50 protein-coding genes (2 of these 50 cut by a window edge) are annotated in these 57,671 nt (G+C 58.2%); 14 read left to right on the forward strand and 36 right to left on the reverse strand.

Annotation, left to right across the window (positions count from 1 at the left end; translation table 11 throughout):
- From KI792_10350 to KI792_10375, 6 genes are all read right to left on the reverse strand, one after another.
- On the reverse strand, window positions 1-973 hold the 5' portion of the coding sequence (locus tag KI792_10350) for a phosphoserine transaminase (protein ID MBV6633414.1). The gene continues 200 nt to the left of window position 1, outside the view; 973 of the gene's 1,173 nt are visible here — the first part of the coding sequence; it begins with the start codon at window positions 971-973; its stop codon lies beyond the left edge, outside the window.
- Between the two features lie 170 nt (window positions 974-1,143).
- Window positions 1,144-2,904, reverse strand: a complete 1,761-nt coding sequence (locus KI792_10355; GenBank protein ID MBV6633415.1) for a hypothetical protein — start codon at window positions 2,902-2,904, stop codon at window positions 1,144-1,146.
- 161 nt (window positions 2,905-3,065) lie between these two features.
- The gene (locus tag KI792_10360) at window positions 3,066-3,530 is read right to left on the reverse strand and encodes a MaoC family dehydratase (protein ID MBV6633416.1); all 465 of its coding nucleotides are present in this window, start codon (window positions 3,528-3,530) and stop codon (window positions 3,066-3,068) included.
- Between the two features lie 51 nt (window positions 3,531-3,581).
- The gene (locus KI792_10365) at window positions 3,582-4,958 is read right to left on the reverse strand and encodes a phosphoglucosamine mutase (GenBank protein MBV6633417.1); all 1,377 of its coding nucleotides are present in this window, start codon (window positions 4,956-4,958) and stop codon (window positions 3,582-3,584) included.
- 88 nt (window positions 4,959-5,046) lie between these two features.
- Window positions 5,047-5,928: a dihydropteroate synthase gene (folP, locus tag KI792_10370; protein MBV6633418.1), complete on the reverse strand. Its 882-nt coding sequence runs from the start codon at window positions 5,926-5,928 to the stop codon at window positions 5,047-5,049.
- A gap of 4 nt (window positions 5,929-5,932) precedes the next feature.
- Window positions 5,933-6,457, reverse strand: coding sequence for a TetR/AcrR family transcriptional regulator (locus KI792_10375; protein MBV6633419.1), 525 nt, complete (start codon window positions 6,455-6,457; stop codon window positions 5,933-5,935).
- Window positions 6,458-6,569: 112 nt separating this feature from the next.
- On the opposite strand from KI792_10375, the gene KI792_10380 reads away from it, so the two are divergent.
- Window positions 6,570-7,340, forward strand: coding sequence for an SDR family oxidoreductase (locus tag KI792_10380; protein MBV6633420.1), 771 nt, complete (start codon window positions 6,570-6,572; stop codon window positions 7,338-7,340).
- Between the two features lie 73 nt (window positions 7,341-7,413).
- On the opposite strand, the gene ftsH is transcribed toward KI792_10380, so the two are convergent.
- From ftsH to KI792_10440, 12 genes are all read right to left on the reverse strand, one after another.
- On the reverse strand, window positions 7,414-9,342 hold the full coding sequence (ftsH, locus tag KI792_10385) for an ATP-dependent zinc metalloprotease FtsH (GenBank protein ID MBV6633421.1): 1,929 nt from the start codon (window positions 9,340-9,342) through the stop codon (window positions 7,414-7,416).
- Between the two features lie 146 nt (window positions 9,343-9,488).
- A complete protein-coding gene (gene tilS, locus KI792_10390; protein ID MBV6633422.1) occupies window positions 9,489-10,838 on the reverse strand; it encodes a tRNA lysidine(34) synthetase TilS in 1,350 nt (449 codons plus the stop codon).
- The gene (gene ybgF, locus KI792_10395) at window positions 10,831-11,958 is read right to left on the reverse strand and encodes a tol-pal system protein YbgF (protein MBV6633423.1); all 1,128 of its coding nucleotides are present in this window, start codon (window positions 11,956-11,958) and stop codon (window positions 10,831-10,833) included. Before ybgF ends, tilS begins: the two co-directional genes overlap by 8 nt.
- A gap of 190 nt (window positions 11,959-12,148) precedes the next feature.
- Complete coding sequence (pal, locus tag KI792_10400; protein MBV6633424.1) at window positions 12,149-12,640, reverse strand: peptidoglycan-associated lipoprotein Pal; 492 nt, start codon at window positions 12,638-12,640, stop codon at window positions 12,149-12,151.
- 209 nt (window positions 12,641-12,849) lie between these two features.
- Window positions 12,850-14,181 carry a Tol-Pal system protein TolB gene (gene tolB / locus KI792_10405; GenBank protein ID MBV6633425.1) on the reverse strand — a complete coding sequence of 444 codons (1,332 nt, stop codon included), beginning with the start codon at window positions 14,179-14,181 and terminating at the stop codon, window positions 12,850-12,852.
- A gap of 1,053 nt (window positions 14,182-15,234) precedes the next feature.
- Complete coding sequence (gene tolR / locus KI792_10410; protein ID MBV6633426.1) at window positions 15,235-15,672, reverse strand: protein TolR; 438 nt, start codon at window positions 15,670-15,672, stop codon at window positions 15,235-15,237.
- A 7-nt stretch (window positions 15,673-15,679) separates the two neighbouring features.
- Entirely contained in the window at window positions 15,680-16,414 is a 735-nt protein-coding gene (gene tolQ / locus KI792_10415) for a protein TolQ (GenBank protein MBV6633427.1), read from the reverse strand.
- Between the two features lie 31 nt (window positions 16,415-16,445).
- Window positions 16,446-16,964 (reverse strand): tol-pal system-associated acyl-CoA thioesterase, encoded by a 519-nt coding sequence (locus tag KI792_10420; protein ID MBV6633428.1) that lies wholly within the window; start codon window positions 16,962-16,964, stop codon window positions 16,446-16,448.
- 5 nt (window positions 16,965-16,969) lie between these two features.
- Window positions 16,970-18,046 carry a Holliday junction branch migration DNA helicase RuvB gene (gene ruvB, locus KI792_10425; protein ID MBV6633429.1) on the reverse strand — a complete coding sequence of 359 codons (1,077 nt, stop codon included), beginning with the start codon at window positions 18,044-18,046 and terminating at the stop codon, window positions 16,970-16,972.
- Window positions 18,047-18,056: 10 nt separating this feature from the next.
- Window positions 18,057-18,707 carry a Holliday junction branch migration protein RuvA gene (ruvA, locus tag KI792_10430; GenBank protein ID MBV6633430.1) on the reverse strand — a complete coding sequence of 217 codons (651 nt, stop codon included), beginning with the start codon at window positions 18,705-18,707 and terminating at the stop codon, window positions 18,057-18,059.
- A gap of 3 nt (window positions 18,708-18,710) precedes the next feature.
- A complete protein-coding gene (ruvC, locus tag KI792_10435) occupies window positions 18,711-19,265 on the reverse strand; it encodes a crossover junction endodeoxyribonuclease RuvC (GenBank protein ID MBV6633431.1) in 555 nt (184 codons plus the stop codon).
- Window positions 19,262-20,011 carry a YebC/PmpR family DNA-binding transcriptional regulator gene (locus KI792_10440; GenBank protein ID MBV6633432.1) on the reverse strand — a complete coding sequence of 250 codons (750 nt, stop codon included), beginning with the start codon at window positions 20,009-20,011 and terminating at the stop codon, window positions 19,262-19,264. The genes ruvC and KI792_10440 overlap by 4 nt, the downstream gene beginning before the upstream one ends.
- A 146-nt stretch (window positions 20,012-20,157) precedes the next feature.
- Here KI792_10440 and KI792_10445 point away from each other — a divergent pair, with 146 nt between their 5' ends.
- Window positions 20,158-20,646 (forward strand): response regulator, encoded by a 489-nt coding sequence (locus KI792_10445; protein MBV6633433.1) that lies wholly within the window; start codon window positions 20,158-20,160, stop codon window positions 20,644-20,646.
- Here KI792_10445 and KI792_10450 read toward each other — a convergent pair.
- The 4 genes from KI792_10450 to KI792_10465 all read right to left on the reverse strand — a co-directional run bounded on the left by KI792_10450 (window position 20,643) and on the right by KI792_10465 (window position 22,851).
- A complete protein-coding gene (locus KI792_10450) occupies window positions 20,643-21,488 on the reverse strand; it encodes a TIGR00282 family metallophosphoesterase (GenBank protein ID MBV6633434.1) in 846 nt (281 codons plus the stop codon). The genes KI792_10445 and KI792_10450 overlap by 4 nt on opposite strands.
- Before the next feature lie 12 nt (window positions 21,489-21,500).
- On the reverse strand, window positions 21,501-22,025 hold the full coding sequence (locus KI792_10455) for a 5-formyltetrahydrofolate cyclo-ligase (GenBank protein ID MBV6633435.1): 525 nt from the start codon (window positions 22,023-22,025) through the stop codon (window positions 21,501-21,503).
- A 285-nt stretch (window positions 22,026-22,310) separates the two neighbouring features.
- Window positions 22,311-22,643, reverse strand: a complete 333-nt coding sequence (locus KI792_10460) for a cell division protein ZapA (protein MBV6633436.1) — start codon at window positions 22,641-22,643, stop codon at window positions 22,311-22,313.
- Window positions 22,636-22,851 carry a hypothetical protein gene (locus tag KI792_10465; GenBank protein ID MBV6633437.1) on the reverse strand — a complete coding sequence of 72 codons (216 nt, stop codon included), beginning with the start codon at window positions 22,849-22,851 and terminating at the stop codon, window positions 22,636-22,638. Before KI792_10465 ends, KI792_10460 begins: the two co-directional genes overlap by 8 nt.
- Window positions 22,852-23,163: 312 nt before the next feature.
- Here KI792_10465 and tkt point away from each other — a divergent pair, with 312 nt between their 5' ends.
- Both tkt and gap read left to right on the forward strand, forming a co-directional pair.
- Window positions 23,164-25,182, forward strand: coding sequence for a transketolase (tkt, locus tag KI792_10470; protein MBV6633438.1), 2,019 nt, complete (start codon window positions 23,164-23,166; stop codon window positions 25,180-25,182).
- Between the two features lie 53 nt (window positions 25,183-25,235).
- The gene (gap, locus tag KI792_10475) at window positions 25,236-26,240 is read left to right on the forward strand and encodes a type I glyceraldehyde-3-phosphate dehydrogenase (protein MBV6633439.1); all 1,005 of its coding nucleotides are present in this window, start codon (window positions 25,236-25,238) and stop codon (window positions 26,238-26,240) included.
- A gap of 7 nt (window positions 26,241-26,247) precedes the next feature.
- Here gap and KI792_10480 read toward each other — a convergent pair whose 3' ends face one another.
- The 6 genes from KI792_10480 to KI792_10505 all read right to left on the reverse strand — a co-directional run bounded on the left by KI792_10480 (window position 26,248) and on the right by KI792_10505 (window position 32,843).
- On the reverse strand, window positions 26,248-26,901 hold the full coding sequence (locus KI792_10480) for a DotI/IcmL family type IV secretion protein (protein MBV6633440.1): 654 nt from the start codon (window positions 26,899-26,901) through the stop codon (window positions 26,248-26,250).
- 47 nt (window positions 26,902-26,948) lie between these two features.
- Window positions 26,949-27,500 (reverse strand): DotI/IcmL/TraM family protein, encoded by a 552-nt coding sequence (locus KI792_10485; protein MBV6633441.1) that lies wholly within the window; start codon window positions 27,498-27,500, stop codon window positions 26,949-26,951.
- 169 nt (window positions 27,501-27,669) lie between these two features.
- Window positions 27,670-29,334, reverse strand: a complete 1,665-nt coding sequence (locus tag KI792_10490; protein MBV6633442.1) for an AMP-binding protein — start codon at window positions 29,332-29,334, stop codon at window positions 27,670-27,672.
- A 256-nt stretch (window positions 29,335-29,590) separates the two neighbouring features.
- Entirely contained in the window at window positions 29,591-31,312 is a 1,722-nt protein-coding gene (locus KI792_10495) for a thiamine pyrophosphate-binding protein (protein MBV6633443.1), read from the reverse strand.
- A 14-nt stretch (window positions 31,313-31,326) separates the two neighbouring features.
- Entirely contained in the window at window positions 31,327-31,758 is a 432-nt protein-coding gene (locus KI792_10500) for a hypothetical protein (protein ID MBV6633444.1), read from the reverse strand.
- Window positions 31,755-32,843, reverse strand: a complete 1,089-nt coding sequence (locus KI792_10505) for a phosphotransferase family protein (GenBank protein ID MBV6633445.1) — start codon at window positions 32,841-32,843, stop codon at window positions 31,755-31,757. The genes KI792_10500 and KI792_10505 overlap by 4 nt, the downstream gene beginning before the upstream one ends.
- A 243-nt stretch (window positions 32,844-33,086) precedes the next feature.
- Here KI792_10505 and KI792_10510 point away from each other — a divergent pair, with 243 nt between their 5' ends.
- The 10 genes from KI792_10510 (at window position 33,087) to KI792_10555 (ending at window position 47,307) form a co-directional block, all read left to right on the forward strand.
- On the forward strand, window positions 33,087-33,575 hold the full coding sequence (locus KI792_10510; protein ID MBV6633446.1) for a peptidylprolyl isomerase: 489 nt from the start codon (window positions 33,087-33,089) through the stop codon (window positions 33,573-33,575).
- A 414-nt stretch (window positions 33,576-33,989) separates the two neighbouring features.
- Entirely contained in the window at window positions 33,990-35,876 is a 1,887-nt protein-coding gene (locus KI792_10515) for a DUF1302 domain-containing protein (protein ID MBV6633447.1), read from the forward strand.
- A 145-nt stretch (window positions 35,877-36,021) separates the two neighbouring features.
- Window positions 36,022-37,389 (forward strand): DUF1329 domain-containing protein, encoded by a 1,368-nt coding sequence (locus KI792_10520; GenBank protein ID MBV6633448.1) that lies wholly within the window; start codon window positions 36,022-36,024, stop codon window positions 37,387-37,389.
- 22 nt (window positions 37,390-37,411) lie between these two features.
- On the forward strand, window positions 37,412-38,476 hold the full coding sequence (locus KI792_10525; GenBank protein ID MBV6633449.1) for a hypothetical protein: 1,065 nt from the start codon (window positions 37,412-37,414) through the stop codon (window positions 38,474-38,476).
- A gap of 10 nt (window positions 38,477-38,486) precedes the next feature.
- Window positions 38,487-40,841, forward strand: coding sequence for an RND family transporter (locus KI792_10530; protein MBV6633450.1), 2,355 nt, complete (start codon window positions 38,487-38,489; stop codon window positions 40,839-40,841).
- A 1-nt stretch (window position 40,842) separates the two neighbouring features.
- The gene (locus KI792_10535; GenBank protein ID MBV6633451.1) at window positions 40,843-41,688 is read left to right on the forward strand and encodes a class I SAM-dependent methyltransferase; all 846 of its coding nucleotides are present in this window, start codon (window positions 40,843-40,845) and stop codon (window positions 41,686-41,688) included.
- Between the two features lie 116 nt (window positions 41,689-41,804).
- Window positions 41,805-42,404 carry a TetR/AcrR family transcriptional regulator gene (locus tag KI792_10540; GenBank protein ID MBV6633452.1) on the forward strand — a complete coding sequence of 200 codons (600 nt, stop codon included), beginning with the start codon at window positions 41,805-41,807 and terminating at the stop codon, window positions 42,402-42,404.
- A gap of 11 nt (window positions 42,405-42,415) precedes the next feature.
- Window positions 42,416-45,928, forward strand: coding sequence for an acyl-[ACP]--phospholipid O-acyltransferase (locus KI792_10545; protein ID MBV6633453.1), 3,513 nt, complete (start codon window positions 42,416-42,418; stop codon window positions 45,926-45,928).
- A gap of 72 nt (window positions 45,929-46,000) precedes the next feature.
- A complete protein-coding gene (locus tag KI792_10550) occupies window positions 46,001-46,285 on the forward strand; it encodes a hypothetical protein (protein MBV6633454.1) in 285 nt (94 codons plus the stop codon).
- A 206-nt stretch (window positions 46,286-46,491) separates the two neighbouring features.
- Window positions 46,492-47,307, forward strand: coding sequence for a hypothetical protein (locus KI792_10555; protein ID MBV6633455.1), 816 nt, complete (start codon window positions 46,492-46,494; stop codon window positions 47,305-47,307).
- A 64-nt stretch (window positions 47,308-47,371) separates the two neighbouring features.
- Here the strand turns inward: KI792_10555 and KI792_10560 are convergent, their stop codons facing one another.
- The 8 genes from KI792_10560 to KI792_10595 all read right to left on the reverse strand — a co-directional run.
- Window positions 47,372-48,454: an ABC transporter permease gene (locus tag KI792_10560; GenBank protein ID MBV6633456.1), complete on the reverse strand. Its 1,083-nt coding sequence runs from the start codon at window positions 48,452-48,454 to the stop codon at window positions 47,372-47,374.
- Between the two features lie 101 nt (window positions 48,455-48,555).
- Entirely contained in the window at window positions 48,556-49,554 is a 999-nt protein-coding gene (locus KI792_10565; GenBank protein MBV6633457.1) for an ABC transporter permease, read from the reverse strand.
- Between the two features lie 122 nt (window positions 49,555-49,676).
- Window positions 49,677-51,653, reverse strand: a complete 1,977-nt coding sequence (locus tag KI792_10570) for an ABC transporter substrate-binding protein (protein ID MBV6633458.1) — start codon at window positions 51,651-51,653, stop codon at window positions 49,677-49,679.
- A gap of 47 nt (window positions 51,654-51,700) precedes the next feature.
- Complete coding sequence (locus KI792_10575) at window positions 51,701-53,578, reverse strand: ABC transporter ATP-binding protein (protein ID MBV6633459.1); 1,878 nt, start codon at window positions 53,576-53,578, stop codon at window positions 51,701-51,703.
- A 10-nt stretch (window positions 53,579-53,588) separates the two neighbouring features.
- Window positions 53,589-54,359, reverse strand: a complete 771-nt coding sequence (locus KI792_10580; GenBank protein ID MBV6633460.1) for a polysaccharide deacetylase family protein — start codon at window positions 54,357-54,359, stop codon at window positions 53,589-53,591.
- Window positions 54,360-54,363: 4 nt separating this feature from the next.
- The gene (locus tag KI792_10585; protein ID MBV6633461.1) at window positions 54,364-55,533 is read right to left on the reverse strand and encodes a glycosyl transferase; all 1,170 of its coding nucleotides are present in this window, start codon (window positions 55,531-55,533) and stop codon (window positions 54,364-54,366) included.
- A 35-nt stretch (window positions 55,534-55,568) separates the two neighbouring features.
- Window positions 55,569-56,744, reverse strand: a complete 1,176-nt coding sequence (locus tag KI792_10590; GenBank protein MBV6633462.1) for a glycosyltransferase family 4 protein — start codon at window positions 56,742-56,744, stop codon at window positions 55,569-55,571.
- Window positions 56,741-57,671, reverse strand: the 3' portion of a protein-coding gene (locus KI792_10595; protein ID MBV6633463.1) for a glycosyltransferase family 4 protein. The gene runs 380 nt beyond the window's last position; the window shows 931 of its 1,311 coding nt (coding positions 381-1,311); its start codon lies beyond the right edge, outside the window — the gene reads right to left on this strand; the stop codon is at window positions 56,741-56,743. Before KI792_10595 ends, KI792_10590 begins: the two co-directional genes overlap by 4 nt.

Genomic DNA, 57,671 nt, shown 5'->3' on the forward strand with positions numbered 1-57,671 from the left:
CATCCTCAGACAGCGAGGTGAACCAAGCATCCGTAATCTTCAGGCAGATTGACGTGCACGACCGCGTCGCAGGATCAGCGGCGAGGAAATCAAAGCTATCGGATGCTTCAACCCACTCGGTCACAGCCTTCAAGCTGCTCTCAGCGCGCTCAATCAGGGCTGATAGGCCACCGATTGATTTCGCCCAAGTTAGGGCGTCGATTTGATCTTCCACCGCCAGCATTGATGGGGTGTTGATCGTCTCGCCTTTGAAGATGCCTTCATTGATCTTACCGGCTTTGGTCATCCGGAAGATTTTCGGCATTGGCCATGGCGGGGTATAGGTCTCGAGCCGTTCAACAGCGCGCGGGCTTAACACCAGCATGCCATGCTGGGCCTCACCGCCCATCACCTTCTGCCAAGAGTAGGTGGTGACGTCGAGCTTGTCCCAGGACAGGTCCATCGCAAACGCCGCTGAAGTAGCATCACAGATGGTCAGGCCTTCGCGGTCATCGGCAATCCAATCGGCATTTGGCACGCGAACGCCAGAGGTGGTGCCATTCCAGACAAAGACACAGTCGTTTTTAGGATCAACCTGGGACAGGTCGGGTAAGTCGCCGTAATCGGCCTGAATGGTCCGGCAATTCTCCAGTTTCAGCTGTTTCACCACATCGGTGATCCAGTCATTGGAGAAGCTTTCCCAACCGAGCATATCGACACCACGGGCACCGAGCATGGACCACATGGCCATCTCGACAGCGCCGGTATCAGAGGCCGGCACGATGCCGATCCGATAGTCGTCAGGCACGCCAAGGATCTCGCGGGTCATGTCGATGACCTGCTTCAATTTTGCTTTGCCTGGTTTTGAACGGTGGGAGCGGGCGAGGCACGCGTCTTTCAAGACGTCAGTCGACCAACCTGGTCGCTTCGCACATGGACCCGAAGAAAAGAATGGAACGGCGGGTTTTACCGCCGGCGGGGTAGCCTGCTGCATTATGGCTATTCCTTCCAGAATAGTTGCATCCCGTTGGGGGGATGTGACCCGCCGCAAACGCTATTGATGCCGCAATGCAGCGTCAAGGCTTAATGCCAAGCGGCACCGCCCAGCAGCCGTGCGGGTTTTGCATCGCAAGTTCGGAGATAGGAAGACAGAGCGGGTTAGAGCTATTCGGCCCTAGCGGTCTGCCACTCCGTTTTAAGCTGGTAATCGGCCAGAAGACGCTCAAGCGCGTGGCTCGCCTGCTCACGCACCCGCTCACTTTTAAAGCTCGCCCAGAAGCTATTGAAGAATTCTGGGTTCTGGATCGCCTCGGCAAGTTGCGCGCGCACCAACTCTTGTGCGCCACCGGCGCTGATTGGTGCTGGCAACCAAAGCTTCAACAGCTCAATCAACGGTCGATGGTCGTCCGGCTCTCGTTGCTTGTCCATCTGACGCTCAACGATTTCAGAGATGACCTCATCAATCCCGCCAAGGATCGCATCTTTAGATTCAGCGGCGAACTGGTAGCCACGCAGCCGCTGATGGAACTTAAGCAATGGCGGAACGGGCGCCATGAAGCGCTCTGGATCGGTGGTAAGCTCACGGGATATGTCGCGCATCGATACCAGCTGCGCCAGAATGCGGCCCAGTTGATCCCTATTCTCCAAGCTCCGCATCATCGGGAACAGTGAGCTGATTAAGCTCAAGCGTTCCGTCGGTTGGCGGTAACGGACCAGGACCCGCTGCATGTTCTCTGAGGTTAGAACGCGGCCAATGCGCTCCTGCCAAACGGCGGCGAGCTCGGTATCACCGATCAGCGATGGCGCGATCTGTTCGATCTGCGCACCAATGCGGTCAATCTCACTCAACTCGCTGATTAGGTCACCGCTGGTCGCGGAACCGCCATCGGCCTTTGCCTCTGCCACAATCCGGCGGCGGATCGCGGCCCGGCTACGCGGTAGATAGCCCGCATTCATCAACTCATTGATCGGGTCGAAATTGACGCCAATGCCCTTACCGCCATCGAACACGCCAACCATCATATTGGCGAGCAGCATCAGCTTCTGCACACCGGTACGACCGGCAGCCAGATCATTCAGCATGCCGCGCACCTGGATCATGCTGGCAAACATCCGGTCGAGCGGTGCTGCCTGATCACGGGTAACCACGGCATTACAGAGGCCAGATAAGCGGCGCAACTTAACGGTGAAATTCGGGCCATCAGCCAGATGGGCGGCAATCGCGCGGCCGATTTCAAATGGGAAGCGCGCACCGGTTGTGCGCTGTAGCTGGGCAAAAACCTCGACATAGTTGTCGGAAGTCAGCTCAACCGGCGGCTCGGCCTTATCCCGGAGCGCCATGTCATCGAAGAGCTTTTGCATCAGCTCTGTCATCTCACGCACCCGGTCGGGGCCCGCGAGGTCCATCACCTGCGCCTGTTGCAAGGCAATTGGCTGTAAGCCTGCCTGCATAATCTGCCAGGACTGGGCCAACGCCGCTCCCGCCCGGGGATGATGCAGCATCTCTTCAACGCAGAGCGACTTGCTGGTTAGGAACGAGGCGAAGCCCTTGTTCAGCTGATAGGATGCCAGCTCGGTATACATGTCATCGGCGTCATGCCAGAGAATGTCGGCGGGCTTGGCAACCGCCGGCATGGTTAGATCCATCGCCTCTGGTTGGTCTGACCAATAATGGACCACCACACCGTCGTGGAACTGGCTGCGGCCATCGACGGTGACACGAACGACCCTTAGGCACTCGCCATCATCATCGCCCTCAGCATTAAGTGGGGCGCCGTCGATCTGATCACCTTGACCATCGAGAACGTGGCCCAATTGGCGGCGGTCGAGACGCGCCTCCTCAATCAGCCAGATATCATTAATCAGCCGATGGGTTTGGTAATACACCTCATCAGACGGGCTAATGTGAGCAGCCGGACTTAACATGTTCGGTCCTAATCTTGTCCCATGCGCAAGGCAGCCGGATGACACCATTCACTGGCATTTTCCTTCGGCCCTTCTCGCCTCACACACTTAGCCAATGATACCACGCGTCGGTTTATGGTTCGACAGTTGGATACAGTAGATTTTCCAAAGCGAAAAAACGCTTAAACGACCAGGGTTTCCGGGGCTCTTCGCTTAATCAGATGATTGAAACCAACCGTCATGACCTCAATCCCCGTCTGGTTATGGGTCGAATAATTGAGCACCACGGTACCGCGTTCAGAGGATGATTTTGACGCCCGGACGGCAGCAACCTCTAGGATGACATGCAGCGTATCGCCTGGGCGAACTGGGTGCAGCCAACGCACCCCTTCCCCGCCGCCACTGCCAAGGCCCGTCCCCCGAAACAAGCCGGTGTCCCAGACCAAGCGAAATGAAAGTGATAGTGTCTGAAAGCCGCTGGCAATCAGCCCGCCAAACGGGGTTTCTTTGGCGGCTTCAACATCAATGTGGAATGGCTGCGGATCGTATTGCTGGGCGAAGTCGAGGATCATGCTCTCGGTCAGCGTCGCACCCGCTGTTTTAAACCGCTGTCCGGGTTTGAACTCTTCAAAATAGCGGCCAGTGATGCCGGGGCCGGACAGATCGGTGATCGGGGTCTCGGCCATGGTGCCCTCTGGTTACTCTGCTGCCTGGGTGCTGCCGCCGGTAGCTTTCGCCGCCTCGATCGCATCCAAGATTCCGTCGACAGCTTGGTTCACCTGGTCGCTGTGATCACCTTCAGCCATTACGCGGATTTTTGGTTCTGTGCCCGACTTACGGACCAGCACGCGACCGCTATCGCCCAGCTGTGCTTCTGCGGCCCGGATGCTGTCCTGAACCTCAGCAGTTTCAAGCGGGTTGGCGCCCTCAAACCGGGTGTTCTTCAGCACCTGGGGCACAGGCTCAAACACCTCAAGCAAAGTGGCGGCATCCTGATCCTTACCAACCATGAGGTCGAGCACTTGAAGGGCTGCCAACAGACCGTCACCGGTGGTGCTGTAGTCACTCATCACCAAATGGCCCGACTGTTCACCGCCGAGATTGAAGCCCTGGGCCCGCATCATTTCAACGACGTAGCGGTCGCCGACCTGGCTGCGCGCCAGCGTTAAGCCAGCCGCCGCAAGACGACGCTCAAGGCCAAGATTGGACATCACCGTCGCAACCAGCCCGCCGCCCTTTAATCGATCCTGGGTAGCCCATTCGAGCGCCAGCAGGCCCATGACCTGATCGCCATCAATCACGCGGCCATGTTGATCAACCAGGATAATGCGGTCGGCATCGCCATCGAGGGCAATCCCAATATCCGCCCCCTCTTCAACCACCCGTTTTGATAGGGCATCAGGGGCCGTGGCACCCACATCTAGATTAATGTTGAAGCCGTCAGGCTCGGTGCCCAACTCAATCACCTCAGCGCCCAATTCCCACAGGATCTTAGGGGCCACGCGGTAGGCCGCACCGTTGGCACAATCTAAAACAACCTTCAGCCCATCCAGGCGGCGGCCATCGCTTAGGGTCTGTTTGACGTATTCCACATAACGACCCGCAGCATCTTCCAACCGGCTAGCCTTACCGAGGCTTGAGGCATCAGCGCGGTCATTGTCGAACCCCTCAGACAGCTTCCGCTCAATCTCCAACTCAACAGCGTCGGACAGCTTGTACCCATCGGCCCCAAACAGCTTAATCCCATTATCTTGGTAGGGGTTGTGGCTGGCAGAGATAACCACGCCCAGATCAGCGCGGAGCGAGCGGGTCAGCATGGCAACCGCCGGGGTAGGCATCGGCCCCACAAGGATGACATCCAAACCCATCGCGATGAACCCAGCGGTAAGGGCCGGTTCAATCAGATAACCAGAGAGCCGAGTATCCTTGCCAATAACCGCCCGGTGCCGGTGCTCACCGCGGTTGAGGACAGCCCCGGTCGCCATGGCGACGCGCAGGGTGGTCTCGGGCGTCATGGGCTCGAGATTGGCAGTGCCGCGAATACCGTCGGTGCCGAAATACTGGCGGGTGGTCATGGGGTTGGTCGCTTACTCTTCGAATGCTCTTCAAGGGATCACGTTTTAGATTAGTGATCCGGCAACTTCATGGCACGGTTTAGGCAGATCAAGCCACCGCTTCTTTATCGGCCGTCGGATCATCCGCCGCCTCAATCGCTTGCCAGATCGTAACCGCTTGACGGGTCACCGCCACATCATGGACCCGCAGGATATCCGCACCAGCTTGCACCCCAGCAAGTGCAGCCGCGATTGAGCCGCCTAGACGGTTATCGGCTGGGACATCATGATCCAGCTTGGCAATAAAACTCTTCCGTGAGACGCCCAACAGAATTGGCACATCAAGCCCGCGAAACCGGGCCAAATGCTTCAGCAATGAGAGGTTGTGTTCCAGGGTTTTGCCAAAGCCGATACCGGGGTCGACCACAATATGATCACGGCCAATACCAGCATCGAGGCAAGCCTGAATGCGTGCCGCCAGGTAATCGTAAACCTCGGATACAACGTCGGTATAGCTGGGGTTGTGCTGCATGCTTTGCGGCTCACCCTGCATATGCATCAGCATAACGGGGCGATTGAGACTAGCAGCGGTCGTTAGGCTGGCTGGGTCACCGGTCAAGGCTGTGACGTCATTGATGATATCCGCGCCGGCCTCAACCGCTGCCGCCATGGTGGCAGGGTGGCGCGTATCGATCGAGATTAGCGCGCCTGCCTCATCGGCAAATGGCTTAAGCCCCTCAATGACCGGGACGACTCTCGCCTGCTCGTTATCCGGCGCAACAGGGGCCGCACCGGGCCGGGTAGATTCCCCACCAATGTCCAAAATATGCGCACCCTGAGCCAACAACTCACAGCCATGGTCAACTGCCTGTTGTGGGTCGAGGAACTGCCCACCATCGGAGAAACTGTCCGGGGTCACATTAACCACCCCCATGATCCGGGGACGCGCCTGTCCTGTTTCAGAAACCATAAGCCCTGCTCGCCCTGCCATCTGGCTAAGCTGCGATATCGGCTAAAGACTCCGTCGTCCGGTCGAACAGGTCAACATCATTGAGGGAAACCGCCAGTAACATGGCGCCCTCTAGTAGCGCAAAAGCACGTGCAGCGTTTGTGGCGGCCGTTGCATCACCCCCCAAGTCAGCGCTCAAGCTCTCAATACCGGATGAAAAGAACTTCTGCGCCTGCTGGCCAACCCCTTGCGGCAGGCTTGCAAGTTCAAACCCCAACACCGCGCAAAGGCACATACCATCGCCAGAAGCCAGGGCATCGCGGAAGGCTTTACGCCAAGCGTCTAGGGGTGAGAGGCCATCGCTCTTACTCACAGACACCGCAGCACTGAAACGTTCCAGATAACGGCCGGCCACGGCCTCACCCAACGCTGCTTTGGTCGGGAAGTGGTAGTGCACGCTCGCGCTCTTAATACCAACATCTTCGGCCAATTCTCGGAAGCTGAAGCCGTTATAGCCAGCCAAGCGGATCCGCTTCTCAGCGGCATCAAGGATATCGTCGACGCGGTTCATCACCTGCTCTCCAATCTCGAAACCTATCAATTGATAGATAGGGGTTGAACAATTCACATTCCACCCCACATGCCTACCTATCGATAGATAGACAACCATTGGAGTTACTAAAATGCGTTTCGAGAGCAAAGTGGCCGCCATCACTGGGGGCAGTTCAGGCATCGGCCTTCAAGTGGCAAAAAGCCTAGTAGCTGAGGGCGCCAAGGTGGTGATCGGCGGGCGCGATCCAGACAAGCTTGCCGCCTCTGCCAGCGCCATTGACCCAACCGGAAAAGCGGTAGCAATCAGCGTTGGTGACATTGCAACCCCACAAACAGGCCAAGCACTGGTTAATACAGCGGTTGAGCAATTCGGCGGGCTCGACATTCTGATCAACAATGCCGGGGTCTTTAAACCAAAGCCGTTCCTTGAACTGACCGAGGGCGACTATGACTGGTTCCTCGACACCATACTGAAGGGCAAGTTCTTCACCGCTCAGGCTGCGGCCAAAGCGATGCAAGAGCGTGGTGGCGGCACCATTGTCCAAACAGGTTCGCTTTGGGCACTACAAGCGATTGGCGCGACGCCATCAGCCGCCTATTCAGCAGCCAATGCTGGTGTCCACGCCATGGTGCGAAACCTGGCCCTAGAACTGGCGCCATCCAATATCCGGATCAACGCGGTGGCACCGGCCGTGGTCGAAACGCCTGTCTACGGGACCTTCATGACCCCAGATCAGGTGAAAGAGACCCTGCCGACCTTCAATGACTTTCACCCCTTAGGTCGCAACGGCCAGCCGAAGGACATCAGCGAGGCAATGCTGTTCCTGGCCTCCGATGCAGCGAGCTGGATTACCGGCACCGTACTGCCCGTGGATGGCGGCGTCACCGCCGGCCGCAATTGATGATTACCGCAATGAAAAAGCCGGCTCGCAAGATCACGAGCCGGCTTTCTAACTTAGTTTCCCTGGCTTCAGGCTACGTGCCCTGTGGCTCAGGTTCTGGGCCTACGCCTGGCGGCTCACGGCGTGGGCGGCTGGTTGGTACTGAAGCGGCGCGCCGGCGTTCAGCATCCGCATCATCATCCGTTTCATCACGGTTCAGCTCTTCACCGTTCAGCAGTTTGGTGATGTCCTCACCGCTTAGGGTTTCGAACTCAAGCAGCGCCTCGGAAACCTTGACCAGATCATCCATCTTATCGGTCAGGATCTGCTTCGCCCGGTCATAGGCATCATCGACGATCATGCGGATTTCGCTATCGACGAGTTGGGCCGTGGCATCGGACATATTCTTCTGCTGGGCCACCGAATGGCCGAGGAAGACCTCCTGCTGATCCTCTGAGTATTTCAGCGGGCCGAGCTTATCCGACAGGCCCCATTCCGTAACCATCCGGCGAGCCATCGACGTGGCCATCTGGATGTCGGAGGAGGCACCGGTGGTAACCTTCTCATGACCGAAGATTAGCTCTTCTGCCACCCGGCCACCCATGGCAACGGTGAGGTCAGCCTCCAGCTTCTCGCGAGATAGCGAGATGCGGTCACCTTCCGGAAGACGCATCACCATACCTAGCGCCCGACCACGCGGAATAATGGTGGCCTTATGCACTGGATCAGACGCGGGGCAGTTGATCGCCGCAATAGCGTGCCCACCCTCGTGATAAGCGGTCAGCTTCTTCTCATCATCGGTCATCACCATGGATTTCCGTTCGGAACCCATCATGACCTTGTCCTTGGCATCCTCAAACTCAGACATGCCAACGACACGCTTGGTGCGGCGGGCAGCCAGCAAGGCAGCCTCATTCACCAGATTGGCGAGATCAGCACCGGAGAAGCCGGGCGTACCGCGTGCAATCGTTCGGGGCACCACATCGGCGGCCAATGGCACCTTACGCATATGGACCTTTAGGATCTTCTCACGACCCGCCACATCTGGGTTTGGCACAACAACCTGACGGTCGAAACGGCCAGGGCGCAGCAATGCGGGGTCAAGTACGTCCGGGCGGTTAGTGGCGGCGATCAGGATCACGCCCTCATTCGCCTCAAAACCGTCCATCTCAACCAGCAACTGGTTTAGGGTCTGCTCACGCTCATCATTACCCCCGCCGAGGCCAGCGCCACGGTGACGACCGACAGCGTCGATCTCGTCGATGAAGATGATGCAAGGCGCGTTCTTTTTGCCCTGCTCAAACATGTCACGGACACGGCTCGCACCGACACCCACAAACATCTCAACGAAGTCAGAACCAGAGATGGTGAAGAACGGGACATTCGCCTCACCCGCCACCGCACGCGCGGTCAGGGTTTTACCGGTTCCCGGCGGGCCGACCAGCAGAACACCCTTCGGAATTTTGCCGCCTAGGCGTTGGAACTTTTGCGGGTCCTTCAAGAACTCAACAATCTCTTGCAGTTCCTGCTTGGCCTCATCAATGCCAGCGACATCTTCAAAGGTAACCCGGCCATGCTTCTCGGTCAGCATCTTGGCCTTGGACTTACCGAAGCCCATGGCCTTACCCCCACCGCCCTGCATCTGGCGCATGACAAACAGCCAAACACCGATCAACAGCAGCATCGGGAACCAAGAGATCAGGATTGAGAGCAGCGACGGCACTTCACTCTCTAGCGGCTCTGCGACAACCTTCACACCGCTGGCGGTCAGCTGCTCAACAGGGTTTGCCTGGGGTGGCATGAACACGCTGTAGATTTCGCCGTTATTGGCAACAACCCGAAGGTTTTGGCCGCGCATCTGAACTTCGCGGACCTGGCCCGCATTCACGTCAGCGATGAAATCGGAATNGGCCACCGTATTCATCTGTTCCCGGTTGCCACCGGCTTGGAACAGATTGAACAGCATGATCAACAACACGCCGATGACCACCCAAAGCGCGATGTTTTTGCCGAAATTATTCACGTCGATCTAACCTTATTGAAATGGCCTGCCACCGGGTAAATCCGAACCAGACCGTCCAGCTGGCAACCCTATAGTGCTTTGACCTATGGGATAAGAGATAATCGCCCAGGCGCGCTAAACAACCGCGCCAACCTACATCAAAGAAATTAAGGCAATGCTCGCTGGGGTGCGAACCGCATCTCCCAGCCATGGAGCGGTGGTTGTGCCGCCATCTTGCTGGGCGCCAAAACGGCCAAGACCCCATCATTGGTCAGCAACGCAGGGAGCGACCAGCGTAACCGTGCAGGATAATCCGCAAACAGGGCGTAAAGCTCTGGTTTATCGGCCTTAATTTGCTGCCAGAGATCAGCACTGGCGGGTACAATCGACAGCGCTTCTTGATCAGTTGGCGCAGAAATCACGAAACGACGGTCCCAAACCAGCTTAGGCAGTACCTTGATTGGCTGCGGGTCAATTGCTGCGGCCTCGCGCAAGAATAGAAACCCATCAACACCTTCCCTGGTCTGCGGCCGGATAAGACAGCCGCCAAGCGTCTCGCCCTCGCTGCCTTTAGTGGCCAGTTGATCGCTCAGACGCTGAGCGGCATCGCGTGGCAAAGGATGCTGCCGGCCGCCGACGGCCCCGATAATCCTGGCGAGCAACTCGCGCTGAACGAAGCCATTCTCGAGCCCAAGCCAAGCATCCATACTCAGCCAGGCAGCCCCATCCGGCTCAACGGTTAGGGATTCCCGAGCCACCGATGAGATAACGCCATGGACCAACTCTGCGACTTCTCTCTGTTTAGCGGCGGCCTTGCCGATCGCATCAGGTGTTAAGCCCAGCCCAGCCAATAATGCCGCTGCTTCCCGCAAACCGGTGCGTTGGAAACGTGGATCCGAATTAGCGGGATCCTCGACAACTGGAACCGCCAATTCGTTACAAAGCGCCGTGAGTTGGGCCCTAAGCGTAGTCAGGAGCGGTCGAATGATTGTGAGACCATCATGACGGGATTGGCGTGGTGCCATACCGGCAAGCCCAGCCGCCCCGCTACCCTTAGCGAGGCGCATCAGGACGGTTTCGGCCTGATCCTCAGCATGGTGGGCGAGTGCCAGATGGTCGACATCATGGGCATGACACCATTCGGTCAGCAGTGACCAACGGATGTTTCTGGCAAACTCTTCAATCCCCGCATCGGGGATCAGCTGATCATGGGTCAGCACCTCAACTGCAAGGCCCCGGCCTTGCCAGAACTCGCCCGTTGCCTTGGCTTCCCGGTCACTACCCGGGCGCAACTTATGATCGACAATAAGGGCGGTTAGTTCAGCCCTATGCCGGTCGGCCCAAACTTGCAGGAGGGCCGCCAAGGCACTGCTATCCCCACCGCCAGACAGGGCAATGGCCAGATGCAGCCCCTCGGGAAAAGGGCCACAATCGGACATTAGGGCATCGAACTCAGCGGCGCTTAAAGGTGCCGCTAAGCCAGTAATGTTGTCATTGGCGAGGGATTGCTTAGCCACTGCCGCATTCAAGATCGCGGCGCTCAGCGGCGGCTTGCTGCTTTACCGACCCGGGCGCCTGCGGGTACTCCGCAGTCAGGCGATCAAGGGTCAAACATGCTTGCTCAGCCTGGCCCAGACGGCCAAGTGACATGCCCAGCTTCAATAGGTTTTCAGCCGCCTTGCTTGCCTCGGGGAAGTTTTCGTAGCCGGTGGCGAAGGCAACGACCGCCTCCCGGTAGTCACCATTCACAAAATGGGTTTCGCCAAGCCAGAACTGTGCATTGGCGGCCAGTGGGTCATCCGGATGGGCCGTCAGGAATTGGGTCAGGGCATCGGCAGCTGCATCAAACTGATACCGCTTCAACAGACCAAAAGCGTAGTCATACTGCGCCTGGGCGTCGCCTTCTGGCAGGGTCACCGAGACCGGCTCAGAGGAGGCCGGGGCAACCGCCGCAACTTGGCCGCCGGTCGTTGCTGTCGACGCGGCTTCCAGTGGCTGGCTTGCATTACCGCCCGGTTGAACGCCCGTTGGTGCCGCCCCTGCTGGTAGGGCACCTTCCGCCGTTCCATCGGCATTCAGAACCCCAAGCGTACGGACTGTGGTGCCAGCTGTAACCCTGGTGGCCGCGGCGGTAGCAGGCGCATTGTTGTTGTTCACGTTATCGATGGCATTTGGCCGAACAATGCGGGTGGTACTGGGTGCCGTGCCCGTAACCACCGGTTCGTCACCCGCCAGCGTTGGGGGTTGGCTCCCCATCGACTCAAGGCGGAATTCGATGTCGGCCAGAGACCGATCCAACCGGCCCGTCAATTGGTTCAAGTCAAAGCGAAGCCGCTCCACATTCCCGGTTAGTTGGCGCAGGCTGCTTTCCAGCGCCTGCAAGCGAACCTCTTGCTGACCTGACCAGTTCTCCGGTGCCGCGGCGGGCGCTTGGGCACTGCCAGTCGCCGGTACCTGGCCGCGATAGACCTGACGGTTCAAGGTCTGCAACTCACGCTCCAAACGCTCAAGGCGCGCGGCCATTGCATCTGGGGAATTGCCGAACTGTTGTGCCACGGCGGGCGCTGGAATCGCGGTACCGAGGGACATAACGGTAAGGCCTAAAGCCAGGGTCAGGCTGGATAAGATACGGGTCATCGCTCTTAATCGGTTGTCGGTCAGTGCCAAGTGGCCAGGTGGGCCAAAACGATGGCCTTTCGATAGCATGTTATCGCTGAATTACGACCGGAATTTAGCGGTCTTGACTGCAATTGCCCTTTGATTTGGGCAGCAAAAAGGCCGCCAGCAACACTGACGGCCCTTTTATCTGATTAATCGCGGTTAGCGATTAGCGCAGCACGGTGACGCCGCGACGATTTTGAGCCCAAGCAGATGGGTTGGAACCAACAACTTCTGGACGCTCTTTACCGAAGGAAACGGTTTGGATCCGGTTGGCTTCAACACCTTGGGCAATCAGGTAGTTGCGCACGGAGTTGGCGCGACGCTCACCAAGGGCGAGGTTGTATTCGCGGGTACCGCGCTCATCAGCGTGACCTTCAACCAGAACGGTGAAGCTGCCGTACTCGTTCAGCCAACGGGCTTGACCGTTCAGGGTCGAACGAGCTTCGGCGGTCAGGGTGCTTTGATCGGTTTCGAAGAAGATGCGATCACCAACGGTGACGACGAACTGCTCTTCAGAACCTGGGGCAGGTGCATTAGCCGCACCAGCAGCACCGGCATTGGACGCGCCATCGCCGCTATCCGCGGTATTGATTTCAGGGTCGGTCGCGCAAGCAGCGACGAGAAGAAGGGCAGCGAAAAGGCTCAGAAGGCGGGTCATCGGCTCGGTATCCTCAAACTTGGTTTTGATGGCACCAACCGGACAGGTCCTGTGTGGCTACCATTCGTAATAGGCTAGCAGGTTGAATTCGTTATCGTTCTACGCCCAACACACGGACTTAGACGATGTCGGCGGCGGTTTTAACGGAAATTCCCCGAAAGGTGAAGGGTTTGTCGTATCTGGACAGCTGATCCCAGCAAAGAACAGGGCTACGGGATAAGCGCTGACCAGGCCGGATCAGAGCCATCCACGGGGGTGCGCACCGGACGTTCGTTCTGACCGGTGAGGTCGATGGTGAAAAGCTGGGCCCGGCGCTGGCCGCTAACGGTCCGCTCTTTGAAGTACATCAGAACCCGACCATTCGGTGCCCAGGTTGGTCCCTCAACATGGAAAGCCTCAGTCAACAGGCGCTCACCGCTGCCGTCTGGGCGCATGACCCCAATAAAGAAACGGCCCCGGTGGATCTTCGTGAAGGCGATCAGGTCACCACGGGGCGACCAAACCGGGCTTGCATAGCGACCCTCGCCAAAACTGATCCGCTGCGCACCGCCACCATCAGCGTTCATGACATAGAGTTGCTGGGCACCGCCGCGATCACTCTCGAAAACCAATTGGCGGCCATCGGGCGAGTATGAGGGCGCGGTATCAATTGCCGGGCTTTCGGTTAACCGGGCCACCTGCCGCGTCCGCAAGTCCATCGTGTAGATATCGGTGTTGCCAGCCAAGGCCTGGCTCATCACCACCCGATTACCATCTGGGGAGAAACGCGGGGCGAAGGTCATGCCCGGGAATGAGCCCAGCACCTCAATCCGCCCGGTATCGATATTCAGCAAATAGACCCGGGGCTGGTTGTTCACATAGGCGAGATATGTGATTTCCTGCGCCGTCGGTGAGAAGCGCGGGGTCAGGACAAGCGTGTTTCGATCGGTCAGATAACGGTGGTTGAAGCCATCTTGATCCATGATGGCCAGGCGCTTGACCCGGCGGGTCGCCTCACCTTCCTCAGAGATGTAAACGATACGGGTATCGAAGTACCCCTCCTCACCCGTGATCCGCTTATAGATGGCGTCTGAAATGATATGGGCCACGCGGCGCCAATTACCCGGCGTTGTGGTGTAGGCAAGGCCTGCAATCTCGGTTTCACCGAACACATCCCATAGGCGGAACTCAACGCGCAGGCGGCCATCGGATTGGGTCTCGATTGAGCCACCAACCAGAGCTTGGGAATCAATAATCCGCCAATCAGAGAAGCGTGGGCCTACCTGCAAGCTTTCCGCTGTCTGGATATAAGCGTCACGATTGATCGGGCGGAACAGGCCTGAACGCTCAAGGTTACCTGAGATCACATCGGCAATCTCACGACCGACACGCTGATCATTCGGGCTGGAGCCAAAGAACTCAGTAATCGCCATGGGCAGCGGTTCAACCACGCCCTGGGTGATATCAATCTGCAGCTGCGCAACGGCGGGACGCGGGGCAAGCCCCAGGATCAGCATGGCCGTCAGCCCTGCCGCTAGCAGGGAAAGAGCGCGTGACATCATTGGAACATATCCCTTGGACTAAAGGTGATCGTCGTGACCTGCCAGGTTTGAAAACCCTCTAACGGCAGCGGCGTCAAGGGGCTGGCCTGCTGCACTGCACGTAATGCGCGTTCAGCAAAGGAGCGGTAGAACCCGTCACTACGGAACCTACCCACATCCTCAACCAACCGTACCTCGACCACCTCACGTTGGGCATTCAAGGTTATTTGAACAACCGCGACCATCTCAGAAATACCGCGGGCGCCAGCATCGATATTCCAAAACTGGCCAATATGGCGGCGCAAAGCATCAGCCTGGCTCGCGGTCAGCCGGTCTGCGGTACCGCGTGTAACGACGGAGATCGAGGAGGCGGTGGCCTCCGCCCGGTTGCGCTGAAGCTGATCGGCAATCGCCTCATCGCTGCGCGGTGCGGGCTCGGTGTCATCTAGATTGCGCAGCACGGATTGTAGGAACGCCTGTCGACTGTCCTCTTGGGTCGGCTGTTCTTGTGCTTGCTGCTGCGGTTCTGGGCGCGGCGGTGGTGGTGTGGGCTTCGCCACTGGAACCGGTGCAGGCGGTTGCACGGCGGTCTGCTCAACCGGCTCTGGCACGGGTTCAGCTGGGGCTGGCTCCGGTGTTGGTTCGGGCGCTGGTTCCGCAATAGGCGGCGGTGGCGGTGGCTCTGCAACTGGTTCAACGACAGCTGCAGGTGGCGGGGGTGCCGGGGTTGGTGCCGGCGCTGGCGGTGCTTCTTCAACCGGTGCTGGCGGCTCCGGTTCTGGGTCAGGCTCTACGACGGCAAGCTGGGGTTCGTCCGCCACCTCTTCCGTCGGGTCATTATTGGCTAGCTGGGTGAAGGTATCGAAATCGATCACCTCAATCGGCACCGGTGGTGCCACCGGCCCAAGCTCTCGACCAAGCTGTGGTGGCCCTAAGATGACCAACGCCAGCACACCAGCATGCAGCAGGAAGGATAGGCTGAGGCCNCGACTGTCCACCTCACCGCCTGAAATCAGGACGGTGCGTGTTGTGGAGAAATCGGAGCCGCGGCGAACCATATGGAGGAATCCAGCCCTATTGCGGTGTCTCGGTGACCAGGGCAACCCGNCGGAACCCGGCGGTATTGATCACCCCCATCACCGCCATGACCGACCCATAATCAAGGGTTCGGTCACCCCGCACAAAGATGCGGATGTCTGGATTATTCTCACTAACCGCGACCAGCAATGGCGCCACCCGCTCAAGTTCCACCACGGTTTCCTGAACATAGATATCGCCAGCCGCATCAACGGTTACGACGATCGGTTCTTCAGGATCAGATAGGGTGTTGGCCTGGCTTTGCGGCAACTCTACCGGCACGCCCACGGTCAGGAGGGGGGCCGACACCATAAAGACGATCAGCAGCACCAACATGACATCGACAAACGGTGTCACATTAATCTCTGACATCGCCGTGTAGCCGCGCCGCTTGCCGCGCCCACCTCTGGATGGTTGGTTCAACGAAGCACCCATCGGAGGTTCAGAGCTCCTCTTCCAGGGTTCGTGACAGGATCGCGCTAAACTCCGCCGAGAAGGCATCGAGGCGATCGGCATAACGCCCCAGATCACCGGCCAGCTTGTTAAACGCGATCACGGCCGGGATCGCGGCCAGCAGACCAAGCGCGGTCGCAAACAGCGCCTCGGCAATACCAGGGGCCACAACCGCGAGATTGGTGCTCTGCTCATTTGCGATAGCGGTAAAGGAATTCATAATCCCCCAGACAGTCCCAAACAGGCCGATAAAGGGGGCGGTAGAGCCGACACTGGCCAGGACCTGAAGCCCCTTCTCAACCCGTTCCATCTCACGCCCGATGGTTACCGCCATCACGCGTTCAATGCGTTGCTGGACACTGGCAGCCAAGTGTCCACCCTTCTTGCCCTCAGGTGGTGGGGCATTTCGCCATTCGCGCATAGCGGCGGCGAATACCGCACTCATCGGTTCACGAGGCTTATCACCGATCCGCTCAAACAACCCATCGATGGAACTGCCGGACCAAAAATCCCGCTCAAACTTTGCAGCCTCTTGATGCAGCTTCCGCAGCTTCATGGCCTTGGTGAAGATGATGCCCCAGCACCAAATTGATGCCAGCACCAGAAGCAGCATCACCGACTTCACGACGATATCGGCGCGCCAGAACAAACCCATCATGGTGAGCTCTCCGCCATGGGCCATGGCAGCGGCGCTTTGGGCAACGGTAACGACCTCGTTTTCCATCTCTGTTCCGTAAGTTGGGGGCTAATCAGGGTTAGTGGGACGAACTAGTTTGGGCAAAACAAGCGGCAAAGGGGTCACGGATATCCGGCGGCAATCGAACGGGCCGACCAGCCGCGCCAACGCAGGCCAGTGTCACTGTCAGGCTCGCCAAATCCTCGCCATCCTTCTGGGCCGCTTTTATGGCATCGCCATGGCTGGAAGACGGCAGTTCCGGTGCATTGCTCGGAATTCGGACAATCTGTTGCCGCAGGGTCAACTTGGCCCCGCTTAGGCTTTCGACGGAGGTCTCCACCAGCAGGCAGTCATCCATCTCGGCGCTTTTCAGGAAATCAATCGCCAGATGCCGGGCGGCAAACACCACGCCGGTATCAGCTTTGAGCTGGGTCTGGTCGATCCCCAAACAACGCAGAAACTCTGTACGCGCCCGCTCGGCAAATTTCAGGAAATTGGCATGGTAGACGATGCCGCCAAAATCCGTGTCCTCGTAGTACACGCGGAGCGGGAGGTAGTGGCAGCCATCGATAACGGCGCCGGTTGTCGGCAACAGCATGACGGTCACGGGGTCTTCTCATCCCCGTTGGTAAACAAATCCGCCGATGCCCGGCTCTCGATATCCGCCGGGGCCGGCAGACCCAGATAGCGGTAGCCGCTGGCACTTAAGCAGCGACCACGTGGCGTCCGCTGAATCAGCCCCTGCTGCAGCAGGTAGGGCTCAATCACCTCTTCAATAACATCGCGCTGATCGGCAAGCGCGGCGGCCAAGGTTTCGGCGCCAACTGGCCCACCGCCATATTTCTCGGCAAGGCAACTTAGGTAACGGCGGTCCATCGCGTCGAGGCCCTGGGCATCAACCTCAAGGCGTTGCAGGGCACGGTCTGCGGCGGCACGATCCACCACCTCAACACCATCCATGACGGCAAAGTCCCGAACGCGTTTCAGTAGGCGACCGGCAATACGCGGCGTGCCACGGGCTCGCTTCGCAACCTCCAACGCGCCCGCATCATCCATAGCGATCCCAAGCTTGGTGGCGTTGCGAGAGACAATGGTGGCCAACTCTTCATCGGCATAAAATTCAAGGCGCAGCAGGATGCCAAATCGGTCCCGCAGCGGGTTGGTCAACAACCCAGCACGCGTCGTTGCACCAACCAGGGTAAAGGGCGGCAGATCAATGCGAACGGATCTCGCGGCTGGTCCCTCACCGATGATCAAATCCAGCTGGAAATCCTCCATCGCTGGATAAAGCACCTCCTCAACCGCTGGGTTCAGTCGGTGGATCTCATCAATAAAGAGAACATCCCGCGCCTCAAGATTGGTGAGAATGGCGGCAAGGTCACCGGCTTTTGAGAGCATGGGGCCAGAGGTCGCCCGGAAACCAACACCAAGCTCCCGGGACACGATCTGCGCCAGGGTGGTTTTGCCGAGACCAGGCGGCCCATGGAACAGCGCATGGTCCAACGCCTCTCCCCGTTGAGCGGCAGCACCAACAAAGACGGACAGGTTCTCACGCAGCTTTGCCTGGCCAACGAAATCGGTCAGGCGCTCAGGGCGTAGGCCACCGTCAACGGCGCGCCCATCCTCGATGTCGCCATCCTGGGGATCGCCTGCCACTAACCTTTCGACGTTATCGCTCATGCGCCCTTACTCATGCTGGTGCGAGCTCCTTAAGGCTGGCCCGGATGAGGTCATCGATTTTTGCCCCCTCGCCCAGGCTCTGCTGGGCCTTCAAGGCTGCGCGGTGGGCATCCGACCGGTCATAACCAAGGTTGGCAAGGGCTGAGACGGCATCATTCACCGCATTTGGGGCAGCATCCGCCACCGGTGCGGCTGCCGCTGGCATCGGTGTGACCACGGCACTGCTACCCTTGGTGGGCGTTAAGGCGCTGCCGACCAGCTGCGGGATCTTATCCTTAAGCTCCGAGACAATGCGCTGGGCCAGCTTGGGGCCGACACCGTCGGCACGGGTAACCGCGCGCTTATCCTCGGAAGCAATCGCTGTGGCCAGATCATTGGTTGAGAGCGCGGATAGGATATTGAGCGCAACCCGACCGCCAACCCCCTGAACCTTGGTCAGAATTTCAAAGGCTTGCTGCTCTTCCGCCGTCGCAAAACCAAACAGGGTGACCGCATCCTCACGCATTTGCAGGTGGGTCGTCAGCTTCGCCGGTTGGCCCACGCCACCCAGCTGGCCAAGAGTTCTGGATGAGGCCTGAACCGTAAAGCCGACGCCGCCCACATCGATCACGGCGGTATCTGAGAAGATGGCGGCAATGGTGCCATTCAACGAGGCGATCATAGCTTAGACAGCTCCCGCAATTGCTTGGGCAGCGCGTGCGGTCGCGCCCCGATGATGGGCATGGCAAATGGCGACAGCCAGGGCGTCAGCCACATCCGATGCCGTGCTGGCGGGACCAAAATCAACGCCAGGAAGCAGGGTCTTAACCATGTGTTGGATCTGGGTTTTATCAGCATGGCCAGCACCAACCACGGACTTCTTAACCAGGTTTGGCGCGTATTCCGCAACGGAGAGCCCGGCATTGGCGGGCGCCAAGAGTACAACACCGCGCGCCTGCCCTAGTTTCAGGGTCGCCGCCGGGTTCTTGTTCACGAAGGTTTCCTCAACCGCAGCTTCATCCACCGTGTAATCGTTGATGAGCTTAAGCAAAGCATCGAACAGGGCACTGAGCCTGGAGGCCAGCGACCCATCAGTTGGCGGCGTGATTGCCCCCGCAGCAATGTAAGAAAGCCGATTACCCTCTGCCGACACTATGCCCCAACCAGTCCGGCGAAGACCCGGATCCAGGCCGAGAATACGAACCGGCCCAGTTGCAGAAGCGGTGGCGGAGTTGGTCAAGAGGCGAGCCGTTCCATCACCTCATCGGCGATGTCGAAGTTTGCGGAGACGTTTTGGACATCGTCATTGTCGTCCAACACGTCCAGCAGCTTCAACAAAGTCGCGGCCTGATCCTCATTCACAGGGATGGTATTTTGCGGAACCCAAGCAAGACCAGCCTGTTGCGGCTCACCCAGACTTTCCACAAGCGCCTCACGAACAGCGGCGAAGTCCTCAACCGGGGTTGTAATCTCGTGGGTTTCGTCGGTCGATTCGACGTTATCGGCCCCGGCTTCAACCGCCGCCTCAAACACCTGATCGGCATCACCGACACTGGCCGGATACATAATCTGGCCGACCCGATCGAACATGAAGCTGACCGAGTTGGTCTCACCCAGCGTGCCACCATGTTTGGTGAAGGCAGAGCGGATTTCCGCTGCTGTCCGGTTCCGATTATCGGTTAGCGCCTCAATGATGACCGCAACGCCGCCCGGGCCATAGCCCTCATAGCGCATCTCGTCATAGCTCTCGCCATCACCATCGCCGCTGCCGCTCTTGATGGCGCGGTCGATCCGCTCATTCGGCATATTGGCCTGTTTCGCGGCTGCAATCGCGGTGCGCAGCCTTGGGTTCATGTCGGGATCGGGCATCCCACTTTTCGCCGCGACAGTGATCTCACGGGCGATTTTGGTGAACAGGCGCGCACGCTTTGCGTCTTGGGCACCTTTGCGGTGCATGATGTTTTTAAATTTGGAATGGCCGGCCATGGCGTGTGTTCGTCTCGTCAGCTAGCGGGAACGGAATTTCAAATCAGTGAGCCATGGGTGTAGCGCAGCCTTAAACAGATTGGTAGTGATGGTGCGCTGCAAACTCTTGGCTACCCTCAGTACCTATGCGCCTAAAGTTCGAAGATATGACCGTGCTTGTCGCCGATGACAGCCCGACCATGCGCGCATTGCTGAAATCCGCCTTGGAGAGCTTCCGGGTGAAACAGGTGCTGGTTGCACATGATGGCGATCAGGCGTTCCAACTGTTTAAAGAGAGCTGGGCCGATCTGGCGATTGTCGATTGGAACATGGGGCCGACCAACGGCATTGAGTTCGTCCGCCTACTGCGCAACAGCCCAGAGAGCCCTAACCCCTACATTCCAGTGATGTTGGTGACCGGCCATGCGGATGCCGAGCGGATTAGTGAGGCCCGCGATGCCGGTATGACGGAAATCCTGTCAAAACCCATCGCGCCTAAGACACTAATGCAGCGGATTGAGCTGGTGTTTAGCAACCCGCGCACCTTCATCCGGTCCAGTGATTATTTTGGCCCGGATCGACGTCGGCGCAGCGGTGGGTTCAAAGGCGTAGATCGGCGGACCAAGCCTGGCGATATCGACGACGAAACCCGTTAAGCAGGGGCCGCTGCGGTTGCCCGCCAGCTGTCATCAGGGATAGCTGGTTGAAGCTGCCCACCCATCCGGATCGGGGTTACCCGCTTGGCCAGACCGGTTGCGTCATCTGTCTCTAGCAGCAAACCACAAATCGTTGCCTCACCAGTCGCAGGCTCGGCCCGCTCGGTCGGTAGGCGCTGGGTAAAGCGGGCTGTTGAGCTGCTTTTGCGCATGCCGATCACACTGTCATAATCCCCGCACATGCCAGCATCGGTCTGATAAGCCGTCCCACCAGGGAGTATAAACAAATCGCTCGTCGGCACATGGGTATGGGTGCCCACGACAAGGCTGACCCGACCATCGAGATGATGCCCCATGCCCATTTTCTCGGACGTTGCCTCACCATGAAAATCAAGCAGCACGGCGTCGATATTGCGGCCTAGTTCGTAGCGCTCCAAAAGGCGGTCCAGGGCGGCAAAGGGGCTATCATTTAGCTCCATAAACAGCCGCGCGATGGCATTGATCACCATCACCTGGCGGCCATCACTAAGCTTAAAGATACTGAAGCCACGACCCGGCGTTCCAGCTGGGAAATTCAGCGGCCGCAAAAGCCGCTCATCCCCATCGATATGATTAATGATCTGCCGTTGGTCCCAAACGTGGTTGCCGGTGGTGATGCAGTCCACCTCAGCATTGTACAGGCTTGAGCAGATGTCTGGCGTAATGCCGAAGCCGTGGGCCGCGTTCTCACCATTCACCACGACGAAGTCGAGGCCGTATCGGGCGCGCAGGTCAGGCACGGCGTTCAGCACCGCATCGCGGCCGCTCCGCCCCACCACATCACCCAGAAACATAATTTTCATGGCTTGCCCGCCTTAACCGTCAGCTTTCGAAGCGAAGGACATAGCCCCCTGATCCGTAACAATCCAGTCAAGCGGCACATCATGCGGCTCGCGCGGCAAATCTTCGCCTTGCTGCGCATGGTGGGCGAGGCCGATCAGCGTAACCGGCCCCAGCTTACGAAGCTCGGGCACGGTTCGATCATAAAAGCCGCCCCCCATACCAAGTCGGAAGCCATGTTGGTCAAATGCCAGCATGGGGATTAGTAAGGTATCGGGCAGCAACTCCGGTGCGTCCGGCTCAGGCTCGTAAACCGGGAGGTCGCCCTTGATCATCTCGGTGTCCGGTGTCCAACGCCTGAAGATCATGGGGCGCTCGCGCGCGACTACTACAGGCAGGGTGATCTGATGACCGGCGGCGATAAGGCCAGCCATAATAGGCCGGGAGTCTATCTCGCCCCGGATAGGCCAATAGCCAGACACGACCCGTGGCCCATCCCAGCCAGCAACGAGCTCTAATAGATTGGTGGTCAACGGCTGGACCACCGCTTCCATATCCAAGTCAGCACGAACCGCGCGCCACGTTTTACGGAGCGCGATCTTCTCGGCGATAGGATCTGAATTGGGAGGAGGTGCGGAGGGTGCCACGTGAACCGTCGACTTGATCTTTATCCTCTAGCGGCCAAACCAACTAGGTGGGTACCGCGGCCCAAGCAAACGATTTGTCTGCTGGACTTTTAGCTGGGCCAGAGCCCGGCCAGTGGCGGTTCCCGCGATAAAAGATATCGCCCCTGGGATATAGCAGTCTAACGCGAGCCGCAGCGCGACCCTCCGCTAGAGGTATATTTAGTCTGCTTGTAGGCTATCAGCAATCGCCGCGACACGGCGGGTCAGATATTCCACAGCTTCAATCGCCTGCCCGGCCTGATTATCAGCCTCGGCTTTGTCCGCTTTAGAGGGACCATCACCACCGGTTCGGCGCTCTTCAAACAACTCATCAGCAACCATCAAGGTGGTTAGGGCCATGATGATGCTGTCGCTGCTGCCCGGCGCCGCATTGGCGATCTGCTGGGCCCGACTATCGACAAAGGTGGCCAGCTCTTGGACCCGCCCCTCTTGCCCGTCATCACAAACGATTGGGTACTTGCGGTGATTGATTGAGACCTCAACCCTAGCCATTGGCCGCCTCCTTCAACAGATCCTCGACCTTCGCAATTCCAGCATCGACGCGGAGTTTGAGGGCGCTCAAATCATCCTTCAACGCGGGATCGGCTGCGGGCTCTTGCTCACGCGCAAGCTCACGGGCGGCTTGCTGCTTGGCATTGGCTTGCAGGCGGTCCAGCTCTCGATCGAGCGCTTGCAACGCGGTTCTGAGGTCTTGGCTCATGAAAATGACCCTTGGGCGGATAAACTTTTCAGGCGGCGAGGAGACGCACACCGATTGATCCCTGTTTTAATCATTCCGCCGACGATTTGAAGGGCTCTCCACAGGGTTTTGCGATTCCCCTGTTGATTCATTGAAGAATTACTTGGCTATGACGCTGAAACGGGGCGGAAATGCGGTCGGCGGTGGTTGACCAAAGGCCCACCAATCTGCATGTTCCGACCAACTTTTTGATACCGAGTCCGATAACCGGTATTGAAAAGCCTTATTGCCCGATCTGCCCATCCATCTCAGACCAGCAAAGAGCAGCACCACATGTCCACAGCCAGCGCGACGGCCGAGCCGCAAACCGCCACCCAAGCCACTGCCGCGCATGAGGATATGGCCAACGCCATCCGCTTCCTATCCATGGATGCCGTGCAGGCCGCAAACTCTGGTCACCCTGGCATGCCAATGGGCATGGCCGATGTGGCAACGGTTCTGTTTACCAAGTTCCTTAAGTTTGACGCGAGCCAGCCTGAATGGCCCGACCGTGATCGCTTCATCCTGTCGGCTGGCCATGGCTCGATGCTGATCTACAGCCTCCTCCACTTGACGGGGTATGAGGCCTTCCCATTGGAAGAGATTAAGAAGTTCCGCCAAATCGGCGCCCGCACTGCTGGCCACCCAGAGGTGGAGCATGATGCCGGGATCGAAACCACCACTGGTCCACTGGGTCAGGGTATCTCAAACGCCGTTGGTTTCGCGCTCGCTGAGCGGATCATGAACGCCCGGTTTGGTGACGATCTGGTCGATCACCACACCTATGTCATCGCCAGTGATGGCGACCTTATGGAAGGCATCAGCCACGAGGCATGCTCAATGGCGGGTCACCTCGGCCTCGGCCGCCTCATTGTTCTGTTTGATGACAATGAGATCAGCATCGATGGCCCAACCTCGCTCAGCTTCTCAGACGACATCACCAAACGGTTTGAGAGCTATAACTGGGATGTTCAGACGGTCGACGGTCATGACGCTGCTGCCATCGAGGCCGCCATCGCCGCCGCGAAGAAAACTGACAGCCCCTCAATCATTCGCTGCCGCACCCAAATTGGTTATGGCTCACCGAACAAGGCTAACACCTCCGGTGCCCACGGTGCCCCGCTGGGCGATGATGAGATTGCGGCCACCCGCTCTGCCCTTGGTTGGGGTCACGAGCCCTTTGTCGTGCCGGATGATGTGAAGGCCAGCTGGGCTGCCGCAGGTAGCCGTGGTGCCGCTGATCGTGATGCCTGGCAGGCTCGCCTCGCCGGTTCCGCCAAAGGCAGTGAGTTTGAAGCTGCCGTTAGCGGCGATCTGCCTGCAGCGCTGACCACCACGATTGCAGAGATCAAGAACAAGGCCGTTGATGAGAAGCCATCGCCGGCGACGCGCGCTGCGTCTGGCCAGGTTCTGGAAGCTATCCTCCCGGTGGTGCCAGAGATGGTTGGCGGTTCAGCCGACCTAACAGGCTCAAACAATACCAAGACCAAGGATGGTGGCATTCTAAGCCGCGACAACTACGCTGGTCGTTACATCCATTATGGCATTCGTGAGCATGGCATGGCCGCGGCGATGAATGGCATGGCGCTACATGGCGGGGTTATCCCCTATAGCGGCACCTTCCTCGCCTTCTCCGATTACAACCGCCCATCCCTGCGCCTCGCCGCGCTGATGGAACAGCGGGTCATCCAGGTGAAAACCCATGACAGTATCGGCCTTGGTGAAGATGGCCCAACTCACCAACCGGTTGAGCATCTGGCCGCTCTGCGCGCCATTCCTAACCTGCTGGTGTTCCGCCCTTGCGATCTGGCCGAAACGGCAGAAGCCTGGGAAGCCGCACTGAGTGCCAAGAAGAGCCCATCCATCATGGCGCTTACCCGTCAGGGTCTGCCGATGATGCGGGTTGAGAAAACCGATGAGAACCTGACCGCCAAAGGCGCTTACATCCTGCGCGAACCTGCAGAAGCACCAAAAGCGGTGATCGTCGCAACCGGGTCCGAGGTTCATCTGGCGGTTGAAGCCGCAGAAGCCCTGGCGGCCGAGGGCGTGCCAGTGCGCGTTGTCTCAGCCCCATGCTTCGACCTCTTTGACCAACAGGATGATGCCTATAAGGCCAGCGTCCTTGGCAAGGGCCTGCCCCGCGTTGGTATTGAGGCGGCAATCGGCTTCGGCTGGGAGCGGTATCTTGGCGAGAACAGCAAGTTCATCGGCATGAACAGCTTCGGCGCCTCCGGCCCTTACAAAGAACTCTACAAGCATTTCGGTATTACGGCAGATGCCGCCGCCCAAGCGGTGCGTGACCTGCTGGCCTAACAATCAGAACAACATCCATCTAACGCTGCTGACAGGGAGCATTGAGTAAGAATATGACGACTAAAGTCGCAATTAACGGTTTTGGCCGGATTGGCCGCCTGGTTCTCCGCGCCGCTTTTGAGAGCGGTCGCAAAGACATCGAAATCGTTGGCATCAACGACCTCGCAGATGTCGAAACCAACGCCCACCTGCTGAAGTATGACAGCGTGCATGGTCGCTTCTCCGGCACCGTAACCACCCAGGGTAATGCCCTGATCGTGAACGGCCACGAAATCACCGTGACCCAAGAACGCGACCCAGCAGCCCTGCCATGGGGCGAGATGGGCGTGGATGTGGCGATGGAGTGCACCGGCATCTTCACTAAGCGCGATGCCGCTTCTAAGCACCTGGAAGCAGGCGCCAAGAAGGTACTGATCTCGGCGCCAGCGTCTGATGAGGATCTCACCGTTGTTTACGGCGTGAACCATGACAAGCTGACCGCTGAGCATAAGATCGTCTCGAACGCGTCATGCACCACCAACTGCCTGGCGCCCGTCGCCCATGTGCTGCACAACGCCATTGGCATCGATCACGGCTTCATGACCACGATCCACAGCTACACTGGCGATCAGCGGACCGTCGACACCATGCATAGCGACAAACACCGCGCCCGCGCTGCTGCCGTCTCCATGATCCCAACCTCAACCGGTGCAGCGAAAGCAGTCGGCAAGGTGCTACCGGAGCTAAATGGCAAGCTGGATGGTACCGCGATCCGCGTCCCAACCCCGAATGTCTCGCTGGTGGACTTTAAATTCCGCGCTTCACGCGACACCACGGTTGAAGAGGTGAATGCCGCGATCGTTGAGGCCGCCAATGGCCCACTGAAAGGTGTGCTTGGCACCTATGATGAGCCGCTGGTCTCCATCGACTTTAACGGCGACCCCCATTCTTCTGTCTTCGCTGTAAACGAGACCAAAGTCATGGAAGGCAGCTTCGTTCGCGTCATGTCTTGGTATGACAATGAGTGGGGCTTCTCCAACCGCATGTCTGACACGGCTGTGGTTCTAGCTTCTAAGTAAGCCAGCCTTAACCAGGCCCTGGAACGGCGCTCTCATCGGGCAGGAAGTTCAGGCTATCGATTGCGATACCCTGAGGATACTGCTCGAGGGGGCGGCGGATAATACGGGCATGGGCAACCAGACCGCGGTCCAGGCTGCGGTCTGATGATTCCATCACCACCATCAGGGGAACGGCGACCCGCCATTGATAGGTCGCGGCCTCAACCCCCTTGCCGATAATCACAGGATCGCCATTCAAACTTGGCGTGACCGTGAACCGTCCCGATTGCATCATCTGGACAACTTCCAACCGCTCCAATGTGTGGTTGAACAGGGTCCACCCGTCGGGGGTGAAGTACCCCTCCAAATCTGCCAGTTGGTTATGGAAGGTTCGGGCATCAAAGGTGACTGATGCCGCCATCACCTCTGCTGCGTAATCCAAAATGTAATCGTCGTTATGGCCAGGTGCCGCCATGCGATCACGGCGCAAATCTTCAACATTTGGTGGGGGCGGTCCATAGATGCCGCCGCGCTGATGGATAACCATCGCGGCCACGCCCACGATGATTACGGTCACCAGAATGGTCAGCCCAACATAGAACTTACCATCCGTATTTTTGCGCTCTAACGGGTCGTCCATATCGCGGTCCATCGCAGAGTGTGGCAGCGCGTCAGACGCCACTGCGCAGGGTTATTGTACCATAGGCCGGTTAATAAGCCGGAACGCGCCTAACCAGAGTTAGCCGCCGTCTCTTCCCCGTTCACTATTCTGATGCCCCTAATTTTAATGCCCTGAAGCGCCTCAGGATCTGGGCTACGGGAGACATCAAACTGCAAACGGACTGGAAAGCTGATGCTGTTAGCCGCGAATTCGATCTTGAGCTCGGTGTTATGCTCAAACTGCCAAGAGTAGCGGCCATCTAGCACACCAAAGGCCACATATTCCGGCGGTTCATTCAGCGTGAATGAGAATTGGGCATTGGTGGATCGCAGATAATCGATTGCCCGGGCCTGCTGCAGGATGCCGACATAGTCGCGGTAACCATCGATGGTGAACAGCGGCTCTGCTTCCTGCAGAACGATACTGAAATCCTGGGAGTTCATCGGCAAGCGTTGCTCAAGTACCGTTAGGAGCCATCGCATCACATTCACCGGCGGCCGGTCGACGACTGAGAAATCATCCCGAGAGTCGGGGACATCTTCCAAAAAAATGGGTGTCATGACGCCGACAACAATAATGAAGCCAACCACCATGAGGCCGCGTTTTACCAGAACTGACATGGTCTAATCTTGCCGTCACACCCTCAAAGCCAGGGAAATTGGCTGTCTGGCAGCGATGGATGCGCCCCAATAACCAACAGGCTGGCTCAATTTGTTCTGATGAGGATAGCGGATAACGGGCCGTCACCGCCGTACTAATTCTCAGACGCTAATGGAGACGGGTGTTCTGTTACGAACCCGCATCATCAAAATCCATGCGAACAAGGTCACTGCGGGTTGAGAGCATCTGCATCAACCGGCGGTAATCGACCTTGGCGTCCTGATGCCGTTCCATCGGTAAACGGTCCACCACGACGATGCCGGAGATACCGGTCATACCAATCACTTCCTGCAAGCTATCCAGCTCAAGCGACGCCGCACTCTCAATCACCAGAAGGCTGCGACCGTCATGATCGACGCAGGCAAGCTTACGGAGGCCAAGCTGGCATCGGGCCGCCGCCTCAACCGCCAGCGGATAGGTTGTGCCGAGCTCATCTTCCATCCTGGCCAGACAACGGCCAAGCAGCCATAGGCGGCCTTGAGGATCAAGGGTGCCAGCATCGCCAGTACGGTGCCAGATACGACCATCAACAAAGACTTTGGTCTCACTCTCAGCCCGGCCATTTACATAGTTGGTCACCATGTGATCACCGGTGACCAGGACCTCACCGACCTCACCGACCTCAAGCTGATAAGCGCGGAACTCTGCTTGTGAAAACGGCCCCATGGGCATGCCGTAATCATCCGGCAAGATGGCGACCTGAACCTCTGGGATCGGCTTACCCACCAGAACACCGCGACCGACGGAGGTGGCCAATCGGTCCGCCGCTATCGTATCGGCATAGGCCAGCTCAGCAATCGGCTCTACCTCTGGATGCCCGTAGACAATACGAAGGCTGCCGCCCTCCAGCTGTTGATCCAGCTTCTGGGCAATATCCGGATAAATCGGGCCGGTAACAATTAGATCATCGAGACCAAACACGGCGTCATCGGCACTCTCAACCAGCTGCCCCGCAAGACCCGGGGAAACGACCATTCGAGAGATGTAACGATCACGTTTGTGGCGATCCAAGGTGCCCTCGAACGGTGTGTCGAGCGACGGCTTGGGCTGCTGTACGACACTTACTTGGGCCAAGGCTGCGAGGCTGGCCGCATCTTGCCGGCGAAGCATCACGGTGGGAATGCCAAGCGCCAGATTACTCAATCCAACTGAGGGCACATCTGTCGCAACAATAGAGGTCTTAAGCGGCGCCAGAACGGCAGACATGGCGCCATGCTGCTCCAGTATCTGGCCGTGGGTGCGAACCACGCCGACAGGCTGCCCCGTCGGACCTGGCACGAAGGAAACAATCGCTGGCTCTTCCAGGGATAAAGTCTCAGTAGCCGCCACCTCCGACTGAAGTGCGCGACGCCAACTGGTACCCCGAAGGCCCCAGCCATTGGTTCGAAGCTTCGCCGGAACCTTGCGCAAATGCGGGTTCTTTGACTGACGGCGAAGTGTGGTCGATGTTCCAATAACCGCAAGCGGCTTTAACTCTTGGCAAGCGGCACGCACCGTACTGCGTAGATTGTGGGGGTCGGCAAAGACGGCAATCGCGCCAATCCGGATCACCGCAAGTAGCGAAATGTAGAGCTGAAGAGAGAGCGGCTGAAGGATCAGAACCGCATCACCAGAACCAATGTCCTGGGCGCGCAACCATCCGGCAATAGCGGCGGATTGCTGATCGATTTCACCGATGCTGATCTGGCGCTGATGCTTACCATCTACTTCCAAAAGGGCGATGTCGGCATCGTCACTAAACCCGCGCAGCAGCAGGTCCGCAGCATTTCGGATCCGCAAGTCAAAGAAGGTCACGCCGCCGCCTCTCGATCCACCATGCCTCTTGTCAAAACGCCTCTCGCTTAGAAGTCGCCCGACGCCACATAAAGCGGCTGATCAGGCCAATTCAAGACAGGCCACCGGTGTGATCGGTTGGTCATGCATTCCCCAAAACCATGACCATTGGCCCTCATCCCTCAATGCATATTGGGGCAATGGTCCGGGCTTGTCACCCGACTTCTTAGAATGCTCTCGACACTTAACCCGATACCGCCTCAATTAGAACAGCAGACTAGCGCTGCGCCCTAACGCCGGTGCCACGTATCTCTGACAGGGTTTGGCGGGTTGTGATCGCTTCCGGATCGATGATCAACTCAAGCAAAGCCGCCTTGCCGCTGTCTTTTGCGGCCGCAAATGCCGGGGCAAAATCTTCGGTTCGCTCAACCTTCTGGCTGAACCAGCCATAGCTCTTGGCAAGGGCGACAAAGTCTGGGTTCACCAAGTCGGTGGCAATCACACGATCAGGATACTCGCGTTCCTGGTGCATGCGGATGGTTCCGTACATGCTGTTATTGACCACGATCAGGATCGGGGCCGCATCATATTGGCTGGCGGTACCAAGCTCGGCCATCGCCATCTGGAAGCAACCATCACCAACGACAGAGACTACCGTCCGCTCAGGGTACACGATGCTGGCTGCAACGGCCGCCGGTACGCCGTACCCCATGGCACCGCTGGTCGGTGCGGCCTGGGTACGGAAGCCGCGATACTGGAAGTGACGGTGCAGCCAGGCTGTCGAGTTGCCAGCGCCATTACAAACAATGGCATCCTCAGGCAGCACCTCATTCAGATGCGCAACCACCGTGGACATGTTGAGCGGGCCTGGTGCATCCCGCTCAGCAATGTTTTCAAGATAATCCGCATGCCGTTCGGCGGCCCAATCTGACCAAACCGGATTGGCGACCGGGGCTTGGGCGGCCAGCGCTTCCGCCGCCAGGGACAGGCCACTTTGAATGGCAAGATCAGGCTGATAGACGCTGCCAAGTTCCATATCGCTTGGGTGGATATGGATCATCGGCTGTTGGGATCGGGGTGGCACGATGCGGGAATAGCCGCCGGTGGTCATCTCGCCAAGGCGCGGCCCCATGACCAAAAGCAGATCACTCTCCATCACCGCCTTACCAAGCTTCGGGTTGATGCCAATACCAACATCACCAGCGTAGTTCGGGTGACGGTTATCGAACCGGTCCTGTGCCCGGAAGCTGCAGCCAACTGGTAGTTTGTTTGCCTCGGCAAAGCGGGTGATCGCGGCGACGCCCGCGTCGTCCCAGCTCGGTCCGCCAAGGATAACAAAGGGCCGCTCCGCCTTGGCCAACATAGCCATCGCTTGTTCAATCTGGCTTGCCTGCGGTCCAGCCAGTGTGGTCGCGGCGGGCAGTACCGGGCGGCGTGGCTTGTCATCGTCACTCAGCGTGATCAAGTCGCTGGTCAGGTCCTCAGGCAAGGATAGCACCACCGGGCCCGGACGACCGGATTGGGCCGTGTGGAATGCCCGGGCCATGTACTCAGGAATCCGCTCAGCATGGTCGATTTCCGCCACCCATTTGGCGAGAGGCCCAAAGGCCGCTTTGTAATCGACCTCCTGGAACGCCTCACGGTCCTTCATCTTCCGCCCGACCTGGCCGATTAAGACGACCATTGGCGTACTATCCTGCATGGCAGTGTGAATGCCGATGCTGGCATGGGTAGCCCCCGGCCCCCGGGTGACCATGCAAACCCCGGGCTTGCCGGTAAGCTTGCCATAGGCTTCAGCCATGTTGGCCGCGCCATTCTCAACCCGCGCGATGATGAAGCGCAGCTTATCCTCAACCGGGTACATGGCGTCCAGGACGCCCAGATAGGACTCGCCAGGCACCCCAAAGATCGTGTCGACCCCATGGGTAATCAGCTGTTCAACAAGGATCTCGCCGCCTGTCGTGGTTTTGGCCGCCTGTGGGGGTGTCGGGGTCAGCATGGGCTTGGTCATCCTTACGCGTCGGTCGAAGAAGAGTTGTCGTCATCCGCTTCATCGGGCTCAAACTGCTCAAGGAAGGCGGGATTTGTAATGGCTAGCTCAGCGGCCAGCAGTTCACGGAACTGGTCTGTAATGCCTGGGTGATGGTCAAAACGGCCACGGCGAATGGCATCGGCGACATTGGCCGCCAGAAGCGTTGCATCGGGCGGCCCACCCTGGTCGCTTCTAGGGATCGGCAAGGCAGCAGCGGCGGCCCATTCACCATAAAGTGCAGCCTGTGCCCGGCGCACGGCGGGGTACTGCGCCTGATACCGGCGCACAATGGCCAAGGCATTGGCAGCCATGAGCGTTGGATATCGGTTAATCGCTGGCGGCTTGTTCAGCACCTTCTCAAGCAAGGTGAGGCGCGCGAGCTCTAACAGGCGGTCGGTATCGATATGGATCATGCGGCCGCCCCCGTAATCTCATCGATCTGATGGATCATGTCATAGGCCGTCTCAAGCGCGATTGGTCCGGTCAGCGCCAGTTCAAGCGACGCCTCACCACCTGCATCGGTTCGCTGCCCTTGCTGAAGCGCGATGATGCCCCAGCGGATAAGGGCCATAACCTCCCAATAGGGAACAAGATTAGGATCGATGCGGTGCGCCAGGCCAAGCTGCGCTGCCATCTCATCATAGCCAGCATAAAGTGCTTCACGACTGCCAAGACCACCTGCTTCCCGATCCCGGCGGCCAAAGCGCCAACAGCGGGCCATGAACCAGCCCACATCTTCCATCGGCGCAGACCAGCTGGCGAACTCCCAATCCAGAATCGCAGAGAGTTGGGTGCCATCCACCAGATAGTTTCCGGTGCGGAAATCAGCATGGACCAGGCAAGTCGGGGCATTCTCTGGCATATTCCGCTCAAGCCAGCGGAGCCCCCATTCAAGGGCTGGTTGCGGCTGATCAATCGCATCTAAGAAGCCACGGTAGAGAGTTAGGCGCGCGGCCAAGGCCGTGCTCGGTGGCACAGGCAAAAACTCCAGCCCTACCGCGAGTTCATGGTCCGGTGTGATCTGATGAAGCTTGGCCAATTCACCGCCCAGGCTGTGGACCAGTGCGTCGCCAGCATCACCGACGAGCTGGGGGTCACGAACCAGTTTGCGGCCCAGCGCTTCCCCCGCAACCTTGCCCATTAGGGCAAAGGGCTGGCCAATCACGCCACGATCAGCGCAACCTAGGACAGGCTCCGGCACGGTCACACCAGCTGCATGGGCAGCCTTTAAGACTTCAAATTCTTGTAATCGGTTGATGCTGACATCGACGGCAGACTGCGCATCGGTCCTGAGCACCAGATAGTGACTGCCAGGGTGTTCGCCGCCTGTCGCTTTAGCTTCAAACGCGATGTTCTGCTGGATCGCACCGCCACTCAGCGGCTCAATCCCTGATATCTCAACCCGAGTGGCGCCCCAGGCATCCACCAGATAGGCAGAGAGGGCCGCGCCCAGCCTGGCTGGGTCACGAAGCGTTTTGAATGCTTTATCGCCGCTCATAAATCGCAATCGACAGTGTTTAGGGCCGGTCACCGCACTGGACAGTGCGAGTTCGTTATGGAACGTTACCGGCGATTTTTCCAGGGCTGCTATCGCCAGTGTGAGCGGTATCTTCTCATCGCGGCTCTGTTCCCCACCCTATAACCGATGGTGTCGACCATGATCCGTTGCCCGTCTTTCATCTCAACCGCCGGGCTTTTTGCACGCCGGGCTGCAATTCTACTTGGGAGCTTGTTGATCCTCATGACCTCTACCGATGACGCCCAGGCCGTTGATCCTGAAAACACCCTGCTGCTCGATCTCAAAAGCGGCCAGGTGACGATCCAACTGCGCCCTGACCTGGCACCACGCCACGTTGACCGGATTAAAGAGCTGACCCGCCAGAACTTCTACAACGGTATCGTTTTCCACCGCGTCATTGATGGCTTCATGGCCCAGACTGGTGACCCAACCGGCACCGGCACTGGCGGCAGCGGCATCAAACTGCCGGCTGAATTCACCGACACCAACTTCGGTCGCGGTACGATTGGCATGGCCCGTACCCAGGACCCAAATAGCGGCGATAGCCAATGGTTCATCTGCTTCAATAACTGCAGCTTCCTGAACGGTCAGTACACCGTTTGGGGCCAGGTTATTGACGGTATGGAGCATGTCGATGCCATCACCCGCGGCGAGCCGCCCGCGGATCCTGACGAGATCGTCAAACTGCAAGTTGCAGCCGACGCTGAGTAACAGCTGAGAAGCAAGCCGAAGCGACCTCAGTTTTGATGTCGCATCGGTTTGTTTGCATACCAATGTTGCGAAAAAAGCGCACCCCGGGGCCGCCTACCTGAATGGTAAGGCGGCCTTGTTATGTCAGCTTGAATGTACGGCTTGAACTAGCTAACAACTTGGCGTTGTGCCGCCATAGCTGCGGGTTTCGCGCTTTTGCAGGCACCGCCAAGATGACCAACCAGCTAGCCATACGGCTGCGGTGTAGCGACAAAACCACGTCGCAGAAGCGCCACAGACCAAAGAGCCATAAGGCACAGGGCAAGTTGGACACTGCTTTTAACCGCCAAGAACGGCAAAAAAGAACACCGAGCCCGGATCGAGCATGAAGGGCCAACAGGTTTTGAAGGGGAGGCACGGCAAATGCGCAAGCGCATGACCGAGACTTTATTCGACAGCACGGCTCTCAAGCCATGCACCTACGCTGCAGCACTCGCAACCGGCACGTTCCTGGCGATGACCGCTGTCACCCCAGCCCAGGCTGAATCGTTTACCTATTACGGTTACGACATCGCCTTCGACACGACGGTTACCGCTGGTAGCTTGTTCCGGGTTGAAGATCGCGATCCCGATCTGATCGGTGTTGCCAATGGCGGTAACTACCTGTCGATCAACGGTGACGACGGTAACCTCAACTACGATACCGGTCCGGTCTCCGTGGCACTTAGCGTGAACCACGAGCTTGAGATCCAGAAAGACAACTACGGTGCGTTCTTCCGCGTTGGCTATTTCTACGACTTCCTGAATGCCAATGAGGACAACACCCAATTCCGTGACCTCGATGACGATGCGATCAACCGCATTGGTCGCGATATTGATCTGTTCGATGCCTATATCGATGCCAGCTACGACATCGAGGGCACCCTGGTTGATATCCGCCTTGGTAACCAGGTCCTGAACTGGGGTGAGAGCACGTTCATCCAGAACGGTATCAACGTCATTAACCCAATCGACGTTAGCCGCCTGCGCGTTCCTGGCTCCCAGATCCGTGACGCCCTGACGCCAGTGCCGATCATCGACATTAATGTCGGCCTCACCGACAACTTCAGCATTGAAGGTTTCGCACAGTTCCTTTGGGAAGCGACCGAGCCAGAAGCGCTGGGTACCTTCTTCAGCACCACTGACATTGCGTCACCTGGTGCGAGCCAGGTCTTCCTCGGCTTCGGTAACCCGCTGGTTCCAGATATCGAGCAGTCAGTTGTGACGCCAGTGACCCCGCTGGGTTCACGCGCCACCCGAACCTCAGACAACAACCCATCTGACCTTGGTCAGTTTGGTCTTGCCGCTCGTTACTTCTCACCTGAGTTGAACGACACTGAGTTCGGCCTCTACTACATCAACTATCACAGCCGCCTACCACTGATCAGCGCCAACACTGGCTCGATCACTGACCTGCTTGGCGTGACCGCTGATAACTATGCCGATGGCACCCAGTACTTCCTGGAGTATCCAGAGGATATCTCACTCTTCGGTGCGAGCTTTAACACCACCCTGGACCGCCTTGGTCTTCGTGGCCTGTCCCTGCAGGGTGAATACTCCCTGAAAATCGATCAGCCGCTGCAGGTCGATGACGTGGAACTGCTCCAGGCAGCGGTTGCCCCAGGTGCCGTTGCTGGTGCTTGCTCCGCTGACCCAACTTCAGCGTCTTGTCAGGACACGATTGCCGCGTTCAACACCAACCAGATCATCAGCGATCTTGGTGGTATTAGCCTCGGCAACTTCCAAGACTTCTTCGATCAAGACATCTCTGGTTTCCGTAACTTCGATGTCTCGCAAGCTCAGATCACTGCAACCCAGCTGTTTGGCCCCAACCTTGGTGCTAACCAGGTGGTCCTGCTTGGTGAGGCTGGCTTCACCTACATCCACGACTTCCCATCTGCTGGTGAACTTCGTTTTGAGGGTCCAGGCACGGTTGTCGGCGGTAACCCAGTGCTCGCTGGCCCAGAGGGCTTCGTCACTGACGGCTTCGGCGACCAGTTCTCTTGGGGTTATGTCCTGGCAGCCCGCGCTGACTACCTGAACGCAATTGGCCCGGTGAATATCTCACCGACCATGTCGTTCTCTCACAACGTTGGCGGTACCACGCCAGCCCCACTTGGTAACTTCGTTGAAGACCGGATGGCTGTGAGCGTTGGCTTCACTGCCACCTACCAAAACCAGCTCGCTTTCTCAGCGCAGTACACGAACTTCTTCGGCGGTGGGGATCAAAACCTGCTTCGTGACCGTGATTTCGTCTCTGTCTCACTGAGTTATTCTTTCTAACGGCTGATTATTGCCGTATACGTCAACGAGTTAAGCCGGCAGGGGTGATCAACACCCCGCCGGTCTTGTCATTATTAAGTTGGTCTAAAACCGATCAACGGGGTGCAAAACAGCCCCTGCTAAAACGCCTCTGGGAGGGAAATATATGATTCGGCGCAGCCTTTTGACCGCTGCTGTGGCACTGAGTGTCGGCTTCAGCTTTGGTCTTCCAACCAATTTCGCCAATGCTGACGGCCATAGCTTCAGCGATTCCGATCTCGGTGGTGCACTGACCCCAGTTGGCGCGATCCGCGCAGGCAATGAGGACGGATCGATCCCTGAGTGGACCGGCGGCGTCACTGAGCCACCAGTCGACTACTCCGCTGGCGGCCACCACACCTTCCCATTTGAGAAGGGTGAGCCACTCTTCACCATCACCGGTAGCAATGCTGACCAGTATCGTGACCTCCTCACCGAGGGCCACTATCAGATGCTGCAGCAGTATCCATCCTACAGCATGCCTGTTTATGAGACCCACCGTACGGCGGCTTTCCCACAGCGCATCTATGACGAAACCATGGCCAATGCGGCACGCGGTCAGCTGTCCGAAGATGGTAACGGTGTTCTTGGCGCCAAAGAGGGCTTCCCGTTCCCAGTGCCAGAGACTGGCCTAGAGGTTATTTGGAACCACCTGCTGCGCTTCCGTGGCGTCGCGTTTGAGCGCCGTGTTGGTCAGGCCAACCCGACCGCTGGTGGCGACTACACGATGGTTTTCATTGAGGAACAAACCTTCCTGCCATACTCGCAACCAGGCGGTAATGGCGGCGATAACATCCTCGCATACTTCCAACAGTTCGTTGTGGAGCCTGCCCGCCTCGCCGGTGAGGTTCTGCTGGTTCACGAGACCCTGAACCAGGTTGCCGTGCCACGCCAGGCTTGGACCTATAACCCAGGTCAGCGTCGTGTGCGTCGCGCGCCAAACGTTGCGTATGACAATCCAGGGACGGCGGCTGATGGCCTGCGTACCACGGATAACTTCGACATGTTCTCCGGTGCGCCAGACCGCTATCAGTGGGAGCTGGTTGGCCGCAAAGAAATGATCGTGCCGTACAACGCTTACGCGCTGCACGCTCCAGGTGTCGACTATGATGAGATCATCAAAGCTGGCCACCTGAACCCAGACTACCTGCGCTATGAAAAGCACCGGGTTTGGGTTGTCGAGGCCACCCTGAAAGACGGCATCTCCAATATCTATTCCCGTCGTACCTTCTATATCGATGAGGATAGCTGGAACATCGTCTCAATCGACCACTATGACAGCCGCGGTGACTACTGGCGCCTGTCTGAGAGCCATGGCCTGAACTATTATGATGTCCCGGTTTACTACAACACCGTCGACATCGTTCATGACCTGCAATCTGGTCGTTACACCGCCATTGGTTTCAACAACAATGAGTGGATGATCCGTTACGGTCAGGACTACAGCCGCCGTAACTTCACACCAGAACAGCTGCGCCGCTCGGTTCGTCGATAACCACTTGATAAGGGGTTAATCGATGACGCAGAGCTGGTTTAACCGGCAGTTAGATCGCGTTGTGATGGCCAGCCCGGAAATCCCGGGCTGGCCATTGCGCCCTCTGGCGATCGCCTTATTGGCAACCGCGATGCCTGTGGCCGCATTGGCTGAAGGGCCCGTGCTTGAGCCCACACCGGTGCCAGCCTTAATCGCACCGCTAGCGGATCAAGTGACCGCCATTGATGCCCTATCGATCCAGAACGATGCCGGCGCTGAATTGATCGTCGCCGTTGGGGATCGGGGCCAGATTCTAAGATCAAATGATTTAGGTGAGAGTTGGGAGCAATCTGTCAGCCCCGTCTCAACCTTGCTTAGTGCAATCGACCGCACACCCAGCGGCCGCCTGATCGCCGCCGGCCACGATGCCGTCATCCTTACGAGCGATGACGATGGCGCCAGCTGGCAGATCGTGTTCCGTCAGCCCGACTGGGAACAGCCGATCCTGGATGTCCACATGCTGGATGATGCCCAGGGGTTTGCCATCGGTGCCTATGGCTTGTTTCTAGAAACCAAAGATGGCGGCGAGAGCTGGGAACAACGCTTCGTCTTCGATGGTGACAGCCATCTCTATGACAGCGTCCGCCTCCCCGATGATACGCTGATGATTGTCGGAGAGTTCGGCACAATCCTCCGTAGCCGCGATGTCGGCGAGAATTGGGAAGAGCTTGAGAGCACGCCTTATGGCGGCACCTTCTTCGGCATTCTGGCGCCGCCAGCAGCCGCCACGGACGAGCCCATTCTAGCCTTCGGCCTCCAAGGCAATGTGTTTGCCACGAACGATCAGGGCGATAGTTGGGAGCGGGTCCCGACCGGTGTCAGCAATGGCTTCTATGGCGGTGTCTGGGCCGAGGGCCAGGCACCGATCCTAATCGGTCATGGCGGTATGCTGCTGTTTGATGATCAGCCAACAGCAGATTTTAATTGGCGCGCCGTTGTGCGTGAGGCGAGAAAGCCGCTGGCCGGTGGCCTGCCGCTTTCTGATGGCACCCTTCTTATCTATGGCGAGACCGGGCTTACCCGCCTCCCCGCCGATGGCGGCAGTTGAGGGGTAAGTGATGACCAGCATGACTGACCGTATTCAGGCCTTCATCTTTAACCAGCGCCTCGCAATCCTGGCTTTGTTTGCCCTGCTAACCCTCGTCATGGGTTTTCAAGCAGCCCAGCTGCAGGTTGATGCCGGTTTTGAAAAGCGGCTGCCGATCACCCATAGCTATATGGATACCTTCCGGCAGTATCAGGAAGATTATGGCGGCGCGAACCGTATCCTCGTTTCGGTCCGTGCGGTCGATGGCGATATGTTCACGCCAGAGTTCTTCACCACGCTGCAGAAGGTGACAGACGAGGTCTACGCGATTGATGGCGTTGACCCTGCGCGTGTCACCTCGATCTTCACGCCAAATGTCCGGTTTATTGAGCTGATCGAAGACGGTTTTGCCGGCGGTAACGTCATCCCTGCCGACTTCCAGCCAACCCAAGAGTTCCTGGATATCGTTCGGGAAAACATCCTGAAGTCAGGTCAGGTAGGCCGCCTAGTCTCCAACGATTTCACAGCGGCCATCGTCAGCGCCAACCTGGTTGATCGCGACCCACGAACGGGTGAAGCCCTAGATTACATCGCGGTGGGCAAGTCACTTGAGGCACAGATCCGCGACCAGTTCCAGACCGATGACATTCAGATCGATATCATCGGCTACGCCAAGGTTGTGGCGGATATCGCCGAGGGGGCCCTCGGCGTTGCCTTCTTCTTTATGATCGCCTTTATGATCACGGCCGTGCTGGTCTATGGCTACTGTAAGTCGTCACGGATCACCCTGCTGCCCCTGATCTGCTCCCTCGCCGCTGTTGTTTGGCAACTTGGGCTGCTTGCCAGCTTTGGCTACGGCATCGATCCGCTGTCCATCCTGGTCCCATTCTTGGTCTTCGCTATCGGCGTCAGCCATGGCGTGCAGATGATCAATGCTACCGGTGCGGAGATTATGGAGGGTGCCGATGAGATGACCGCGGCGCAGAACTCTTTCCGCCGCCTACTGATCCCCGGTGCCGTTGCCCTGCTTAGCGATACGATTGGCTTCTTAACCATTCTGTTGATCGATATTCCGATGATTAAAGAGCTGGCGATCGCCGCCAGTATCGGTGTCGCCGTTATCATCATCACCAACCTGCTGATCCTGCCGTTGCTTCTCTCCTACATGCGGCGCGGCAAGTCTTACGTCGCAAAGGTGGAGAAGGCCGCAAAATGGAAACAGCCGGTTTGGAAGGCGCTCTCATGCCTGGCGACACGTAAGGTTGGCCTTATTGTTGTCGGCGTGGCTGCGGTTGTCTTTGTACTCGGTTGGCAGGGTAGCCAGGCTCTTAAAATTGGTGACCTGCAGGCCGGCGTGCCTGAACTGCGCCCCGATAGCCGCTACAACCAGGACACCCGTGACATCATCGAACGCTATGCCATCGGCGTGAACCTGCTGCAGGTGATCGTTGAGGCGCCCGAGAATGGCTGCATCGATTACGGTGTGATGAGTGCGCTGGACCGCTTTGAATGGTCGATCCGTAATACAGAGGGCGTGCAGTCCACCATCTCCCTCGCTGGCGTGATGAAGACCGTCAATGCCGGTTGGAATGAGGGGCACCCAGCCTGGCAGGTACTGTCCCGAAACAGCCAGGTCCTGGTCCGCGCTGTCCGCCCCGTTGAAACCTCGACGGGCCTGCTGAACGCAGAATGCTCAGTGATGCCGGTGCTGATCTTCACCGAGGATACCCGCGCCGTCACCATCGACCGGATCATTGATGCGATTGATGCCTATATCGATGAGCACCCAGATGACCCGCTGACCTACCGGCTAGCGACCGGCAATGTTGGTGTGACCGCGTCGGTTAATGATGTAGTTGAAGCGGCCCAAGGCCCAATCCTGCTTTACGTCTATATCGCGATTATCGCGCTTTGCCTGGTCATGTTCCGGTCGATCCGGGCCACACTGTGCACCGTGTTGCCGCTGACCTTGGTGTCGGTGCTTTGCTACACCCTGATGGCGCAGCTTGGTATTGGTTTGAAGGTCTCGACCTTGCCTGTGGCAGCGCTCGGGGTTGGCATTGGGGTCGATTACGGGATCTATATCTTCTCCCGCCTCCTCTACCACATGCGTAATGGTGAGGCCTTGCGCCCAGCCTATGAGCATACGCTGCGTGAGACGGGCAGTGCGGTGATCTTCACCGGCCTTACCTTGGCCCTTGGTGTTATGACCTGGGTATTTAGCGACTTGCAATTCCAGGCCGATATGGGCTTGTTGCTGGCGTTTATGTTCTTGGTCAACATGATCGGCGCTATTGTTGTCCTGCCTGCCCTGGCTGCCCTGGTTTACCCACCAGAGGGCCTAGCCAAGAAGGCTGAAGCACCAACGGGCGCCGCAGCCGCTTAACATGCCCTTATCCATCGTTCCGACCGGTAAACGCTGGCGCTATGTGCGCCTGGCGTTGGAGGCTGTTTTTGGCCATGGCGGCGGGTTCTTTATCCCCTATCGCTATGCGGGCGCGGTTGATGATCAAAAGCCATTAGGCCAGCCGATCCGCCAACTCTTCACCGCTTCGGAGACCGATACGGGCGAGCATCTAAAGCGGATAGCGGCGTTGGCTGAGGATTTATCGGCAATCGGTGTTGATGCCGCTGCACCTGCCCCACGCTGGAACCAAAGCTGGTTTCCCGGCCTTGATGCCGCTGCCTATTACGCGATGATCCGGTACCGGAAGCCAAAGCGGATCATTGAGGTTGGCTCCGGCCACTCAACGCGCTTCGCCCTGCAGGCGATCAGCGACGGCGACCTCGAGACCAAGATTGATGCAATAGACCCGGCGCCGCGAGCCACCCTGGCAAATGCACCGGATCTCCCGATTACCTGGCACGGGACCACGGTTGAGAAGTTTGGGCCCGCACCCGCCCTAGAGCCAGGTGACATCCTGTTCATCGACAGCAGCCATATCCTGATGCCCGGCAGTGATGTGGATGTGCTGTTCCATGATTGGTTACCCAGCCTGCCGCCCGGGGTGGTGATCCATATCCACGATATCTTCCTACCTGAAACCTACCCGGCAGAATGGCAATGGCGCGGCTATAACGAGCAACCACTGGTTGCCGCGCTGATTGGCACCAATGCCTACCGCATCCTGTTTGCCAGCGCCCATGCCCGGGCCACCATGGCAACACAGCTGCCAGCGCTGCACCTGCCCGACGGTGCGATTGAAAGCTCGCTTTGGCTTGAAAAGTACTGAGTGAGTGGCACTCTCACCCACATGTTTGAACCGATTGTCAGGTTCGGGCATGGTGCCCCCATCGCATGTGAGTAAGCACTCACTCACACACCTTCTACAGCCGGTGGAGGCCTAAGATGTCTGATCCTTACGAGACCCGCGCCCGGATTAACCAAGCAGCACTCAACCTGTTCGCCGAGCAGGGTGTTGAGGCCACCACGACTAAGGACATCGCGAAAGCGGCAGGCATCGCCGAGGGCACGATCTACCGCCACTATGTCAGCAAGGACGATCTGGTCTGGGATTTGTTCTCGACCAACTATGTGGGCTTTGCCGACCGGTTGGATGCCCTAGCCGCGGAGCATTCAGGCCTAAAGTTTAAGTTGTTGGTCGTTATTCGCCATTTCTGTGAGCTGTTTGATAATGACCCAGCGCTCTACCGCTTCTTGCTGCTGGTTCAACACCGCAACCTGCATCGCCTTAAGGCTGGCACCAGGACCCCGGTGCTGGCGATGAGTGACATCATCGCGGACGCCATGCAGGCAGGCGAAATTCCGGAGCAGGATGTGAATCTCGCTACCGCCTTTGTCCTGGGCATCGTGATGCAACCGGCTACCTTCCATGTCTATGGCCGCCTGGGCGGCAAGATGGTCGATCATGTGCCAGCCCTGGCCAACGCGGCCTATAACGCCCTCGGCGGTAAAGCGGCCCAAGACAGCGCTGAAAACGCGGCCTAAGGAAGAATAAGATGACCGATAAGATCACGCATGACATCGATACAGCTGAGGTTGTGGAAACTGGCGCACGACCATCCCTTTGGTCCGTCCTGAAGACAAAGCGGTTCCTGCCCCTGTTCCTTACCCAGTTTCTGGGGGCCGTGAATGACAACATGTTCAAGCAGGCGATCACCCTGCTGATCTTGTTCAACCTAGCCACCAGCGATGGCGCTGGCGGGCTCGCCGTGGTTGCGGGCACGGCGCTGTTTATCCTGCCCTACCTCTTATTCTCCGTCCTAGCCGGGCAATTGGCCGACCGGTTTGATAAGGCGAAGATCACCCGCACCCTCAAAATGACGGAGATCGGCGCCGCACTGGTTGGCATTGTCGGGCTGGTTACCACCAGCATTCCGATCCTGATGCTGGCACTATTCCTCTTTGGCCTACAATCCGCCCTATTCAGCCCATCGAAATACGCCATGCTGCCCCAGCACCTGCGTGATGATGAGCTGGTGTCGGGCAATGCGCTGCTTGAGGCCGGGGCCTTCACCGCCATCATCACCGGCCTGATTATTGGCGGCTTACTCTTGCTGACGCCGATGCCAACCCTGGCCATCGCGATTGCCACCCTGGCAGTCGCCGGTGTGGGTCTGGCCGCCAGCTTCGCGATCCCAACGGCACCGAGCCAAGCACCAGCGCCGCCAGCCCTGGATGGCTGGAAACCAAAGGCAATCTGGGCGCAGCTTCAGGAAGCGGCAGCCAAACCCCAGCTTTTCTATCCAATTCTCGGCATTGCCTGGTTCAACCTGCTGGGCGGGGTCCTGTTGGCCCAACTGCCGGTGCTGGCAAAAGCTGAGCTCGGCGCGTCTGAGACCATGACGACGCTGCTGTTCGTTGCCTTCACAATTGGTATTGGCGGTGGCGCCCTGCTTACGGACAAGCTGCTGAAGGGTCGTATTACCGGTCAATGGGCGCCTGTAGGCCTGATCATCGTGACCCTGTTCATGCTGGATCTGGCAATCATTGCCGACTATCCGCATGCGTTACTGGCAGGCATTGGCGATGCGAGCGTGTTCGCAACGATCCTGGCCAGCCCACAGAGCTGGCGCCTGTTCATCGACCTGATTGGCATTGCTGTCGGTGGTGCCCTGTTTGTCGTACCGCTCTACGCCATGCTTCAGCATAAGGCGAGTGATGAAGAGCGCGCCCGCATCATCGCGGCCAGTAACGTTATGGCCGCCCTATTCATTGTGGTTGGTAGCGGTGTTGCCGCCGCCCTTATGACCCTTGGCGTGAATGCTGGGGTTGTGCTGGCAGCCCTCGCCATCACCAATATCTTCGCTGCTGGCTATGCCGTGCGCCTGGTTCCAACGCTGCTGGTACGGCCCGTATTCCGCACCTTGCTGCAGCTACTGTTCCGTATGCGGGTTAATGGTGTGGAGCGGTTGGATAAGCTTAAAGGGCCCGGTGTCTTTGTCGCCAACCATGTCTCCTACATTGACGGGATTATTCTGGCCGCCAGCCTACCTGGCCGCCCGGTTTTTGCCGTCCACACCCATGTCGCTGAGAAATGGTGGGCCCGTCCCTTCCTGGCGCTGGTCGATTTCAAATCGCTGGATCCAACCAACCCCCTCGCGCTTAAAGCGTTGATTGAGGAGGTTAAGGGTGGCCGCTCCATCGTCATCTTCCCAGAGGGGCGGATTACCCAAACCGGTGCCTTGATGAAGGTATATGAGGGTCCAGGCCTAATTGCCGAACGTGGTGGCGTACCGCTGGTCCCAATCCGGATTGATGGTCCGCAATTCAGCAAGTTCTCCCTGCTTAAGGGCAGCATGCCCCAAGTCTGGTTCCCACGAGTGACCGTGACGATCGAGCAGCCCATCCATCTGGATATTCCAAGTGATGTGAAAGGTCGCGCCCGCCGTGAGCAGACCGACTTAGCGCTCTATGACGCCCTGGCCGACCTTAGCTTCAAGGCCTCAAACCGCCATACCGACATCTATGGCGCCCTAACCTTTGCTGCACGCCGCTTTGGCATGAAGTCGGAGGCTGTGGGCGATATTGAGATGCCATCCATGCCCTATCGTCGGCTAATCGCCGGTGCCGAGGCCCTGGGTGCCAAACTTGCCAAGCTCGCCGACAAGGGAGAGCGGATTGGCGTGATGCTGCCAACCAGTATTGGCGGGGTGGTGACCTTTATGGCGCTTCAAGCCTATGGGCGCGTTCCGGCCATGTTGAACTTCACCGCTGGTGCTGGCGGCATTCTAAAGGCGACAGAAGCGGCCACGGTAACCAGGGTGCTGACCTCCCGCCGGTTCATTGAGAAGGCCAATCTGGAAGAGCTGGTCGCCGGTATCGAGCACAAGCTTGAGCTGATCTATCTCGAAGATATCCGCCCAAGCATCGGCACGCTCGATCGCCTTTGGGCCCTAACGAAGACGTTCTTCACCAAATGGGTGTGCCGTGCGCGCAAAATTGATCCCGATGCGCCCGCGCTCGTGCTCTTCACCTCCGGCTCTGAGGGGGCACCGAAGGGTGTTGTGCTGAGCCATAGCAACCTGCTGTCGAACTGTAAGCAGATTGCAGCCCGGGTGGACTTTACCCAGCGAGACAAGGTGCTGAACGCCCTGCCCATGTTCCATAGCTTTGGGCTGACCGGTGGCACGCTGCTGCCGCTTGTATCTGGCGTTCCGACCTTCCTCTACCCATCGCCCCTGCACTACCGCGTGGTGCCTGAATTGGCCTACAGCTTTAACGCAACCATCATGTTCGGCACCGACACTTTCCTCAGTGGTTATGCCCGTATGGCTCATGTCTACGACTTCTATGCCATGCGTTATGTCTTTGCCGGTGCCGAGCGAGTGCGCCCGGAAACCCGCCGCACCTATATGGAGCAGTTCGGCACTCGGATCTTCGAAGGCTATGGCACGACTGAGACCGCACCTGTGATTGCGGTGAATACACCGATGCACAATCGCCCTGGCACCGTTGGCCGTCTGCTGCCCGGCATGCGCTACAAACTGGAGCCGGTTCCAGGCGTTGAGGAAGGCGGCCGCCTTAAGGTTGCCGGCCCGAATGTCATGCTGGGTTATCTCAAGATTGATAAGCCAGGCCAGCTTGAGGCAGCAGAGCCAGGCTCAGATGAGAACACCCGCTGGCACGATACCGGCGACATTGTCGAGGTGGATGCTATCGGCTTCATCACGATTAAAGGTCGGGCCAAGCGCTTTGCCAAAATTGGTGGTGAGATGATTTCCCTGGCCGCTGTCGAGGCGCTAGCAGAAACAGCCTATCCAGAGATCCAGACCGCCGTTGTTAGCCAGGCCGATCCGTCAAAGGGTGAGAAACTGATCATCTGCGTCGCCGGTGAGAAGCTTGATCTCGCCAAACTGCGTAAAGCAGCGAAAGAACAGGGGCTGCCAGAACTGGTGGTGCCAAAGGACCAACTGGTCATGGAAGAACTGCCACTGCTTGGCACCGGTAAGATCGATATGGTCAGCCTGAACAAGCTTGTTGCGCAGGAACGTGAACTAGAACCCGTATGATTAAGATGCGTGCTATATGTATCGGGCATAATTTTCAACGCGCTCTAGACGCACCGAAACGGCTTTAAACACATGATCACTTGGGTAGACATTTATCCACTTACCACCGGGAACATCATTCTTATCATCAGGCAGCCGATGCCGCCTGAGGGTGAGCTGACCGTTGTGGTGAAGAAAACCGGCTTCTCAATCTACTGCGAGAAGGAACAGATCGGCGAGATTGAGAATGTCGACCCCGATATCTTAAAGGCGCTAGCGGCGAGCGAGCTGCTCGGCATGTTGGAATGGCCTGAGGGTGGTGAAGAGCCCGATTATCTTGATCGCTATGCAAAAGTTGTCGACAAAACCGCGGCGTAAAGCGACTGCAGCAAAGCGCAGAAAAACCAGCCAAAACAAAGGCTAAAATGAAAAGCCCTAGTGAAACTGGTCGACACCTAAGCCCATGCGTAGCAAATATTCGAAACGCTAAATTAGGCACTTTCTTAATGTGCCCGTACAGTCTTTAATAGGGATAACCGATCATCTGCAGGGGTGCAGGGATCACGTAGATTTGGGGGTTTAAAATGGTTGCACCAGCTCTTATTTGGGGCGCTCGTATCGCACTTCCGGCCATTGCACGTGTTGGCGGACCGCTGCTCGCGCGGGTCGGAACCGGTTTACGTGGTGCCCTTGGTTTTGCGGCCAAACGACCTGTCACGACCTTAGTTGGCGCTGAACTCGCCACCGGCGGTGCTGTTAGCGACGCCATCCTTCCGGAAATGCCAAATATGGGTGAGATGGCCAGCAGTGCTGGCAATTGGCTCACCGGCACAACGGCCGGCAACCTGACCATGGGTGCTGGCGGCCTGTTCCTTGCCAGCCGTCTGTTTGGCGGTGGCGGCGGCGGTGGTGGCATTGGCGGCATGCTGAATAAAGTTGGTGGTATTGCCGCCGTTGGTGCTGCAATTGCCCCGATCTTCATGGCTGAGAACGGCATGGGCCGCGCCATGGAAGGTTTCCAGAATGTCTTCCGCGGCATTGCTGAGGGCTCCATGCGGGGCGATTGGTCTCAAATGCATCGTGGCTTCGGTCAACTTGGCGGTGTCTACAGCGAAGGCTTCGGCAACATTGGTGATCGCCTTGGCCTTGGTGGTGATAACAGCCCATCTGCTGGTCCTGCAGGCGCCGCTCTTGCGGCCGCTGGTGTGACCCGTGTTGGCCGTGATGCACCGGCAGCCCTTACAGAAACCGGTCTAGGCATGGATAGCCCCGCCGCAGGTGCAGGCGACCTTGCAGCGGGTGAACAAATTATCGCTGGTGTTGAGGGGGCAGAAGCCCAAGCAGCAGAGCGTCGTGCCTCTATCGGCCAAATGCGCCGGGAAGCACGTCACGGCGGCTAGTTTGATCCAGACAAACTGAGTTGAATGAAGGGGCTGTTCAATCAGTCCCTTTTTTCATGCCTGACTACCGGTAGGGATCAGCCGCATCCCGTAAGCCATCGCCAAGGAAGTTAAAGGCAAGAATGGCGATGATAACCGGTACCACTGGCAGCATTAGCCAGGGGTATAGGACCACGATGTTGATGTCCTGGGCTTCGGTCAGCAACACGCCCCAGCTATTGATCGGTGGCCGCAAGCCGAGCCCGAGATAGCTAAGCGCTGTTTCGCCAAGGATCATGCTGGGGATCGCCAGGGTCGCCGAGGCAATGATGTGGCTCGAGAAGTTGGGCACCAGATGCTTGAAGATGATCCGCCGGGGCCTAGCACCCAGCAGCCTAGCGGCGCTGGCAAAATCTTCCTCACGCAAGGCCAGTAGTTTTGAGCGCACGGCTCGTGCAAGGCCAGTCCAGTCGATCAGACCTAAGATGATGGTGATCGAGAAGAAGACGAGGATGGGACTCCACGTCACCGGTACCGCAGCGGACAAGGCCATCCATAGCGGCAGTTCAGGCAAGCTGCGGATCGTCTCAATCACCCGCTGCACAATGCTATCGACCCAGCCACCGAAATAGCCTGCCAAGCCACCGATCAGAATGCCGAGGAATAGGCTAACCGCAATTCCGATAAGGCCAACGGTCAGGGATATCCGGGCGCCATAGATGATACGGGAGAGCACATCACGGCCCAGCCGATCAGTCCCCAGCAAGAACATGGTGCCGTCCACAGCGGGGCAAACCAAATGGCCCGATGCTTCAAACAGGCCCCAGAACTGATAGCTATCGCCGCTACAAAAGAACCTTAAGGGCTGCACCTTCTCGGAGTTCGGGGTGTAGACGCGCTGCAAGTTCTCCATGTCGAGGGTCTGGTCATACCCGTAGACAAAGGGCCCAACAAAGCTCCCCTCATGGAAAAGGTGTATGGATTGCGGCGGGGCCAGCACATGCTTGCTGTCCCGCGTATCCTGCGCATAAGGGGCCAGGGGTTCAGCAAAGGCCGCCATCAGATACAGCAGCAATAAAATGAAGGCTGAGAAGATGGCCAGCCGATGCTGCTTAAGCTTCAACCAGACGAGGCGCCACTGACCGGCAAACGCCAGGTCATCATGCATGTTCGTGTCACGCTCTGCCTGCCCAGGATCAAAGGCCTCATCACTCACCACATGGGTGGTGGCATCCAGGCTGGGCGGAAGGGTCGTTGCCTTGGCGACCATCAGCGAACCACCCCGCCGCCAACCCGAATTCGCGGGTCGAGCAGCGCCAACAGAATGTCTGAGATAAAGACACCGATGACCGTCAACATGGCCAAGAACATCAGGAAGGAGCCTGCCAGGAACATATCCTGGCTCTGCAACGCCTTAACCAAAAGCGGCCCGGCGGTCGGCAGTGACATCACGACCGATACAATGGCGGCACCTGACACCACCTGCGGCAGCAGGTTGCCAATGTCAGCCACGAAAGGGTTCAAGGCCATGCGCAGCGGATATTTGACCAGCAAACGCGCCTCGCCCATGCCCTTAGCCCGGGCGGTGGTCACGTAGTGCTTGCGAAGCTCATCCAACAGATTGGCCCGCAACCGGCGGATCATTGCCGCCGTACCTGACGTCCCGATGACAACCACCGGCACCCATAGATGAGCCAGCACGGACAAGGCCTTATCAACGCTCCATGGCTGATCCAGATACTGCGGGTCCATCAATCCGCCAATTGAGGTGCCAAACCAAACATTGGCGAGGTAGAGCAGCACCAAGGCAAGAAGGAAGTTCGGCGTCGCAAGACCGATAAAACCAATAAAGGTCAGGCCGTAATCCCCCACACTGTATTGATGGGTCGCGGAATAGACGGCGATTGGGAACGACACCAACCAAATGAAGATGATCGTGGCGAAGTTCAGAACGAAGGTGAGCAGCAGCCGGTCGCCCAATACATCGGCCACCGGCAGGTTGAACTCAAAACTATGGCCCAAATCACCTTGCAGCAGGCCGGTGACCCAATTCCAGTATTGGATATATAGCGGCTTATCGAGGCCGTACTCGGCGCGCAGAAACTCAATCTGTTGCTGGGCGGTGCTATCACCCTGGGCCTGCAATTCGGCCAATTGGGCCGTCAGGTAATCCCCCGGGGGCAATTGGATCAGGGTGAACACCAGGATGCTGATCGCAATCAGCGTCGGGATCATCACCAGTAATCGACGAATTAAGAAGTTCAGCATTGCCCATGCCGGTCTAAAGCGCCCATCACGACGGCGCCTAATTGCCCATTAGGTCTACCCGCGACAAAGGGCAATTGCCAGCCAGCAAATGCGCTGGGCCATCACAGGCACTTCACGATTGGCTAATTTGCCCGCTGGGCAAAGCTGCGGCCAGGTTGGGGAAGGTCTGTCACCGAGACGGCATCATCACGGTAGAACAGATCCATGCGGTGAACACCAAAATAGCCACCCGGATCCCAGTTATAGAGGGCATCACGCGGCACGTTCTTCAGATGGTCGGCGATCACCACCGGCTGCGGCACCTGGGAAATTGTGCCGATGGTGAACACACTCTCGGCAAACACCTGCTGCATCTCTTCCCAGACGGCGACATGACGCTCGTCATCGGTGGTTGAGCTCCATTCCTTATAAAGCTCAAGCAATCGCTGAGCCTCAGGCAATGACGGCGCCTCACCAGACTCACCATGGGTCTCATAATACTGTCCCCAGGCAGGCCATTGAAGGTGATCCTGGCGCACGGGGGCAAACTCAGTCGGCGCCATGCTTGCGGTTGGTAAGCCGTTATCGAGGCCGGTCCAAACCGACATCAACGCCTCACCGCCATAGACGCGGTTGCGGAACAACTCCCGCTGGCTCGGCCGGGTAATCAGATTAATGCCAAGCTTGGCGTAGCTATCGCGGATCAACAGCAAGACATCGCTCTCAAGCGTCGACTCCCCGGCGCTCTCAACAATGATCTCCATGGGTTGACCATCAGATAGCAGCCGGTCGCCCGTATTAGGGTCACGGCGAAGTCCCGCCTGGTCGAGCAGCTTCCCAGCTTTGGCGAGATTGAACTCGGCATAAGCCTCGGCGAAGGCGGGGTTATAGAGTGGGCTTTGCGGCAGCGTGCCGTTCGCCGTTGCTTTGCCCAGGCCAAAGAAGATGACCTGATTGATCTCCTCCCGATCAATGGCGAGGGACAGGGCGCGCCGAACCCGCACATCCTGAAACGCTTCACGCCAGGCTGGATCCTTCGCCGTCAGGTTGGGGTAAAGCGCCAGTTGCGAGCCACGGCCATTGGACCAAAGGGCAACGTCATAGCCTTGGGCGCCCGCGCTCTTCTTTAACAACGCATAGTCTTCAAACCTCAGATACCGGGCCTGCAGGTCACTCTCCCCCGCCGCCACCTTGGCCGGTATCAACTTCGCATCAGCGATGGTAAAGACCACCTCATCCAGATAGGGAAGCTGTAGGCCCCGGCTATCAACACGGTGGAAATAAGGATTGCGGCGGAACACCTTACGGGTGCCGATGCCGGCCTTATCCAAGATCCAGGGCTGCAACACCGGTAGGTCCGGGTTCTCGTTCTTATAGGCCTTGCTGACCCCATTGAAGAGTGCGGCCCAACTGCGCTTACTCGCAGCATCGACGCGCTGTTGAAGCTGACCCGGGTCAGCATAGTCAGCGTGAAACGACTTCAGATAGTGCGATGGCATGTAGAGGTAGAGCGGGGAAGCCGCTGCCAACTCATGCATCAGCATTGGGTTAGGCGTCGACCAGGTGAAGCGGACGGTGGTCTCGTCGAGCACCTCAAAGCTCGGCAGCTCACCCTTCATCCGCATGACCGGCGGCGGCCCACTTGGGTTCACCTCTTCGTTCAGCGCCACATCTTCCCAGAAAAACCGGAAATCCTCGGCCGTGAATGGCGCACCATCTGACCAGCGATGGCCGGGCCGCAGATGGAAAGTGAAGATGCGGTTCTCTTCAACCTCGAGCCGCTCAAGGATGTCTGGCTGCAGCTCGAAATCGGCGTTGTAGCCAATCAAGCGGGCATAGCCATAAACCACCATCTGGCGCACATCCTTATCGCGCGACATCAGCATGGTAAGACGACCGCCAGACTTGCCTGGCTCACGACCCATCGCCGCCATATCGGTAACATGTGGCGTCGCTGGGACACGTTCAGCGACAGGTGGCAGCAGACCAGCGGTGACCCGCTTGGCCAGGCTTGGTGGTTCGATCAAGTCAGACGGTGAGGTTGCAAACGCCGTTTGGGCGCCAAAGGGCAGTGCGGCGATCACGCTAAGAGCAAGCGCGGCGGCGGTTTGACGGAACATGTTAAGGCCGCTGCTTGGGACAGGTGCGATCAAGCCGAATTGTCCTGTCATGCCCTCGCTCTCACAAAATGGTTATCTGCCACTGATATCAGCCCGGGTTGGTGCTGTTGGTCAATGGTAAACGGCTCTGGCCAGGCTTCTGGCTCACTTTGCCCACCATCGCGGATCTTCTCAAAATCCAACTTCCGATCCAGGCGCGGCTCCGGTACCGCGGCCAGCAAGGCCTTGGTGTAGGGGTGGGTTGGATTGTTAAACAGCGCATCCCGATCCGCGACCTCAACCAGATTACCACGGCACATAACGGCGATCCGGTCAGCCACGTAATCAATCACCGCAAGATTGTGAGAGACGAAGAGATAGGTTAGGTCCAGCGCCTTCTGCAGGTCCTTCAACAGGTTCAGGATTTGCGCCTGAACTGAGACGTCCAGGGCAGAAACCGGCTCATCACACAGCAGTAGTTCTGGGTGCAGTGCTAGAGCACGCGCCACCCCGATACGCTGGCGCTGACCGCCAGAGAAGCTGTGTGGGAACGCCGATAGCTTACGGGAGTCGAGGCCAACCAGATGCATCAACTCAACTGCTCGCTCTCGCCGCCAGGCCTGGTCACCCACCTCCTGCACCAAGAATGGCTCAGTCAGAATCTCTGAAACCGGCATGCGGGGATTGAGCGATCCAAACGGGTCTTGGAAGACGAATTGGATCTTCTTGCGAAGGTCGTTTCGGCGCCACTGGTTCTCATCGAACCGGGTAACGTCGAGCGCCTTATCCGCCGCGGCGTGGTAGCGGACTGTGCCAGTGTCGGCATGTTGTGCGCCCACAATGATCTTGGACAGGGTGGTTTTGCCGCTGCCGCTCTCCCCCACTAGGCCCAGGCACTCACCCTTACGCAAGGTAAGGTCGATACCGCGTAGGGCTTTGATCCCCTCACCCGCCTTAAGTGGGTAAGTTTTCTCAACCCCCTTAATCTCAAGCAACGGCGCTCCACGCGGCACCGGTTGCGGTTTATGGGTTTCGCTATCGACCTCGGCGGCCTGCTGACCGGCCAGGGCGCGACTGACCTCAATCGGCCGAAGTGGCTGGAGGCGTTTATCCCGGTCGGCACCAATGGTTGGAACAGCGCGGAATAAGGCCTGCAGATAGGGGTGGGAGGCATTCTGGAACACCTGATCAACCGGCCCACGCTCCATAATCCGGCCGCGATAAGCGACGACGACATAATCCGCCATATTCGCAACCACCCCCAGATCGTGGGTGATCATCAGGACCGACATACCGAACTCGCCCTGCAAGTCACGGATCAATGTCAGAATTTGCGCCTGGATGGTGACGTCCAGGGCGGTGGTTGGTTCATCCGCGATCAGTAAGGCCGGTCGGTTGATCAGCGCCATCGCAATCATGGCCCGCTGGCGAAGCCCACCGGATAGCTCAAACGGATACTGGCTGAGCGATTGGCGCGGATTTGGAAACCCAACCCGGTTTAACATCTCCTCTGCGGCCTCAAGGCAGGCCGCGCGGCTCATCTTGCCATCCTCACGGGCATGGAGGCGAAGCACCTCACCAATCTGATCACCAATGGTGTGCAGCGGCGATAGGGACGTCATCGGCTCCTGGAAGATCATGCCAATACGATCACCACGCAGCGCCCGAAGCTGGGATGATTTAGGCGACAAAGCCGCCATATCGATGGGCGGCTCATCAGCCCCTTTGTCGAAAAACAGAACCTGGCCGCGCTCAATATTCGCGGTGGCAGGCAATAGCCGCATGATCGTGTTGGCTATGACAGACTTGCCGGAACCACTCTCCCCCACCAGGGCCGTGACCTTGCCGGCTGGGATTGGGAAGGTCACCCCGTCGACCGCCTTTGTGTCTCCCTCCAAACCCGAGAAGGAGACAGCAAGGTCATGAATCTCAACGATATTCGACATAAAGGATGGATCAGTGCTCGAGAGGCTGGCGCCAGCGAATAGCCGGGTGGTCCGTGGTGACGGCGAGGAAGCGCTCAACAAATTGCCATACCTCGGCGCTATGCACCAAATGATGGGTCATCAAACCGATTTGTGTGGTTGTGACCCTGTCACCAATTCGCGCCGCTTTCAGGCGTTCAATGATCGGCGCCAAGGCAGTTGCCGCCCCGGTATAGGCACGATCGTCCCGCCAGTTGATAGGGTCGCAATGAACATTCAAGCGCGCCAAACCATCGGGTAGCTCAACATCCGGCTGATCGGCAAAACAAGACAGCGCCGCAAAATCTAAACCGGGCAAGGCATCAACAACATCGGCATTAATACGGTTCCATGGCGGAACCAACATCGATAAGCGCGATGGGTGATTGCGCGGCATCAGATCATCAAGGATAGCCTGCCCACGTCCAATTCGATCAATGACCGCCGCAGCGCCCAAACCACCGCCAAGCTCAATTTTCTTCTGACCAGGCGGCGCGTTATTGTCATGGGACAGGCCATGCTGTGCGCAATAGAGATGGGGCGTATCAGCGACCTGTTGAACCAGGCCGGGTTGCAGCCGCGCCGGGATAACCGCAAGGACCAGTTGGGCTGCAAACTTTTGGGATAGCCCAGTCAGGCGGTCTAAGGCTTTGCTACACTCCACAGCATCATCATCCCGCCACCAAAAACGAGATGTCAGCCCAGCGCTGGACCAGGCGTCGAGTTCATCGACAAGCGCGGTCCAGGCGGCATCCTCTTCCATGGGATCAGGATGCGATTTTATCGAGGATGAAGGCTGCCGTCTTACCAGCGCCGTCGAGCGATAGTTTAGGCGGCGGGGAGATTACGGTGCCCCGCTCCCATAGTGCGTTGATCGCCTCGGCTAGTTTCTCAGGCGTCAGGTTATCCGCCTTCTGAACCGCAACCAGTCCATGGGCTGCCAGCTTCTCGGCGCGTACCCGCTGCTCCGTCTCCTGCCCCTCATCATACGGGACGGCGAGCCCACGGCGGCCAGCGATGATCCACTCCATCACCGTGTTATATCCTGCCTGACCAATGCTAAGGGCGGCCCGCGCATGCAGGATGGCCATATCGGGTCTAGCCCGCTCAATCAGGATACCCTCCGGCGCATGGTCCATCAGACGACCAATATCTGGGCCTGGCATTGCCGGACCACAGATCAGGTGCCAACGACGATCGGCCAGGATCGTATGCGACTTCGCCGACATGGCACAGGCCAGCAGGTCATAGCCAACGGCACCACCACCGGCGGAGACGATGACCTCTTCACCTGGCTCGTTGAATGCGCTGACCACGGGTTGCAGGCTGCGCTGATCAACCACAAAACCGGTATAGGTCAAGCGATTGCCATAGGTGGGATCAACCGGGAAGCTATCCTCCAGGCGCATGAAGTTTGGATCACCATGAACCAAGATATGGTCGATATGTTGGCTCAACTGATCAGCGATCCATGGCAGCCGGTCTTCCTTTGCAGGCGGCACAAGTACGTCGCGAACTGAGCTAATAGTCACCGGCCGATCATCCCAGCCAGCAATCTCTTCCAAGAGCGGCTCAAGCTCAAAGCGGAAGCCACGGCGACCGAAGGGGTAAAGCTCAAGCACCAGGGCGGCAGGGCGAATACTCTTCACCAGGGCAATTAACCGACGCCGGCGTGCTGACAGATACTCTTCGGTTACTGGTTCACCGTCAGGGTCACGGTGGTCGTTGAAGTCTCTCTCGTTAATGCCAATGGCTGGCAGTTGCTCAACCCGGCAATTCGGCACCATGGCCGCCATGTCATTGGTACCGCCATTAATCACCACCACCTCAACATCGAGACGCTTACCCGCCTTTGCCGTTGCCTCTGCAAGGGCAGCGGTTCGGTGGACATGGCCCATGCCGAGAAGGTGTTGAATGTAGAAGGCGACAGTTGTCATGGAAAATCTGGTCTGGGCGCGGAAGGCGCTCTGGCTCAAAAGCCAAAGCTGCCGAGATCAGGCCCCTCGCCCGAGATGGTGAGGCCGTGAAGCGCTTCATCTAAACGATCTGCGGCTTCATTCAAGCCATGATTCTCCTGCACGTTCTGGAATGCAGCATGGCCGAGAGCGTGGCGACGCTCTGTATTGGTCAAAAGCTCACGCACGGCGGCGGCAAATGCATCGGTGTCACGGGGCGGGGTAATCAGGCCGGTTTCATTGTTCAAGACAATGTCGGTGACACCGCCAAAGTCACCGGCCACCACCGGAACACCGGTCGCCTGCGCCTCAAGCAGGCTCATGCCATAAGCCTCATTGATCGCTGGCCAGACATAGGCGTCGGTGGCGCTGTGCAGAACCACCATCGTGTCGGCTGACGCCTCGCCGATTGGCACGACGCGGGTGCCCAGCGGACGCATGGCGGTCAGCACCTGCGGGCGGGCGGGACCATCGCCAGCAATGATCAGTCGGAAATCGAGGTCATCCAGCTGCTGTAGCGCTTTTGCGAGTTCACGGTAGGATTCAAGCTTATCCCCTTCCCGCATCATGCCAGCGGCGAGCAACCATGGCGGCCCCGGGTCAATACTGAACCGCCGGGCCAGCACATTGCGGGCACTACCACCACGGCCACGTGCCATGGCAAATGGCGTAACATCGAGGAATGGCCGCAGGATCATCATCCGATTGGGATCGGAGAGCAGCGGCATGACGCATTCAGTATCCGCCGTGTTGAGCCCAACCACCATCGCAGCCTGACCAAGCGCCTCGGCAACTGCATTGTGCCCCATATCCCAGGCCCCATTAGCCTGTTTTGGCGCATAGGAGGCTTCAGCCACCACATAGGGAATGCCCATGGCCTGACAGTAGCCTGGACCAATCCAATCGGGTGCCTTGTGATAGAGGTGGTAGGTGAACCAAAGACTTGGGCGGAGCTCCGGACGCAGCATCTCTGTACGCTGAATAAGCCGGGTTGCCGTCGTCACCCCAACATCACGCAGACGGGTTTGGCGAATGTAGTCACCGGCGCCATCGCGGCTAGAAAACTTTGATGCGACCTGCACTGTATGACCGGCGGCCTCCAGCGCTTTGATAAGCAGCTGGGCCATCATCCGGTCACCGGACGGTTTCGGATCGTCCGGTGCCTTCATCGGCGCGTAGAAGGCAATTCTCATAAGGCTGGTTTTGGTTCTGCCTTACCGGCCACGGGGGATTCCGTAGCATTTGGGAGCTCGGTGTCTGTCACCAGACATTCTTGCATCAGTTGTAGGAGTGGGGACAGACAATGGTCAAAGGTGAATTCGGTTTCGACGCGTTGTAACACCGCCGTGCCCATGCGCTCCCGCAGCGCCACATCATTGGCCAACCCTGTGATAGCAGCAGCGAAAGCCGCAGGATCATTGGGCTCCACAAGCCTGCCGGTCTTGCCGTCTTCGATAAACTCTGGAATGGCACCGACATTGGTCGCCACAGCTGGTAGGCGCTGTGACGCGGCTTCCATCAGGACATTTGGCAGCCCATCGCGATCTCCTGAGCCAGTGATTCTGCTCGCCAAAAGAAACAAGTCAGCAGCCTGACAGAGTGAAGTCACCGTCGATCTCGGCTGCGGCCCATGCCATGTGATGCGATCACTAAGCCCAAGAGATTCAGCTAACGCCTTAAGACTATTGGCCTCATCACCGCCCCCCACATGGTCCCAGCGCCAATCCAGGTCAGTGGGTAACTGGGCCAGGGCTTCTAGGATGGTATCCAGCCCCTTCTTCTTAACCGCGCGCCCAACGGTAAGTAGCCTCAAGGTAGCGTCATCACGCTTTTCTGGTGGCGTTGGCATCTCCGCCAGATCTAGCCCGTGATAGACAAGATGCACCCGCTCCGGTTTCTCAGCCAGATTGCGCAGATGGCTGACATTGCCAGCGGTGCAGGTGACGGTCCATTTGGCGTCATCAAGCTTCTCTGCCAACTCCCAATCGGGCGAGGTGTAGATGTCCTTCGCATGGGCAGACACTGAGAAGTCTAGGCCCCGCATAATCGCGGCATAGCGGGCCACGGAACACGGTGTATGCAGAAAATGGGCGTAGATCAGATCTGGGTCATCGCCCAGC

It is taken from the genome of Alphaproteobacteria bacterium SS10 (genome assembly GCA_019192455.1).
In the GTDB taxonomy this organism is placed as follows: Bacteria; Pseudomonadota; Alphaproteobacteria; order TMED2; family TMED2; genus TMED2.

Excerpts from the sequence above, each read along its gene's own strand:
- KI792_10565 (MBV6633457.1), bottom strand. The coding sequence starts at position 49,554 with ATGCTGAACTTCTTAATTCGTCGATTACTGGTGATGATCCCGACGCTG.
- KI792_10575 (MBV6633459.1), bottom strand. The coding sequence starts at position 53,578 with ATGTCGAATATCGTTGAGATTCATGACCTTGCTGTCTCCTTCTCGGGT.
- KI792_10495 (MBV6633443.1), bottom strand. The coding sequence starts at position 31,312 with ATGCTGACCCCGACACCCCCACAGGCGGCCAAAACCACGACAGGCGGC.
- KI792_10450 (MBV6633434.1), bottom strand. The coding sequence starts at position 21,488 with ATGAAAATTATGTTTCTGGGTGATGTGGTGGGGCGGAGCGGCCGCGAT.
- KI792_10500 (MBV6633444.1), bottom strand. The coding sequence starts at position 31,758 with ATGATCCATATCGATACCGACCGCCTGTTAGAGCTCGCGCGCCTCACC.
- KI792_10380 (MBV6633420.1), top strand. The coding sequence starts at position 6,570 with ATGCGTTTCGAGAGCAAAGTGGCCGCCATCACTGGGGGCAGTTCAGGC.
- KI792_10520 (MBV6633448.1), top strand. The coding sequence starts at position 36,022 with ATGATTCGGCGCAGCCTTTTGACCGCTGCTGTGGCACTGAGTGTCGGC.
- KI792_10515 (MBV6633447.1), top strand. The coding sequence starts at position 33,990 with ATGACCGAGACTTTATTCGACAGCACGGCTCTCAAGCCATGCACCTAC.
- tkt (MBV6633438.1), top strand. The coding sequence starts at position 23,164 with ATGTCCACAGCCAGCGCGACGGCCGAGCCGCAAACCGCCACCCAAGCC.
- pal (MBV6633424.1), bottom strand. The coding sequence starts at position 12,640 with ATGACCCGCCTTCTGAGCCTTTTCGCTGCCCTTCTTCTCGTCGCTGCT.
- KI792_10420 (MBV6633428.1), bottom strand. The coding sequence starts at position 16,964 with ATGCTGTTGCCGACAACCGGCGCCGTTATCGATGGCTGCCACTACCTC.
- KI792_10585 (MBV6633461.1), bottom strand. The coding sequence starts at position 55,533 with ATGACAACTGTCGCCTTCTACATTCAACACCTTCTCGGCATGGGCCAT.
- gap (MBV6633439.1), top strand. The coding sequence starts at position 25,236 with ATGACGACTAAAGTCGCAATTAACGGTTTTGGCCGGATTGGCCGCCTG.
- folP (MBV6633418.1), bottom strand. The coding sequence starts at position 5,928 with ATGGCAGGGCGAGCAGGGCTTATGGTTTCTGAAACAGGACAGGCGCGT.
- KI792_10555 (MBV6633455.1), top strand. The coding sequence starts at position 46,492 with ATGGTTGCACCAGCTCTTATTTGGGGCGCTCGTATCGCACTTCCGGCC.
- KI792_10460 (MBV6633436.1), bottom strand. The coding sequence starts at position 22,643 with ATGGCTAGGGTTGAGGTCTCAATCAATCACCGCAAGTACCCAATCGTT.
- KI792_10530 (MBV6633450.1), top strand. The coding sequence starts at position 38,487 with ATGACCAGCATGACTGACCGTATTCAGGCCTTCATCTTTAACCAGCGC.
- KI792_10540 (MBV6633452.1), top strand. The coding sequence starts at position 41,805 with ATGTCTGATCCTTACGAGACCCGCGCCCGGATTAACCAAGCAGCACTC.
- ruvA (MBV6633430.1), bottom strand. The coding sequence starts at position 18,707 with ATGATCGCCTCGTTGAATGGCACCATTGCCGCCATCTTCTCAGATACC.
- KI792_10485 (MBV6633441.1), bottom strand. The coding sequence starts at position 27,500 with ATGTCAGTTCTGGTAAAACGCGGCCTCATGGTGGTTGGCTTCATTATT.
- KI792_10590 (MBV6633462.1), bottom strand. The coding sequence starts at position 56,744 with ATGAGAATTGCCTTCTACGCGCCGATGAAGGCACCGGACGATCCGAAA.
- KI792_10375 (MBV6633419.1), bottom strand. The coding sequence starts at position 6,457 with ATGAACCGCGTCGACGATATCCTTGATGCCGCTGAGAAGCGGATCCGC.
- KI792_10465 (MBV6633437.1), bottom strand. The coding sequence starts at position 22,851 with ATGAGCCAAGACCTCAGAACCGCGTTGCAAGCGCTCGATCGAGAGCTG.
- KI792_10550 (MBV6633454.1), top strand. The coding sequence starts at position 46,001 with ATGATCACTTGGGTAGACATTTATCCACTTACCACCGGGAACATCATT.
- KI792_10535 (MBV6633451.1), top strand. The coding sequence starts at position 40,843 with ATGCCCTTATCCATCGTTCCGACCGGTAAACGCTGGCGCTATGTGCGC.
- KI792_10365 (MBV6633417.1), bottom strand. The coding sequence starts at position 4,958 with ATGACCACCCGCCAGTATTTCGGCACCGACGGTATTCGCGGCACTGCC.
- KI792_10440 (MBV6633432.1), bottom strand. The coding sequence starts at position 20,011 with ATGGCCGGCCATTCCAAATTTAAAAACATCATGCACCGCAAAGGTGCC.
- KI792_10560 (MBV6633456.1), bottom strand. The coding sequence starts at position 48,454 with ATGCATGATGACCTGGCGTTTGCCGGTCAGTGGCGCCTCGTCTGGTTG.
- ybgF (MBV6633423.1), bottom strand. The coding sequence starts at position 11,958 with ATGACCCGTATCTTATCCAGCCTGACCCTGGCTTTAGGCCTTACCGTT.
- tolB (MBV6633425.1), bottom strand. The coding sequence starts at position 14,181 with ATGATGTCACGCGCTCTTTCCCTGCTAGCGGCAGGGCTGACGGCCATG.
- tolQ (MBV6633427.1), bottom strand. The coding sequence starts at position 16,414 with ATGGAAAACGAGGTCGTTACCGTTGCCCAAAGCGCCGCTGCCATGGCC.
- ruvB (MBV6633429.1), bottom strand. The coding sequence starts at position 18,046 with ATGAGCGATAACGTCGAAAGGTTAGTGGCAGGCGATCCCCAGGATGGC.
- KI792_10580 (MBV6633460.1), bottom strand. The coding sequence starts at position 54,359 with ATGGAAGAGGATGCCGCCTGGACCGCGCTTGTCGATGAACTCGACGCC.
- KI792_10545 (MBV6633453.1), top strand. The coding sequence starts at position 42,416 with ATGACCGATAAGATCACGCATGACATCGATACAGCTGAGGTTGTGGAA.
- KI792_10510 (MBV6633446.1), top strand. The coding sequence starts at position 33,087 with ATGACCTCTACCGATGACGCCCAGGCCGTTGATCCTGAAAACACCCTG.
- KI792_10445 (MBV6633433.1), top strand. The coding sequence starts at position 20,158 with ATGACCGTGCTTGTCGCCGATGACAGCCCGACCATGCGCGCATTGCTG.
- KI792_10355 (MBV6633415.1), bottom strand. The coding sequence starts at position 2,904 with ATGTTAAGTCCGGCTGCTCACATTAGCCCGTCTGATGAGGTGTATTAC.
- KI792_10525 (MBV6633449.1), top strand. The coding sequence starts at position 37,412 with ATGACGCAGAGCTGGTTTAACCGGCAGTTAGATCGCGTTGTGATGGCC.
- KI792_10570 (MBV6633458.1), bottom strand. The coding sequence starts at position 51,653 with ATGTTCCGTCAAACCGCCGCCGCGCTTGCTCTTAGCGTGATCGCCGCA.
- KI792_10505 (MBV6633445.1), bottom strand. The coding sequence starts at position 32,843 with ATGAGCGGCGATAAAGCATTCAAAACGCTTCGTGACCCAGCCAGGCTG.